Source organism: Chryseobacterium sp. CBSDS_008 (assembly GCF_049959325.1).
GTDB lineage: Bacteria > Bacteroidota > Bacteroidia > Flavobacteriales > Weeksellaceae > Chryseobacterium.
This window is the reverse complement of record NZ_CP188202.1, coordinates 1,095,759-1,153,429: the sequence shown is the minus strand read 5'-3', so window position 1 is coordinate 1,153,429 and position 57,671 is coordinate 1,095,759. Positions and strand designations below refer to the sequence as shown.

The following is a 57,671-nucleotide window of genomic DNA, read 5'->3' as shown; positions in this document are numbered from 1 at the left end:
CAGTACCGATTGCTGACAACCTGTTGCTTAAAGGCCAGAAACCCGGTATTTTTATCAAAAGAGGTATATTGGGAAATTACTTTCAACATCAGGATGCTGAAAATAACCACTGAGAACAGCGCTGTTATTTTAATAATTTTTATTCCCAACCGTAAGATGATCTTAAAGAATTTTTATTTAATGATAAGCTATGCAGCTAAAAAATGAAATTTATACATCATTTATTATGTATGACTTTACATGATCCCTTTCAATCGTAAATGCTGTAAAAGCATAATTGTTTTTGCATCCTGGATTTCTCCTGTGTCAATCATTGTAAGACTTTCCTCAAAAGAGAGTTCCAGAACCTGTATATTCTCACCTTCTTCTTCCAATCCGCCGCCATCTGCAATTTTCATTTCCTGGGAATATTCTGCAATAAAAAAATGGAGGATTTCTGTAACGGATCCGGGTGACATATAGGCTTCAAATACTTTTTCAACCTTGGAGATTTTATATCCGGTTTCTTCTTCAGTTTCCCGTTTTATGCAGTCCTCCGGGTTATCATTGTCTAAAAGTCCGGCACAGGCCTCAATAAGCATTCCGGTAGCATTTCCGTTGATATAAGTCGGCAGCCGGAATTGTCTGGTCAGGATAACTGTATTTGAAAGCTTGTTATAAAGAAGTATAACGGCGCCGTTTCCCCGGTCATAAGCTTCTCTGCTTTGTGTTTCTGAGGTTCCGTCTTTTTTTTGAACAGCATAAGTGACTTTGTTTAATGTATACCAGTTGTCGGAAAGAACTTCCGTTTGAAGAATAGTAATATTAGGATTTTGCATAAGAATTTTCTATAAATTAGTTTTTAATGTTTTTTATTTTGAATGCAGTATTGTACAGTTACTTCTTTAATAAATCATTTAAAGCGTTCTCCAGATCGGGGAATTTAAAATGAAATCCTGCATCCAGAATTTTCTGCGAAGAAGCTCTTGAACCTTCAAGAATAGCTGCCGACAGTTCTCCAAATATCAGTTTTAAAACAAATCCGGGAACATTAGGCATAAACAGTGGTTTGCCAAGTACTTTAGCAATCTTTTTTGTGAGTCCTTTATTCGTTGTGTGCTGTGGAGAAACAGCATTATAAGCGCCTTCCAGCGTGGCATTTTTTATAGCAAATTCATATATAGAACAGATATCCTCAATATGAATCCAGGGCATATGCTGTTTGCCGCTTCCTAAGGGTGACCCGATATAATATTGAATGGGAGGAACCATTTTTTTTAAAGCTCCGTCTTTTTCAGAAAGTACTACAGCAGTCCTTATTTTGACTACTCTTTCGGCCAGTTCCTGTTCTTTGAAATCGTCAGCTGCTCTTTCCCATAAAACAACGACCTCACTCAAAAAATCATTGCCTGGCGGATCAGTTTCCACATAGATCTTTTCTGAGGTTTCTGTACCGTAAAAATTAATCCCTGAAGCCGAAATAAAAGACTTTAGCCTGATTTTGTTTTTTCTTAAAGCAGTTCGGAGCAGCTCTGCTGAATCAACACGGCTGGAGATCAGTTCCCTTTTTCTTTCCGGTGTCCAGCGCTTTTCTGAAATGTTTGCCCCGGCAAGATGTATGATATGAGAAACATTATTAAGGGCAGCTTCATCCATACTTCCTTTTCTGACATCCCATTCATATTCATGCGCATGCTTCTTTTTCCGGGTCAGAAACCTGATTTCATATTCGTTACCTATCTTTTTTGCCAGCTCTTGGGCGATCATACCACTGGCTCCGGTGATCAGAACAATTTCTTTCATAATAAATTTTAGGTGTGAGGTTATGCCTGATTCTTTACAATCAATACAAAGTCATCTTCCAGAAGCTTATAACCATAATCATAAATAAACCTGTATTCAGAACCGTTTTTATAGATCTTCAGGTTGGTAAAATAATCAAAATCAAAACCCAAGCCATCCAGTCTGGCCTTGGTAACTTTTGTTTTACCATCCGTATTGATTTCCATCAGGATCCTGTAATTTTTACGGAGCTTATTGTTCACATTCCGCATCAGATTATTAGAATCCTTATTCTGCTTATTATTATAGGCATTCCGGCAGGCATCGTTGCAGAATTTTTTATCAGACCTACCGATGATTTTTTCGCCGCATTCCAGACAATTCATGATCTTTATTTTAAGTGACGTGTGTGTCTTTTCTTTAGCAGTTTTATAAATCTGCTGTGAGCAGGGTAGCTTCTGTTAGGAGTAATGTTATTAAAGAACAAAGCCACAAGCAGAAGGATTATACACCCCGAAAGTACAGGGGAAATTACATACCAATACCCTAATTCCGGTATCTTTCCTGTAGAGCTTACGGCAATCAGTGCAGTAGCCCCGCCCGGCGGATGGAGTGTCTTTGTGTATTGCATCAGTACAATAGAAAAAGCAACTGCCAGAGGTGCCGAAAGCCAGATGATATCCGGAACAAACTGATAAACAGTAACCCCTACCAATGCCGACAGAACGTGCCCGCCAACAAGGTTTCTGGGCTGTGCCAGCGGACTTTGAATAGCTCCGTAAATAAGAACACTTGAAGCTCCGAAAGAACCGATCAGAAAAATATTTTCAGTTTCAGCCAAAGAGTGAGACTGGATGAATGCAATAATCCCAATCCCGAAGAAAGCACCTAGAAATGACCAGAAATGCTCCTTATAATCAACCAGTGTTTCTTTATAGATCACATATTTTGAAACTCTGAATGTTCTTTTTATAGTCTTCTTCATTTAGTCTTCTTTATTTTTTATGATTTGAATTAAATTTTCTACGAATAGCTGGGTATATACTCCGCTTTTATCATAATCAGGATCTAAAATGGTAATCTCTATTCCAAAACATAACGGATTTTCAAATAAAGGTTCCAGCATTTCTCTGAGATCATCATAACCGATTCCGTCTTCCATTCTGCTGTCCACAGCGGGCATTATCTCATCTTTCAAAACATCCACATCAAAATGAATGAAAAAACCGTTCAGATTCTTTTCATTAACCATTTTTATAAAATCTTCAGCAGTGTTTCTGAAACCATTCTTCCTAAGATTATAAAGATCAAAATAATGAATACCTGAATTGATAATCTGACTGACATATTCATCATCATCTGTTTCTGCATTTCCGCAGCAGAATACATTTTCTTCCAATATATAAGGTTTTAAACCATTAATATTAGTAAGCTTTTCATGACCGGTTCCCGTAATCATGGCAAGATCCATTCCTGCAGCGCCGCCGGTTTCAGAAAGTTCCGGTGGAATAAAATCGGTATGGCCGTCCAGATAAAAGATACCGAAGTTTCCCAGTTGTTTTAATGCAATAGCATTTCCTATCAGAATACTACAGTCACCACCCAGGATAATGTTGAAGGTATTTCTATCATAACTGTCTAGAATACAGTCAGCTTGTTTTTTGGCATACTCAACAATCAGGTCAGCATTTCTAACCCTTGATTCTTCATCAAAGTCCATTGAATATTCCGGAGCGTTAAGCCTGAAAATGTTTTTTGGATTAATTCTATTATGAAAATCAAACTCTCTGAGCCAGTCCGGAAGTTTTCGAACCCCGGGTTCTGTCTCATGTTCCTTTTTGGTAAGTCCCAGATTGAGAGGAAACTCAAAAATATTGATGTTCCTTTTCATAAAAGAATTTTCACAAAGATACGGAATTATCCGTTTGTAAATGGATATCTCAGAAACAGGCCATTTTTAATTAAAAACAAGTGTTATTTAATTTTCTCTGTTTCGGAAAAAAAATATTTATCGATATTTTAAATTATATATTCATAACGCTATATTTATAAAATAACCATACTATTTTTATAAAATAAATTGATTTTTTATTTCACTGTATTGTGTTTTTTTATAATTTTGATATGAAATAAAAGCAAACCATGAAAAATCCAGTGTCTTATTGAAAGAGCAGAATTACAAGATAACCGGCTGATGGATATTGGTACAGCAGCAAAGAGCATTATTCAATGCAAAAACCATAATTCAAACTCAAAATTAGATGATTAAATGAAGGCACTCAATAAAATTTGTTGAGTGCCTTATTTATTCTGTTTTCAGCCAAAAGAAAGTCAAAATAAAAATTCTTCTCTGTCTTGTTGACGCATTTTGCAAAGATGATTAAATCAAATACAAATAACCTTTATAAATACTCTATTTAAGTTTTTTTTTCAAAGCGGAAAAAATTTTTGGATTAGACTTTACGTATTAAAATTTTATTTTTTTAAAGAAAATTTATAACTTTTAATTCTTATTACGGCCATTTTCATTGTATTATTTTTGCTTTATTATTCGTTTTCAAACGACTACAAACGGATTTAAATAGTTTAACACCGACTGTGATATCAGAACGTCGCAATCTTTGCAACAGAGATTTGAGGAAACAGTGAACGTCTCTTATCTGAATTATTAATCTTTAAAATCTAAAAGTTATGTCACTAAGAAACAAAGTAACATTAATTGGTTACACAGGTAAAGAAGTTGAAATGGTAACCTTCGACAACGGAAATGTAAAAGCGGCTGTATCCTTAGCAACCAGCGATCATTACACGAATGCCAAAGGAGAAAAAGTGGAAGAAACGCAATGGCACAATCTTATTGCCTTTGGGAAAACAGCTGAAATCTTTGAGAAATATGTTCCCAAAGGAAAAGAAATTGCCATCGAAGGAAAGCTTACTTACAGATCATATGATGATAAAGACGGGGTGAAGCGTTATATCACGGAAATTCGTGTAGATGAGATCCTTTTATTAGGAGGCAAATAATTCTAAAAACACAAATGATGAAAGTAAAAATTTTTAAAATCAGACTCCCGGAAGAGTTTCTCTACAAAGATCAGAAAATGCTGGATGCTTTCCTGGAAGCCAACGAGATTATGAAAGTAGAAACAGCTTTTGTAAGCGAAGATCGTTATTGGTCTGTAATATTGTATTTTGAAGAATTAAAACTGGTGAAAAGTACAGTGAAGGAACCAAAGGCCATTAAATATTCTGCAGAGAATAATATTTTGAATATGGATGAAGAAAAGATCCTTGATGCTTTGAAGCTCTGGAGATCGGAAAAAGCCAGAGATCAGAATCTTCCCACTTATTTTATCGCCAGCAATAAAGAACTGATATCTGTAGCCAAATATAGACCGGCGAAGAAAGAAGAATTACTGGAGATTAAGGGTTTTGGAAAACACAAGATTGAAAACTATGGTGAAGAAATTCTTGAAATCCTGGAAAGTATATAATTTTTGGAATAATTGATAACGCAACAAAAAGCTGAGGGAAGATTTTCTTCAGCTTTTTATACTGTGTAAAGTCCCTGCAATTCCTTACTTTTGCATTATCAAAATGACATATAAGAAATGAAGCCAAGTTTAGCAAAAGGGACGAGAGATTTTACGGCACAGGAAGTTTCCAGAAGAAAATATATCATCAATATTTTACAAAATAATTTTGAATTATTCGGGTTTCAGCCATTGGAAACGCCAAGTTTTGAAAACCTTTCTACATTGACAGGAAAATACGGAGAAGAAGGTGATCGCTTGATTTTCAAAATTTTAAATTCAAGTATCAATGAAGCAAAAGAAGAGAAAAAAACTCAGATGCTTCATGACTTTCAAAAAGCATTGGAAAAGCCTTTCAGTGCAGAAAGCCTTACAGATAAAGCGCTTCGTTATGACCTTACCGTACCTTTTGCAAGATTTGTAGCGATGAATCATGGGAAACTTACATTTCCGTTCAAACGTTCTCAGATCCAGCCTGTTTGGAGAGCCGACAGACCTCAGAAAGGAAGATTCAGAGAGTTTTATCAGTGTGATGCAGATGTGGTAGGAAGTGAAAGTTTACTGCAGGAAGTAGAACTCATTCAGCTGTATTTAAAATCATTTGCCGATCTGAAAGTCCCGGTAACGATTCATATGAACAACAGAAAGATTCTTTCCGGATTGGCAGAATATGCAGGAATCACAGATAAACTGATTGATTTCACTGTAGCATTGGATAAGCTGGATAAAATAGGTAAAGACGGAGTCGTTAAGGAATTACTGGAAAGAGAAATTTCTCAGGAATCTATTGATAAGCTGGATTTCTTATTCAGCCAGTCCGACGATGCACTGGAAAACCTTCTTCAGCTGAAAGAGAAGTTTACAGGAAATGAAATCGGCCTGAAAGGAGTAGAAGAACTTGAATTTGTTCTTACACAATCTCTGAACCTTGGTGTTGATATTCAAAATCTGGTATTCAATATTACATTGGCCAGAGGTCTGGATTATTATACAGGTGCTATTTTCGAAGTGAAAGCTGATGAGGTAGCAATGGGATCCATCGGTGGTGGTGGACGATATGATAACCTGACTGAAGTTTTCGGAGTGAAAAATATTCCGGGAATAGGAATTTCATTCGGATTAGACAGAATTTATCTGGTAATGGAAGAATTGAATCTGTTCCCTGAAGAAGCATCAGCCAAAATAGAATATCTTTTTGCTAACTTCGGAGGCGACGGCATAACAGAAGCTTTAAAACTGATCATGCAGTTGAGAGCAAAAGGAATTTCAGCAGAATTATATCCTGAAAATGCAAAGATTAACAAACAATTTACCTACGCAGAAAAGAAAGGCATAAAGAATCTTGTTTTCCTCGGTGAAGAAGAAATTAAAAATAATACGGTTACTTTTAAAGACCTTCAGGCTGGAGAGCAGAAAACGGTTTCTTTAGAAGAGTTCCTGGGAAAATAGTACAATAAAAACCAGGTGAAAGATTATTTTACACCTGATATTATATAAAAATAATAAAAACAACCGCAAAAATTACTTTTGTGGTTGTTTTGTTTCATAGATCCTAAGATTTAAATATTTTTGAGCTTTAATATCGGTTCAGAATTTGTAATTTGGATCAATATCAAAAACAAGGTAGAAATTATACCTTGTGTTCATAAAAACTTTTAAACATAAAAACCAAATGAATACTATTTGCGCATTGTGTGGAACACCGCTTACAGAAACAGATATGTCTGTAGGTAAAAATAAATTGGCTGATGGCGGTTACTTGTGTAAAGGATGCTTTACTAAAGCCATTAATATCAACAGAGACCTTATTAATAATCTTGATCAGTTTTATTTTGCGGAAATTACAGGAATGATTCTGAAAAGTAAAATCGATGTAAGCCAGAATCCGGGAGGTTCTCAATCTCCATCTAATGGGCACTATGAATATGATGCACCCACAAGACTGGATGAAATAAAGGATCAGATCGTTGCCCTTAATGCAAGACTGAGTGTCCTGGCAAATGAAGAAGTCAATGAATTAGCTGATATTCTGGACCGTGATGAAAAATTGCTGGCTATTGCAGAAGGAATAGACCTTCAGAGCAATAGGGAAGGAATTATATTTTCAACGCAAAGAAGAATTGCTTTTATTGATAAAAAATTTCTGGGCGGAGTTGTAAAAAATGAATTTCCTATTCAGGATATCTCGTCCGTTGACCATACTGAAAATCTTTTATATTCAATACTTACAATCAATTCCAATAGAGGTTCATCACAGTTTAAATTGCACAATAAAAATGACGGAAGAACATTTTCTGATGTCAAAAACAGGAGTGTGACTTACACGGAAAAAGATTTTAAACACGATCAAAGCCCATTTCAGGCGTTTTCTCAAACAATTCCAGGTTTGGTTCAGGAAAATGTATACTCCGGTGATAAACAAGATTCTGCAGTAATTTTTGAACAGTTGGAAAAATTGGGTACGCTGAGAGAAAATGGAATTCTGACAGATGAAGAGTTTTCAGAACAGAAGAAAAAACTACTTGATAAATTATAAAGAACAGAAATGAGTAATAATTGTGCATTGTGTAAAGCAGAATTAACATCTATGGATATGCTTTTGGGAGCTAATAAGCTTTCTGATGGTAATATTGTATGCAATAAATGTTTGAATATAGCAACTGATATCAATGAAGAATTGCTGTACAACCTCAACAAGTTCAGTATCGAAGATGTTCGTCAAATGTTGGATAGTGAAAGACAAGAATCTCTGCAGATTGCTGCACCCGTGAACCAGAATCTTACGATAACGACAGGTTCTGATACAAGACAGATCTCCAAAGAAGTTTATAAAAGAAGACGCCGTAAAATAGAATCCGAGCTGGAAAAACTGAATGCCAGTCTTTCCATGTTCACTAAAGGAGAAATTAAAGAGCTGCCTTATCTTATTCCCGAAGAAGAACCGATAATCGCCATTACGGATGCGCAGTTTGTCAATACATTGGCAGCAGGAATATTGGTGGCAACTTCCAAAAGGATGATTTCTGTTTCAAAATCAATGTTTGGAGCAGCAAAGATCAATGATTATCCTAATGAAAACATCAAAGCAGTAAGTTTTGTAACAGATCCGAGATCACCGGTCATTAAACTGCATCTTGATGAAAGAGTGGTAGAGTTTGAATGTTTTATGGATAAGGACGATGCAGAAAAGTTCTATGATACTATAAAAATGATTTATAATAATCCTGATAAACCGTTTCCAAAACAGATTGATCATCCGGTAAATGGAGTTTCACCGGAAGAAATTTTTAATCAGCTTGAAAAATTAGGGAAGCTGAGGGAAAACGGAATTTTGACTGATACAGAATTTGCAGAGCAGAAAAAGAAATTGCTGGCACAATTAAAATAATACTTTTTGCACCCAATCATGAAGGATAATAAAGTATCTCCGGAAATAGTTGAAAGCTGGCTTAAAGGATGGTGTGTATCAAGAGAAGTATCTTTTCCCGTTCCCTATAAATCAGGATTCAGAGTGTTCGTAGGTGATGAAAAGCAAAAAGAACGTTTTGTATTTCCTGAACTTAATGAAGATTTTTTTCAGCTTGCCAACTCAATTGATGAACCCTGGATTCACCTAAAAGTATCTGTTTCACCTGATGAATTTATAAAGAAAATCCCTGAAAGATGGGAACTGCAGCCACAAGGTTATATGATGACCTGCTTTCAACCGATGAATTTCCCGGAAATCAGCCTTGCAGAAGGATATCACTTGAATTTTTCTGAGTATAATACAACTTTTGTTGTCAGGATTACAGCAGAGAATGGTGAGCAGGCTTCCATAGGCCGGATCTCCCTTATAGATAATGTTGCTGTTTACGACAGGATTATTACCGAAAAAAAACATCAAAGGAAAGGGCTTGCTAGATTTTTATTGAAAGAACTTGAGAAAATAGCTTTGTCAAAAGGATTTTCGAATAATATTTTAGTGGCTACAGAAGAAGGAAAATTATTATATCAAACCTTAGGCTGGAAGGTTTACAGCCTGTACACCTCGGTTGTAATTCCCTCTCATCCATAAGTTTTTTATCAAATTAAATATTCTTTTCCCAGGAAACAGTAATTTAGGTTCTTAAACTATTATTATGAGTAAAAAATCAAGACTTGACGAAATAAGAGATGAGCTTAAAAATCTCAATATCAGCCCTACCATATTTGCCAGAAAAGAAATTCATGAATTGCCGGATATTCTTTCAGCAGATGAAAAAATTGTCTCTCTCGTTGAAGGCAGAAACAAATTGAACAATCACCATATCATTCTGGTTGCCACAGATAGGAGATTGATCTTTGTGGATAAGGAATTCATGTACGGATTGAAAGTAGAAGACTTTTCTTACAGTAAAATAAGCTCCATACAATATGAAACAGCATTTTTGCTGGCTTCCATAGATATTCAGGTTACAGATGATATTGTAGAGATTGACGGAGTAGGAAAGTATCATGCTGAGCTGTTTTGTGAAAAAGTAAGAGATTTTATGTCACGTCCGGAACAGCATTTTTAGAGTAAGTCTGAACCAAGTGTCTTAGATCAGCTTGAACAGTTGGGAAGATTAAAAGAAGCCGGAATACTAAGTGAAGAAGAATTTCTGGAGCAAAAGAAGAAACTTATAAACAAATTATGATAAAAGAAGTAGTTTTTAGAGCATTAAACTGGAGGTGGTATTTTACTTCTTTCATTGCATTATTTATTGGAATTATCTGCTGGCTATTGATCCTTATTTTACCCATTAGCAGCTTTACATGGAATTTTTTCTCTGCCATACCGTTTTTGGTAGCCGCTATAAGTTTTATTTTAGGAATTTCCAGGATGTTCAAGAAAGAGGAATTTAAAAATGGTCTTTGGCAATGTTTTTTAAGCATTGTGGTATTTTTTATAATTGGTGGTTTTTTCGCTTTTTGTCCGCCTAAAAGTCCTTATAAACCATACAATAATGATATCAAGAATCCAAAGAATGCAAAATTTTCTATGCCTTTGAAACTGTTTTCGGATGAAAAAGAGCTGGTTGAGGTTACTCAGCCTGATATTCTTATCTATGATTACTTGCAGCCGGGCTCTTATAAATATGATGTTTTTTTGAATAAAATAGAAAAAGGCAAGGTCTACTTAAAAGTCTATGATTTCAATACCAATAGAATTCTTTCCGAAAAAGAAATTAAAGACCAATCCATGAGAGAAGTCTTTAACCCCAATGATGAGCTGAAAGAATTTTCTAGTGGTGATAAAGATTTTACTGTGAAAGAAGGAGATTGGGGAAATTATTACGGAAGTAAGGTTGAAGTTTGGTTTCAGCCTGAAGATTCCAGCCAGCCTGAAAGAAAATTGATGATAAAAAATTATATCATTCAAGGAAATTAAAAATGATTTTAAACTAAAACCATGGAAAATTACTTAGAAATAAACAAAAAATCATGGAATGCAAAAGTAGAACCGCACTTGAAATCGGATTTCTACTTTGTAGATGAATTTTTAAAAGGCAGAACTTCTCTGAACTCAATAGAACTGGAGCTCCTTGGAGATATAAAAGGAAAAACTATTCTGCATCTGCAGTGCCATTTCGGGCAGGATTCTATTTCACTTTCAAGAATGGGTGCAATGGTTACTGGAATAGATCTTTCCGATAAAGCCATTGATGCCGCCATGGATCTTGCACAGAAATGTAGCACGGATACAGAATTTATCTGTTCAGATGTATACGACCTGTCGAATGTGCTGGATCAGAAATTTGACATCGTTTATACAAGCTATGGTACAATAGGCTGGCTTCCTGATCTTGAAAAATGGGCGGGAGTTATCAATCATTTCCTGAAGCCCGGAGGGCAATTCATCATGGCCGAATTTCATCCTGTTGTCTGGATGTTTGATGATGATTTTACAAAAGTTGCCTACAACTATTTCAATGAGAAACCCATTGTAGAAACTTATGAAGGAACCTATGCCGATCAGTCTGCACCTATTGTGCAGGAATATATAATGTGGAACCATTCTTTATCAGAAGTGCTCGATAACCTTATTAAAAAAGGTTTACAACTCAATACCTTCCAGGAATTTGACTGGTCGCCCTATCCTTGTTTCAGACATGTGGAAGAATTTGAAAAAGGAAAATGGAGAATTCCGCAGTTTGGAAATAAAATACCTATTGTGTATGCGCTGGCAGCAAAGAAAGAATAAAAATAACAGATTTTATAGCCATTTAAGATTCGGGAAGCTTTCAAGAAGATTAAGGAAATCCTGAGATCAAAAATTTTTCACCATCATTTTATCTTGAGGGTTTAATTTTCCCGATTTCAGCAATAAAAAAGTCATCGTAATATGAATCACGATGACTTTTTCCTATATATGAATGTTAAAAAAACTGCTCTCTGTTAATTAGCTCACGGAATCCTCAGCCTTTGTTTTTACTTCGTCCACTTTACTCTGAACCTGGGAAGCAACATCATTCGCTTTGCTTTTAAGGTCATTTCCCCATTTGTTAAGATTATCTTTTGCAGTATTGATTTTATCCTTTACCGCTTGTTGATCTTCAGGGCTTGAATTCTTATATTTCCAGTAAGCTAGTGCACCTAATCCTAGTAAAGCTAATAAGCCTTTTGTCTTGTTTCCCATGATTTCTATTTTTTTGTATTAATATTAAAATTTGTTGTTATGAATAATGTAAAATACGTGCCAAAAAAATAAACTGACTTATAAATAAATGTTAAATCTAAGAAAAGACTTCGAAATTTTCACCATCAAAACTGGCGAAAACCATAGTAGGATATGAATCCTGATGGTATATATTTCCATCTCTATCAATGGCGATGGCGCCTGCAAACCCGTCAATGGTTTTCAGCTCATCAAATGTTCTCTTAAAAGCCTCTTGAAGGCTCATTCCATCCGTAACTCTTGTTACAATTTTTGTGGCAGTAGCATTACTGACAATATCTTCACCCACACCGGTACAGCTTACTGCACAGAAAGCGTTGGCATAATTTCCGGCCACTGTGGCAGAATCTGAAATCCTTCCGGGAATTTCAAAACCTTTTCCTCCTGTAGAAGTGGCAACGGCAAGTTTGCCTTCAAGATCAATCGCTACACAGCCTACAGTGCCCTTACCGCCGTTGGAAAGTTTGGCTTCATATTCTTTTCTCCTCTGAGGAATTTCTGTAGAAAAATTTTCAAAACCGTGCGCTGATGCATAGATTTTGGCACCATTTCCTCCCAATACTCTGTCATCCTCATTGATAAGGTCTTTGGCAACAAAAATTGGGTTCTTTACATCCTGAATGTTGATTACTCCGCTAAGCTTCTGAGTTTCTCCGTCCATAATAGCAGCACTCATACGGATAATACCATCACTTTGAATCTGGGAACCGGTTCCTGCATTGTATAACGGATCGTCCTCCAGCAATGAAACAGCATAAGCAACAGTATCAAAAGCTGAATGGGTCTTAAGATAACCAAAAGCTTTTCTGGTGATTTCTTTCAGAGAATCCTGTTTTGCTGTTTTTACTTCATGGCTTTGGTCACTTTCAGAGAAAAAACCTCCGTGGATAATTACTTTCATAAAATTATAGATGATGGTTGATAAATGATTCTTTTACGAAGTTAATTAATAAAAGATAAAAGATAAAAGATAAAAGATAAAAGATAAAAGATAAAAGATAAAAGATAAAAGATAAAAGATAAAAGATAAAAGATAAAAGATAAAAGATATTGTTGTTAAACAACTATTATGCATCTGGATATCAACATCAATAAAAGTGGGCTTTAGCCCGCCTTACAATAAACATTTTAAATCCATTGGCTTTAGCCCAACTTGAAATATGAATGTTAAATAAAAAAACGGAACCGAGGTCCCGTTTGTATAGCTGTATTTATTGTTCTACTTATCCTGTGGAATAGGATTAAACTGCGAATTCTCAATCGTCAGCGTTTTTGTCGTAAGATCATAATGGTCATTCATAGACATGACATGTACTGTTAAATTATCAATAGAAATAGGTTCTCCGAGATTGATATTGGTAAGGTTGGTATCTTTAATAAATCTTCCGTCGACCAGAATAACAAGACCTGAGCCTACAGCAGTCATTACATCATTATGAATGAAAAGTCCTGTATCTTCTCCCAGCCCGATTCCCAAAGTTCTCGGATTGTTCACTACTGCCTGGAAAAGACGCCCGATTCTGCCCCGTTGTACAAAATGAGTATCAATAATAACGTTATCGATCAATCCTAACCCTTGAGTTGTTTTGATTTCTCCTTTTAAAAGTGCTTCAGAGCTGCTTCCCTGATAGATCATATTTTCAGAAGCTGCAGCAGCACCTGCAGAAGTTCCCGAATAAATAAAATCCTGCTCCTGGTATTTTAATAAAACCGTATCATGGAATCTGGTTCCTCCAAGAATAGAAGTCAGTCTCAGCTGATCTCCTCCGGTGAACATCATGACATCAGCAGCATTGGCTCTTGCCACCATCGCATCAGAATTGGCTTCTTCACGGTTGTGAATATCAAGAACATTTACATTTTTGGCCCCCAGAAATTCAAATGCTTTTTTATATTCAAAACCCACAATCTGAGGGATTTGGGAGGCGGTTGTTACAATTTCAATAACAGAATCTTCCTTAAGTTTTGATTCGTTGATGATTTTTCTTAAAATCCCGCGTTCAAAAAAATTAAGATTTTTTTCGATATTCTGGTCATAATCGGTTTCCGCAAAACTTCCCTTGTTTACAGCCCCTCCGATAACTATTAATTTTCCAACAGGTTTCGTCATGGTACAAAATTAAAAAATAATTAGCATTCTTTGGCGAAATTCGTGCCATCTTTAGTTGATTTTTAATGTTTTATAAATGTCAATTAAAATTTATTTTTTTTTAATGAATCTTTAAATATGGTATGGTTTTATTTTGGGTTTTACATTATCTTTGGCTATGAAAGGAGTTATTGTTAACTGTTAAAATGCCAATAGACTATGAAAATCGAAAAGATTCAGGCACTAAGAGGTCCTAACATCTGGAGCATCAGAAGAAAGAAGCTGATACAGATGAGGTTAGACTTAGACGAAATGGAGAATTATCCCACCAATAAAATCGAGGGATTCCGGGAAAGGATTGAAAAATTAATACCCTCACTGATTACCCACCGGTGTTCCGAAGGCGTGGAAGGAGGTTTTTTCCATAGAGTGGAAACAGGAACCTGGATGGGTCATGTCATTGAGCATATCGCTTTGGAAATACAGACCCTGGCCGGAATGGATGTGGGGTTTGGAAGAACCCGTGAGACCAAAACTCCGGGAGTGTATAATGTTGTATTCAATTATATTGAAGAAAATGCCGGGATTTATGCTGCAGAAGAAGCCGTGAGGATTGCAGAAGCATTGATTGAAGGCAAAGATTATGATTTAAATGCATGTATTCATAAATTAAAAGAAATCCGGGAACGTGTCCGCCTTGGTCCTTCTACCGGAAGTATTGTGGAAGAAGCAGCTTCCAGAAGAATCCCATGGATCAGATTGGGAACAAATTCCCTTGTACAGCTGGGATACGGAGTGAATCAGCAAAGATTTCAGGCCACTATTACCGGGAAGACAAGCTCTATTGCAGTTGATATCGCCTGTAATAAAGAATTAACCAAAAGAATGCTTCATGATGCAGCTATTCCGGTGCCGATTGGTGATCTGGTAACTGATGAAGAAGGTTTACATGCTGTAATCAGGAAAATTGATTATCCGATTGTGCTGAAACCTCTGGACGGAAACCATGGCAAAGGCTCGTCTATCAATGTCAATGATTGGGATTCTGCTAAAACAGGGTTGGAACATGCTCAGAAGTATTCTAAAAAAGTAATTGTTGAGAAATATATTACAGGCTACGATTTCCGTATTCTGGTGATCAATAATAAAATGGTGGCTGCTGCAAGAAGAGTGCCTGCCCACGTGGTAGGAGACGGTGAACTGAACCTTCAACAGCTTATTGAAAAAGAAAACAAAGATCCAAGAAGAGGTTACGGTCATGAAAATGTCCTTACTGAAATAGAGGTTGATAAAGATACGTTGGAACTGCTTGATAAGCTTCAGTATACCTTGGAAACTATTCCTCAGCGGGGTGAAGTGGTATACCTGAAATCAACAGCCAATCTTTCAACGGGAGGAACATCTATTGATGTGACAGATATGATACATCCGGAAAATATTACGATGGCCGAAAGGATATCTAAAATTATCGGACTTGATGTGTGTGGTATTGATGTGATGGCAGAAAATTTAACCCAGCCTTTAAAAGAAAGCGGCGGTGCAATCATTGAAGTCAACGCAGCACCTGGATTCAGAATGCATCTGGCACCCAGTGAAGGGTTGCCGAGAAACGTAGCTGCGCCTGTGGTGGATATGCTTTACCCACAGGGAAAACCTTTTACCATTCCAATCATTGCGGTAACGGGAACCAATGGGAAAACCACCACCACAAGACTTATTTCACATATTGTAAAAAGCAACGGTTACAGAGTAGGCTTCACAACTTCAGACGGTATTTATATTCAAAATACCATGCTTTCAAAAGGAGATACAACAGGACCACTTTCTGCAGAATTCATCCTGAAAGATCCTACCGTAGAATTTGCCGTGCTGGAAACAGCCAGAGGTGGAATTTTGCGCTCCGGGCTTGGCTTTTCACAATGCGATATCGGAGTTTTAACCAATATTGAGGAAGACCATCTGGGGATGAATGATATCCACAGTTTAAAAGATCTTACCAAAGTAAAGCGTGTTGTCTTGGACAGCGTTAAAAAGAGCGGATGGAGCGTGTTAAATGCAGATAATGAATATTCCATGAAGATTGTCAATGATCTCGATTGCAATGTGGCTATTTTCAGTATGGATGAAAACAATCCGCATATCGTAAAATTTGCCAAAGAAGGAAAAATTACCTGTGTCTATGAAGAAGGTTTTGTAACCATCAAAAAAGGTGATTGGAAGATCAGAATAGGAAAAGCCAAAGACTTTCCGATTACGATGGAAGGGAAGGCCAGATTTATGATTGAAAATGTATTGGCAGCCAGCTTGGCAAGTTATCTTTATGGATTCGGAATCGAGGATATTTCCAATTCTTTGAGAACATTTATTCCAAGTGCACAGCTTACCCCAGGCAGACTGAATGTTTTTAAATTCAAAAACTTTAAAGTGCTGATCGATTTTGCCCACAACCCATCCGGGTATGAAGCGATTGAAGATTACCTGAAAAATGTTGAGGCCACAAAGAAAATTGGTATTATTTCCGGTGTTGGAGACCGAAGAGATAACGATATCAGGGAGTGTGGAAAAATTGCAGGAAGAATGTTTGATCATATCATTATCCGAAATGAAAAACACCTTCGCGGAAGAACTGAAGAGGAAATCAATGGATTGATTATCGAAGGAATGCAGTCAGCAGGAAAAGATGTAAGCTATGAGATTATCCCGAAAGAAATTGAGGCATTAAAACATGCCATGGGAATGGCTGAAGAAGGAACATTTATTACGGCTCTGAGCGATGTGATTTCAAATGCCATTGATCTGGTGCAGGAATATCAGGCCAGGGAGCTGCTGGAAGATGATAAGAATATATAAAAAAGAAGAGGCCGTCTCACAACTCGTGAAAACGGCCTTTTTTATGAAATTTTACTGTACTTCCCTACGAGAAGGGTTTTCGTTTAGACGATTCTCAATCCACATCATCTAGTTGTGATACACTCTCGTTTCTACAAGTTTCCCAGGTTGCCTTTATGCTCTGCATTTTCTTAAGATAAAAATACAGTGGAATGAGTTCTAATCTAAGTGTAAAGCTGATCGTTGGAATGGTGAAAGGAATAATGACCATCATGATGAGACAAATTGCAATTCCTATGATCGCATCAGCTATTGCTGCTTGTGGTGCCCATTTTTGTTCAAACCAAAGTCCATAGGCTACAATACCTTTGAAAAGGAACAAAAAACAGATCAAAAGTCCTGTCATTGAATAGGGATGATCAGCCTTCATTCCATATAAAGATAAAGAAGTATGAGTTAACAGAGATCCTGTCATCAGTAAAATAGCAGATACTGTGCCCCCTATTAAAAATATCCATAGGAAAACTTTAATCCAGGTAGGTAATAGGTCTCTTCTTTGTGTTAAAATGTTGTTGTCAAATTCTGCGAAAGGTGTTGATCTTTCTTCCATGTATTATTAGTTTTTTATAAGTTATTATCCAAAAAAAGCATTTGAACTTCCGATCCAGATGGCATCTTTTTTATTGAAATCTACATTTACCATGGCGGCTTTAGTCATTCTTCCAAGATTTTCCAATAGGATAGGGCGCTCATCGTTTTCACGCCAGATATATAATAAACGGATCTCTGCTTTTGAAAAATCTCCGTTGATATCTTCAAAAACAGGCTCATAGTATACTTTTCTCTGCAAAATATAGTTTTCTTTATCCTGAATAGCATCTGTAATTTCTCTGGTAGGATTTAAATTAACACCGCTTCCTGCGAACGAGAACAAAGGCTTTAATACAAAATCTTCAAGATTTTCGTTTTCCGGAAATTCATGCAGGAAATAGCTCTTCGGAACGTACGGATGCTTAAGTAAAGGTAAAAGGAACTTTGAGATTTTAAAGAACCAATTCGGATGAGTGATCCATTTGACATCTACTTCGTCACGGAAATCAAATTCTGTGGTAAGATCCGGAATATTATCCAGCTCATCAAATATAACACGGTTGTAGATTCTTTTGATTTGCGTCCGCTTTCCATTATTTTCATAATACAATTTCTTGCCTTCTTTCTTTACTTTGGTGAGACATACTGTTTTGATTCCTATTAATTTCTCTGTGAGAGCAAAATCAATAGCCGTTTTCTGTTTTTCCGGGAAAATTTCCAGCAGGATTACATTTTCAGGATTTTCATCACCAACAATCAGCTCTTTTAAATAGCTTTTGAAAGTTTCATGAGCCATGGGATTTTTTATTTCTGAAAGAAAAGGGTAAACTTCACAATAGGTTTCTTCATGCACTTTTTGAAAAGCATACAAAGAAGGAAATGCCTGAAGTTCTATCAGCTGGGGTTCTATGGCTCCGTTTTCACTTTTGCAGACTCCAAAATCGATGGTAAAAAAATGAGGCTGACCCGTATCATTGGGAACCCGGCAGTTATCAGGAATAGCTTTTTGAAGCAGTTCTGCCGGCATTGCCTTAATCTGGCTGATAATACTTTCGCTGGCATCTATAAGTTTACGTTCAAACTCTTTAGTCAAAAAAATAGGGCTTTCTGAAACCCGGAAAGTAGGTGCTATACCTCCTTTTTCTGCTAATATATCTTTTAACTGATTGTATTTTTCATCCGAAAACTCCTGATTAAACTGTTTTCTGTATTTTGGAATCATATTTTTTTCTTTTGTGATGTTAAAAAAATCGAGCGTTTCTGCCCGATTGTTATATGCAGCCGGAAGCCGGCAGAGGGAAGTTCTTACACATGAAATCAGTCATGAATAAAAGGGTTTTCAGTAGTCTTAACTGATAATAACTTCCGACCTCCTTTTTCCAGCTTACAGCCTTTTAAACCAAAGATTCAGCTTCCTTCAGAATGTTTTTTTTTGCAAACTGAAGAAACCGTGGAAGGATTTGATCTCTGGTCAGGATGATTTTGTCTTCATCATCAATTCTGTCCATGGTTTCAAGATATTTTTCCATTCCAAAGTTTTCAATCATGGCTTCCCTGTTTTTTTCATCTTTAAGATTTTCAATCAGAGATTCAGGATTGGCTTCCGGATGAAACTGTGTTCCGAATATCTCCTCCGAAAAGCGAACGGCCATTACTGCTCTTTCAAGGTTGATATGAGGGCGGAATTTTTCAATTGCCATAATAGTCATTCCCAGTTCTTCGAAACGAGCATGGTCCGGTTCAATAAACTGATACGCTCTGGAGTCTACTGCATAAAAAGGATCCTGAAGGTTTTTGAATAAAAACTCCTCTTTTCCTTCGTCTGTTTTATGAACAGGCATTACTCCGAAAGAATAAGACTTTCTTTTGCAGATATTACCCAGATTCCAGTGAATACTTGCCAGCTGAAATGAATGGCAGATCAGGAAAAGATATTTTTTATCTTCATTATATTTGTTATGCTCAAGAACAGCATCCAAAAAATCAGCAAACCGGTCTTCCCAGGCAAAGCCTTCCCGATGCGGGCTTCCGGGGCCGCCTGAAGAAATAAAGATATCAAAGTCTCCGATTTCCGGCATTTCATCTTTGAACCTTACATCAAACGTTTTGATCACAACATTTTCTTCAGAGTTCTGCTGAAAAGCTTCGGAAATTTCTTTAATGTTTCTAAAGCCTTGGTTCACATGATTATTGTTCATGTCCAGCAGAGCAATTCGAATATCTTTCATTACATCATATTTTTTGTAAAGTTACCAAAAAATTATGAAGCGGGTCCGCCATGTGTTATACCATATTCAGTTTCAGAAATCATATAATCAACAACTTTCGTGAGATCGCCTGTTTCCTTAAAGATCTGAAGCTGCCGGTCTGCACCGGTTCCGTTTTCAAGAATTTTCCAGGCATATTCAACTTCGTCACGGCATCCCAGATCGTCTACCACATCATCAATAAACTCTAAAAGCTCTTTTAACAAATGAGGATAAGGAACAGATTCTTCTTTTCCGAAATCAATCAGATGAGCTTCTATACCACTTTTGGAGGCCCGCCATTTATTTTCATTCAACAGCAGCCTTCTGTAGCTTCTGAAACTTAAATTCTGCTGGTGAAGTTTATAGATTTTGGCCACTAAACTCTGCATAATTGCTGCCAGGCAGACTGTTTCATCAATCCTTAACGGCATATCACAGATTCTGAACTCAATAGTAGGGTAGAACGGATGAACACGCAAGTCCCACCAGATTTTCTTGGCATTGTCAATAGTTCCTGTTTTTACCAGAAGATCTACATAGCTGTCAAATTCCGCCAGTGAATTAAAATAACTTGGAATACCGGTTCTCGGGAATTTTACGAAAATTTCCTGCCTGTAAGATTTAAATCCTGTATATCTTCCGATCCAGAAGGGTGAATTGGTAGAAAGCGCATATACGTGGGGAAGAAAATAACGCATCACATTCTGAATTCTTACACCTTCTTCACGGTTGGGAATTCCGATATGAACATGCAGTCCGAAAATAAGATTTTCACGGGCCACATCTCCCATATCATCAACGATTTTGATGTATCTTTCTCCCTGGCTGATATTGTTTTCCGACCAGTGGGAAAATGGGTGGGTGCCTCCGCCTGAAACACGCAGTCCCTGCTCATGCGCAATATTGATAAGATGACGTCTTAAATTCGTTAATTCTGCCCGGGCTTCCTGGATATTCTGGCAGATCCCTGTTTCCATTTCAATCATGGATTCGTGCATTTCATGCTTTAAGTTTTCACTTAAAACTGCTTTGCCGCCTTCAATGATTTTTGAAACGTGAGAAACCAGATCTCTGCTTTCCACATCAATGATCTGATATTCTTCTTCAATTCCAATAGTAAACTGATGCATTTTTCCTGTGTTTTTTTATTTCTTTTCAATGTTATTTTATGGAATCTTTCACAAAGGTTCCCCAGGCAATATTGGGTTTTCCCGGAACATATTCTTTGGCTTTTTCTATCGCCAGCTTTGCTGCATGTTCTATAATCCATGCAAAATTTTCTTCTCCTACAGAATTCAGGTCTGCATCCGGAGCCGGATTGCAGAAATCGATGGCATAAGGAATACCGTCTCTTACAGCAAATTCTACCGTGTTGAAATCATATCCTAAAGCCTCATTCATAGTAATGGTATAATCATGAATGGTTTTCAGTAGTTTTTCAAGCTCTTCACCTTGGGTCTGATGGGAAGTTGCATATCTCAAATGAGGGGCATTTCTCGGCTCATAAGGCATGATGTGGACATATTTCCTGCCCAGGCAGTACACTCTGTAGTAGTCATCAAAGATGATTTCTTCCTGTACTATCATCACCAGCTGTTCTGTTTCGCTTAATTTGTTCCAAAGATCATCAGGATTTTCCACTCTGTAAACATTTTTCCAGCCGCCGCCATCATGGGGTTTCATATAAGCAGGAAACCCTACATAATTGAAGATATATTCCCAGTCATGCGGAAATTTCAGGTTCCTGAATGAAGTTTCAGAGGTATTGTCCGGTCTCTGATGAGACGGAAGTAAAACCGTTTTAGGAAGCGGCATTCCCAGTTTGGACATCAGGGCATTGTTGAAAAACTTCTCATCAGCACTCCACCAGAACGGATTGTTGATCACATAAGTGCCATTAAGTGCCGCATTTTTCAAATAAGCTTTGTAAAAGGGAACATCCTGTGAAATTCTGTCGATGATTACTGCATAGCCATAATCTGCGCCCTGTTCCAATTTATCTATAGTCACGGGTTCAGCGATGATATCTCCACCGCCCAGTTCATTCACTTTGTCTATAAATGCCCAGGGAAAAGTGTCTTCCATACCGAAAAGAATTCCTACTTTTTTTGTCATAATTTTTGTTTTTAAGGTGGGTGTATATTTTTTTCTATTTGTCTTTTTTATGTTTATGTTTTAAGAGAAAAAGTTTCCTATGAAAGTAGGGAAAACCATTCTCCATAAAGGCCAGTCGTGGCCGATCCATTTTCTTTCATCATACCAGAAATCTATGCCTTTTATCCTCAGTATTTCTGCCATTTCAACATTTTTATCTCTGCAGATATCCTGATCAGAGGTGCTCAGCACAATATGCATATGTTTGTACTTCCAGGCTTCATCATTCCTTACAAATTCCCTCGGACAGTTGAAATATACCAGATCATCGGAATAACCGTCCATAAAGTTTCTTATGCTGAATGCCCCGGAAAGACAAAACAGGTGAGAAACCACATCCGGAAATCTGAAAGCGAAATTAGCAGCATGATAGCCTCCGAAGCTTGCTCCCGCAACTGCAACACGATGCGTTTTATGAAGCTTTTGGATGTAAGGAACAAATTCCCTGATCAGAAACTGTACATACCGTTCGTAGTTCCTAATTCTTTGCTGAGGAGATATTTTGTCATCATAAAAGCTCCAGCTGTCAATAGTCTGTACATTGTAAAGCTTTACTTTTCCCTGTTCTATAAACCAGTTGATGCTTCCATTCAGATGAAAGTCATGGTTTTGGGTGTATTGTCCCTGTGAAGTAGGGAACATGATAATAGGATGGCCGTAATGTCCGGTCACTTCTACTTTGAGACTTGTTCCCAATATATTTGAATAATACTCTGTATGTTCTATATGAGGCATTTTCCTTGTTTATTATTGTGCTTTATATTTATTTTAATAATTTAATTCCTTCAGGCTGATCTTTTCTGAAATGTCCATTTTGATCCAGGTCGGTTGGCATGAATTGATTCAACGAACTGATAATATGCTTTGCTTTGCCATTGCCGGAATTTATCTTTTCTAAATTACTCTTTAGTATGGAATCTTCGGATAGATTGTATATTATGAATTCAATAACATTTTGAATATCAATGTTGCAGTTCATTTTTAAGAACTCAGTTTGTTACTTTTGGGAGGAAGAATATTCAGCATATCTGTATGGATTATTTCTGCAGCAGAATCCAGTCTTTCCTGTACAACGGAAGCATCTGCGGATTTATAGACAATCCCGACGTGATAATCTATTGGAAGGAATTTTACCACCTCATCACATTCAAAATTACTGTAATCCGGTTCTTTATCCTTAATCAGGGCTACAATAAGCCCGGAATAGTATCCTGTGGGTGGTGAAACACTATAATCATTACCCCTCAGAAGTGCATCTTCAATTTTAGCCCATTCCCTCCAGATATTGATACCGCTTGAAGCTTCAACCAGATCTGGAATATGAGCCCCGCCAACTCTGGATGACGTTTCAAGGAAATACCATTTCCCGTCTTCTTTTCCACGGATAAATTCTGTATGGGTAGCTCCATTGATCAATCCGAAATTGGAAAGAACTCTGGCATTTATTTCTTCCAGGGCCTTAAACTCCTCGGAATATCTTCCTAACGTCTTGGACCGGAATACTCCGCCTTCATGGGAAACCTGCATTGGAGGAGCCAGGTATTTTGAGGCAGAAGTGAATACAATTTTTTTATTAAAAGTAAGGCTGTCCACATGGTAAACGTCTCCGGGCTTAAAACTTTCCAGCAAAAAAAGATGACGCTCTTCACCCAATGTTTCTAATGCCTCATAAAGTTGTTCTTTGGAGGTGATTTTTTTAATTCCTGATGCTGAAGCTTCAGAACGGGGTTTTAGTACCCATGGTGCAGGAACGCGGTCTGTAAATTCATCAACTTCATTATCATTGAAAACAGCTGTAAATTCAGGCACACTGATCGCTGAATCTTTTGCTTTTTGACGCATTGCCAGTTTGTCTCTGAAATATCGGTGGGTAGTCTGCCCCATCCCCGGAATACGGAATGTTTCCCTGATCAATGCTGCTTTTTCCACATCGTAATCATCCAATGCTACTACAGCATCTACTTTTCGGGTTTTCATAAGGTGGGAAAATCCCTGGATCAGATGCTCCAGATTCCATACGGAAGGTTTCAGCTCGGGCATATAAAATACCTCATCAATAGCGTGCCACGGCCAGTTTTTTTCTTTAAGGTTTTCTGAGGTTACCAGAATGATTTTATTGCCGAGCTTCTTCATCTCGTCCATAAAATCGTAGCCTTTATAATAGCACGAAATACATACGATAGTTTTCTTCTCCATATAATGTTTTTTAATAATTAGTGAATTTTCAAAAATAAAAGCATTTGTTTATTGTTTTATTAATATTAAAAAATACAATATCTTGAAGTTTTGAAAATCCGCTAATCAATTATACAGAGTTTTTTTGTAAAAAACTAATTTTTAGTGATAATTTTCAATTAAATTCACGAGGAGTTGAACTCCAAAACCCGTTGCTGCTTTTTCCCTGGCATAGCCTACACTTCCGAAGGCTACTCCGGCAATATCCAAATGGGCCCATTTAGGGTGGTTTTCAATGAATTGCTCTAAGAATTTTGCGGCAATAATACAATCTCCGACAGGTTTCAGGGAGATATTTTTCATATCCGCTACATCAGACTGAATATCATCTTTCCAGACATCCCATAAAGGAAGATTCCATACTCGCTGATTGGTTTGGTCTCCGGTTTTTATCAGATTATTTTTCAGCTCCTCATTATTGGAGAACATAGCGGCACAGGTGTCTCCGAACATGCGTACAGAGCTCCCTGTTAAAGTAGCCAGGTCAATAAGGAAATCGGTTTTGTAGTTTTTGGAAAGATAAGATAACCCGTCAGCAAGAATCAGTCTGCCTTCTGCATCCGTATCAAGTACTTCAATGGTTTTTCCGTTGTAAGCTGTGATCACATCACTCGGAAGCAGGGCTTTTTCAGAAATAGCATTGTCTGTAATAGGAAGAATGGCAACAATATTTACCGGAAGCTGCATTTCAGCGGCATAGATTAATGTTCCCAAAACAGCTGTTGCTCCGCCCATATCAGACTTCATATAATGCAGATTGGCAGAGCTTTTTATTGATATTCCTCCGGTGTCAAACAAGATGCATTTTCCTACCAGTCCGAAAGTTTTGGCATTTTTAACGGTGGTTTTATATTCTAAAATAGTAAAAGCCGCATCATAAGCACTTCCCTGATTGACAGAAAGGTAAGCGCCCAATCCAAGCTCCTCACATTTCTTTCTGTTGAAGGCCGTGTATTTTAATTCATATTTTTTGGCCAGATTTTTAAGATATGCACTTAATATATCCGGTTTTTTAAGATTGGCAGGTTTGTTGAGCCAGTCCTGACATGCCGTTTGTCCGTTAATTAATGCTTCTGATTTCTGGCTGATATGATCTAATTTTTTCTGGCTTAAATTTTCAAAGTGTAATTCAAATTTTGCATTCCAGAAAGCATGTTTCTTCTCAAAAGGGTAGTTATAAGTCCCGATCAAGAGTCCTTTTACAAATTCTTCAAATTGTTTTTCATTCATAAAATCGGCCAATGCCAACGTAGGAACTGCCTGTATTTTTTCTTTCTGTGTCTGCGAAAACCTGGCTGCCACCTGCTGGATTTCGAAATTTTGTAAAGCAGATTTTCCCAGTCCGATAAAATAGGTGATTCCTTCTTCATGGGCATTGACAAAAACTTCATGCTTCTTTCCCGTGAAAAAAGTGGAAATATTTTTATTGAAATTCTTACTCGTTTTCGTCCATTCTTCTTCGGTAAATAGATGGAAGACCTGAGTGTAATTTTTGTTTTTTTTATTGATTAGTTTCATAATAGATGTTATATTTTCTATAATCATGCATCGCTGTCTCCATGCTGTTTTTATCTGTCTGAAAATTTTCTACAGCGATTTATATGTTTTTAGTTTTTAATGCTTTGTTGCTGTGGTTTTACTTCAACAGGGTTTTCCGTATTGTCATAGAACAGCCATTCGATAGCTCTCGGAAATTCCTGTGACCAGTAAAATTCATTGTGGGTGCCTTCAGGATTGATATTGGTTTTAAATTCAAAATCAAAAAGCTTTTTTTCTTCCCATCTTTTCAGATATTCTTCAAAAATATGAATTCTTTTGACCATTTTAGCCCCTTCCTGCCCTCCGCCGTACAGATAGATTTTTGTCTTAAAAGGAACCCGGAAATTCATCATCGGGAAGTTGTTATTCGGTTCTACCCAAAGAGAAGGTGAGAAGATCAACAGCTTGGAATAGACTTCTGGGTAAAGAAATCCACTGTATATACTGATCAGTGCACCCAATGAGCTGCCTCCGATCCCGGTATTATCACGGTCTTTTTTAGTTCTGTAATTTTCGTCTACAAAGGGTTTTAGCGTATCGGCTATAAAGCGGATATATTTTTTTCCTTCAGAACCGTTGGCCACATGGTCATTATCGAAGATATATTCTTTGATTCTTTCCTCACTGCCATGTTCTATTGCAATGATGATAAGATCTCCGCGTCCGTATTCTGCAAGGATCGATAATTTTTTGTCGATTTCCCAGTTCCCGAAACCGCTTCCTTCATTGAACAGGTTCTGTGCGTCCTGAAGGTATAAAACAGGATACCGCTTATCAGTTGTGTGATAATCATATGGAAGGAGTGCCCATACTTTACGGTAACGGTCAAGCTGAGGGATATAAAAATTTTCAGAAATGACTTCTGCTACAGGATAATATTCTTCTTTGAACGGCCCCCAGTTTAATCTCCATTTTTGTACAGAATCAGAAATTTTACCAACAGATTTTTTTGCTTTCCGATTGGGGGTAATATTTCCATACTGGTCCAGTTCCACATTCTCCCAGCCGCCCTTTGTGAATTTATATTCAATATCTTCGGGGAGAATCTGATCCTCAATTTCTATAAAATAGCCGGAGGAATCAGTTTGTGTAAGCTGAAAATTGTAATCTTTAGGATTCCAGTTGTTGAAATTTCCGGTGATAAATACCGGTCTGTCGTCTTTTTCTTCTGTATAAAGTTCAAACCTCATCGGATGTGTTTAATAAATGTAGATGTTAAATTTATAAAAAAGATTGTTTTGGAATCATAAAAATATGCGTTAAAAAATTGATATATTTGATAGATAGACGAAACCGAAATGATTTTGACAATTATTTGATGAATAATTAATCGCTGTTGTCAGTATTTTTCGTAGTTTCAGGGAAAATATAAATACAAACCGATCTTGATGAATTCTGTTAAAACCTACACGCTTTTTACCGATCATGATGTGTATCTTTTTAAGGAAGGTAAACATTATAAGCTGTATGGTAAATTTGGAGCACATTCTGCAGAAAAGGAAGGTGTAAAGGGCGTGTATTTTTCCGTATGGGCACCTTATGCAAAGAAAGTCTCCGTTATCGGAAATTTTAATAACTGGAATCATAAAGATCATATTCTGTTTCCAAGATGGGATGAATCCGGGATTTGGGAAGGATTTATTGAAGGATTAACCTGGGGAACCTTATATAAATATGCCATTGAAACACAGGGAGGCGAAATTCTTGAAAAAAGCGATCCCTATGCACTGAGCTGGGAGCAGAATATTCAGGCCGCATCTCTGGTTTCCACCACCTGGTACGAATGGAATGACCAGGAATGGATGGATAGCCGCTGGAAAAAAAACAGACTGGAAGCGCCCATATCCGTATATGAGCTTCATCTGGGTTCCTGGGTAAGAGAAGGAGATCAGCCCCAGCGTTTTTTAAATTACAGAGATATAGCCAAAAAGCTGGTTCCTTATATAAAAGAAATGGGGTTTACCCATGTAGAATTTATGCCCGTGATGGAATATCCTTACGAACCAAGCTGGGGGTACCAGATTACCGGTTTCTATGCGGCTACTTCACGATTTGGCTCACCACAGGATCTGATGTTCCTGATTGATGAGCTTCATAAAAATGAAATAGGTGTTATTCTGGATTGGGTTCCGTCTCATTTCCCGGGAGACGCCAATGGTCTTCACCGTTTTGACGGCTCCTATCTGTATGAGCATGAAGATCCGAGAAAAGGTTTTCATCCGGACTGGAAGTCCTATATTTTCAATTACGGGAGAAATGAAGTCAAGTCTTTTTTAATTTCAAATGCGATGTTCTGGCTGGATCGTTATCATGCCGATGGATTGCGTGTGGATGCCGTTACCTCAATGCTTCATCTGGATTATTCAAGGAATGAAGGCGAATGGGAGCCTAATATCTATGGAACCAATGTCAATCTGGAAGCTAAAACCTTTCTGCAGGAGTTTAATACAGCTGTTTATAAGGAATTTGGGGATAATATCATGACCATTGCAGAAGAAAGTTCAGATTTCCCCATGCTCACCAAGCCCGTTCATGACGGTGGCGTAGGATTTGGAATGAAATGGATGATGGGCTGGATGCATGATACGCTGGATTATTTCAAAGAAGATTTTGATAACCGTAAATTTCATCATCATAAACTGACCTTTGCTTCCATGTATATGTATAATGAAAATTATATGATGCCTTTGTCACACGATGAAGTCGTACACGGAAAAGCAAGCCTGATCTATAAAATGAAAGGCGATGAATGGCAGAAATTTGCGAATCTGCGCGCCTTATATGTATATATGTATACCCATCCCGGAGCCAAACTGCTTTTTATGGGTGATGAGTTCGGGCAGACCAGTGAATGGAATTTTACCAGAAGCCTCGACTGGCATTTACTGGAATATCCTGTTCATAAAGGCATGCAGGAACTTGTTAAAGAACTGAATCACCTGTACAGATCTGAAACGGCCTTTTATGAAAATCAGTTTGATAAACATGGTTTTGAATGGGTAGAAGCTGATGATCTTGAAAACTCAGTGTATGTTTACCTCAGAAAAGGTACAAAAAGAGATAATATGGTAATGGTGGTTTTAAATCTGGCACCCAAAGTTTTGGATTATAAAATTGGAATTCCTGCAGGAACACACTGGGAAGTTATTTTTAATTCAGATGAAAAAAAATACAGCGGAAGCGGTGTTGAACCTGAAATAGTAGAAGAACAGTATGAAGAATGGAGAGGACACCCTAAATCAATGACTGTAAAACTTCCTCCGCTGGCAGGGATTATTTTAAAGCAGAAGAAAGATAAAAAATATAAATTACACAGAATTAAACATAAGAGATAAAGAATGGTGGTGTATCATTTAAGTACAGAATGTTATCCTGTAGCAAAAGTAGGCGGACTGGCAGATGTTGTCGGAGCGCTGCCGAAATATCAGAACAAAACAAAAGGTGTAGAGGCCAAGGTGGTAATGCCATGGTACAACAAATCCTTTGTTTTTGATCATGAATTTGAACTGGTTTTTGACGGATTTATTCACCAGGGACCCAATATGCTGCAGGTTCAGATCCTGAAAGAAAAAACAAACGTTCTTGGATTTGAATTGTATATGGTGAGAATTCCGGGATTATTAGACAGAGACAATCCTTACGGATATGAAGATGAAAATTTCCAGTTTCTGGCTTTTCAGCATGGAGTGTTGCATTGGTTGTCTGCTATGCAAATCCGTCCCGATGTACTGCATTGCCATGATTATCATACAGGCCTCGTTCCTTTTATGGTGGAGCATTGTGCTGAATTCGAATTTCTGAAAGGAGTAAAAACAATAGGAACCATCCACAACGGAGAATACCAGGGAATGATGAGCTGGAATATGGCCAGTTATATGCCTTCTTTCGATGCTTACAAATGGGGGCTGATAGATTGGAACGGATTGATAAATCCCCTGGCGAGCATGATTAAATGTGCCGATGCTTTTACCACCGTTTCCGAAGGCTACCTTGAAGAACTTTTTATAAGTTTCCGCGGACTGGAAAGCCTCGTCCGGCAGGAATTTGGGAAAGCCTATGGAATTATCAACGGTATTGATACCGAAATCTGGAATCCGGAAACTGATCCTATGCTGGATTTTAACTTTAACAGTAAAAATGCAGTAGCTCAGAAGAAAAAAAATAAAGAAAAGCTCTGTAAGGAATATGGGTTGAAACCTGAGCTTCCTCTGTTTGCCTTTATTGGGCGATTCGCAACAGAAAAAGGAGCCGATCTGCTGCCGGATGTAGTATGGCGAAGCATTAAGCAGAGTTATGGAGCCTTAAATATTATGATTCTCGGTTCAGGAAATACCTATATTGAAAATAAGCTGAAAGAATACGACTATACCTACAGCAATTTTGCACTGGATCTGGGATATAAGGAACATCTTTCCCATAAGATCTACGCATCGGCAGATTTTCTTCTGATGCCGTCAAGAGTAGAACCGTGCGGTTTAAACCAGATGTATTCAATGAGATACGGAACCGTTCCGGTAGTAAGATATACAGGTGGATTGAGAGATACCGTAGAAGATATTTCAACCGGCGGAGCGGGACTGAACTTTACTTATCCGGGGGTAGATGATGTTGTACATGCGATGAACAGGGCAATGGCGATTTATCATCAGAAAGGTGTCATGGAAGATCTTATCCATGCCAACATGAATTTTGACTTTGCATGGGAGAAATCTGCAGAAAAATACATAGCTTTATATAATAGCTGATACAACGAGAATTCTCGGATTTTTATAATTAAAAAGGCAAAAATGCTTTAAAGTAGCAGTAAACACTAAGAACAGAACAGTAAACTTAATAAAATAAAACGCAAGATATTTATGAATCGAAATGTAATCTCCATAGTTTTAGGAGGAGGCAGAGGGACAAGACTATTCCCGTTAACGTATACCAGATCAAAACCGGCTGTTCCTATTGCAGGAAAATACAGACTGGTGGATATTCCTATTTCAAACTGCTTGAATTCAGGATTAAATAAAATTCTGGTGCTGACGCAGTTTAATTCTGCTTCCCTCAATTCGCATATCAAGAATTCTTACCACTTTGATATCTTCAGCAAAGGCTTTGTCGATATTCTGGCAGCCGAACAGAATGTGGAAAACGACAGCTGGTACCAGGGAACTGCAGATGCCGTACGCCAGTCTATGAAGCACCTTGAAAAATATGATTATGACTATATTCTGATTCTTTCAGGAGACCAGCTGTATCAGATGGATTTCAGGGAAATGCTAGACTTCCATATTGAAAACGGAGGCGATCTTACCATTGCAACCATCCCGGTCAATGCAAAAGATGCCACAGGTTTTGGGATCTTAAAATCTGACGATGAAGGAAATATTACTTCCTTCTACGAAAAGCCCGCTTATGATATGCTGGCAGACCTGAAATCTGAAGTATCAGAAGAAAACAAACATGCAGGAAAAGAGTTTCTTGCCTCCATGGGAATCTATATATTCACCAAAAATATTCTTAAAAAAATGTTCGATGAAGGTGCAGGTGATGATTTCGGAAAAGATATCATTCCCAGTTCTATCGGAAAATATAAGACATTAAGCTATCAGTATGAAGGCTATTGGACAGATATCGGAACCATTGAGTCTTTTTATGAAGCCAATCTCGATCTTTGTCTGGATCTGCCCCAGTTTAATCTGTTCTCTTCATCACCTATCTATACCAGGGCAAGGATGCTTCCACCGTCAAAAATCAATGGTTCTTACGTGAGTAAGGCTGTTTTTGGAGACGGATGCATCATTATGGCAGATAAAATTGAAAATTCAGTGATCGGAAACAGAACAAGAATTGATAAAGGAAGTACCATCGTAAATTCCTACGTTATGGGAGCTGATTTTTACCAGAATACTGCTGAAATCGTGATGAATGACAGAGGCGGACGTCCTAATATGGGAATCGGAAAATACTGCTATATAGAACAAGCAATCCTTGATAAAAACTGTTATATTGGTGACAATGTGAAGATTATCGGAGGGAAACATATTCCGGACGGTGATTATGGGACCTATTCCGTACAGGATGGGATTGTGGTGGTTAAAAAAGGAGCTGTACTGGCACCGGGAACCCATATCGGATGATAAAAAATATAACTGGTGGCCGGTTACAAATAAAAAGAGGAGACCTATAAAGGTTTCCTCTTTCTGTATATAAACTTCATTCTCTTATTGAGAAAGCAGTTTTAAGGAATATTCCAGCTCAGGGTCTTTCTGTTCCTTTAAAGATTGTAAAAAATAGTCGCTTTTAATGATATGATCAGGGATTACACCTGTGCAGTTGGCAACATTTTCCTTATCATTATTATTAAAGAAAATTTCCGTCCGCGGAATGGAAAGGGTAGATTTGGTATTAGGGAGCTTGTAAGTGAGAAACCATGCAGCAGTGGTAAAATTACTGCATGAGCCTGTTTCTTTTCCTACAATCTCTCCTCTTTTTTCAGTTTTGAATAAAGACGCAAAATAAGTGGCAGCAGAAAAAGTGCGGTTATTGGTTAGCAATATGGCCTTGCCGTCAAAGAACAATCCATCTCTCGGATAGCTTTTTATATACGTGTTGTCAAGTCTTGAATTTCCAAAATAATAATCTCCATTCTCTCCTTTGTCAAAGCGCTGTCTCATAAAATTATTCAGATCTGTAATATCTTTATCTGAATAATACTGGCTGCTTTGAGGATCTATCAGATAGTTGGTGTAATTGATGTCAACAACCTTAGTTCCGTATTTATAGTCATTATTAAAGTTTTTATTTAATGCCATAAAAGAATATAATAAAGCTACATTACTGATGGCGCCGCCCGAATTATTACGAATGTCTATAATAAGTTTTTTAGATTTTAGCGTTCTTATTTCCTGGAAATATTTTTTCAATCTTTCATAAAAAAAACTTTCATCATAAGAAAAAGATTTTACGGATAAATAATAGGTTTCCGGATCTATTTTATAACCGTAAATCCCGTAGTTTTCCGAAACCAGGTCAATGGGTAATACCGCATGTCTGGCTTCATAATAATATTGAGGATATTTTATACCATTTACTTGTATTGTTTTTTGTGATCCATTCAAAGCTTTATACTTTAAAGTATAGTCACGGGTTCGGTTCTTTAAAATGAAAGGAATATTAAAAGATATATCCAGATCTTCCACTTTAATATTTCCGTCTGCAGCTTTAGGAATTTTTTTCAGGATAGTATCTGCACTTAACCCGTTAATTTCAAGAATCTCACTGCCTGTCTCAATAGCATATTTATTTGCCCCGTTCACATATATAGTGCCATTATGTACGTAAGTTGAAAGTGGAAAATAGAAGATGGAATTCATAACATCCTCAAAATAATTGGAATCAGTACCAAAAGAACTGTGACCATCACCAATTATTCTTGTAGGATTGTTTATCAGCAAATTGATATAGCCGGGATTCTTTTTAATTTCATTACGAAGGGAATCCAGCTTTCTGGCAATAGTTTCTTTGTTATGAAACCTGTAAGGGTTAGGATGTTGTTTTTGAATAATATCAACTGCAATATCGAAATCTTTGAGATAACCGTCTTCAGGGATTTCTGAAATGGAATACTGACAAAAGCCTGTTGAAAAAAGTAAAATCAAGGGAAATAAAAATAACTTCTTCATAGAAAAATATTTAATTTTAGCCTTTTTACGCATCAAAAAATATACCGCTATTTCAGTATTTAAAAGTGGAGTTATTTTTATAAAATAACATATTAATAATTAAAATAGCTAATTATAATGCACTTATTTATAAAATGATAATTAAATAATTCACTTTTTTTACACTGCAATTTGTTTTAAGAGGATCTTTTCAAAATAACTGAGATATTGGTTACTTTTTTTATTTGTCTTACTTTTGCGTGATGCGTTTTTTTAAAATAATAGCCGTAATTCTTATTCTTGTGGTAGGAGCCTATGCTGCTTCCATGTATTTTTTCGTGGATGAAAACAAGGATTTTAAGATAGAAAAAGAAGTCGATTATCCCATAGATAAAGTCTTTTCTCAGTTTAATAATCTTCAGCATTTTACCCGTTGGAACAATTTTTTTACAAGTTCACCGTCTATTGATATCGATTATTATACCCCGTACGAAGGTCAGGGTAGTGCCATAAGCTATGTAGATCCGAAAAACGATACGGACGGGGAAATGTTCATCCGTTATGAAAACCCTGCTAAAAGCTTAAGATACCAGCTTTTTGAAGACAGGAATGAAAGCCCAACAGTGGTGGATGTTCAGTTTAAGCCTGTTTCTGCGGATAAAACAAAGATTACATGGTATGTGCACACGCCTAAACTTTCTGTGTTCAGGAGAGTAGAAAATTTCTGGACGGAAGACCGGTTTGCCGAAAATATTAATAAAAGCATGGTAAGCCTGAAAAATGTTCTGGGTAACAAAGTGGAAAAAGACAACCAGATGGCAGCAATCAAATATGACAGTCTGATGGTGGAAAATGAAGAAGACAAGCTTTTATTGGGGATTAATGTCAGTACGTCGAACAAAAAAGACGCACTTTACAAAAATATCGTAATGAATTATAATAAAGTCTATAATTTCGTGTCGATGGACCTTGGAAAAAAAGATGATGAATTCGGATATCCGGTCCTCATTACTGACGCAGATAATTACAAAGACAAGGAGGTTTCTTATTTCCTCGGAATTCCGCTTTCTAAGAAAATAGGAGTATCTGACAATAACTTTAATTTTAGGTCCGTAAATCCATCCCAAAACTACGTAATCTACTACAAAGGGAACTATGAAGGACGGATTCGGGCAATTCAGCAGTTGATTCAGAAAGCCAAAAAAGACGAGATGCGCTTCGGAGATATCCGCCAGACCTTTATTGAACGGCCGATGGAAGGGCAGGAGGTTAATATGAAGCTCTCATTAACAGTATATAAGTAATTTTTTTCTAATTTATTTTTTCTTAAGTTTTTTTAACGGTTTCAGACTGTTCTAACTCGGTTTTTTTTATTAAATTTGAAGATTAATTCTACAAATAAATTTTAATAAATAGATAAACTGTAATAATGGACAGATTTTCATTCCTGAACGCAGCTCATTCTCAATTAATTGAGGATTTATACCAACAGTACTTAAAATTCCCCGACTCCCTAGAACCATCATGGAAAGCCTTCTTTCAAGGCTTCGATTTTGCTTTGGAGAACTACGGAGATGACGATAACACCCAATTTATTCAGGCTTCGGCCAACGCTGCCCCGGCAGTACAGCAACAGATTTCTCAGGCAGTATCAAACGGAGAAGTTCCTGAGCATATCAAGAAAGAATTTAAAGTAGTAAACCTTATTGAGGCTTACAGAACAAGAGGACACCTTTTTACAAAAACCAACCCGGTTAGAGAAAGAAGACATTATACCCCTACTTTAGACATCGAGAACTTCGGTCTTTCCAAAGAAGATTTAAATACAAAATTCAACTGTGCTGTTGAAACAGGAATGAAAGAACCTGCTACTTTGGCAGATTTGATCAAGCATCTTGAAAGCATCTATTGTGATTCTATCGGAGTAGAATACATGCACATCAACAACGTTGAAGAAAAAGATTTTATCAAAAGATGGCTTCAGGTAAATGAAAACCACCCAAGCCTTTCTGCCAACGAAAAGACAGAAATTTTATTAAAGTTAAACCAGGCGGTTGCGTTTGAAAATTATCTTCACACAAAATTTGTAGGACAAAAAAGATTCTCATTAGAAGGAGGTGAAACATTAATCCCGGCTTTAGATCAGTTGATCTCAAGATCTTCTCAGCTAGGAGTAGACGAAGTGGTATTGGGAATGGCCCACAGAGGTAGACTGAACGTATTGACCAATATCTTCGGAAAATCTTACAAACAGATTTTCTCAGAATTTGAAGGAAAAGAATTCGAAGAAGATGTATTCTCAGGTGACGTTAAATATCACTTAGGATCATCTAAAAAAATCAAAACAGCTTCCGGAGAAGAGGTTTCTATTAACCTTACTCCAAACCCGTCTCACCTTGAAACAGTTGCTGCTTTGGTAGAAGGGATCTGCCGTGCAAAAGTAGATGACAAATATAAAGATTACTCTAAGGTATTGCCTATCATCATCCACGGTGATGGTGCTATTGCCGGACAAGGTATTGCTTACGAAGTGGCTCAGATGATGACTCTGGAAGGATACAGAACAGGAGGTACAGTTCATATCGTTGTCAATAACCAGGTTTCATTTACAACCAACTATATGGATGCAAGATCTTCAACATATTGTACAGACATTGCAAAAGTTACAGAATCTCCTGTAATGCACGTAAATGCTGACGATGCTGAAGCTGTTGTTCATGCCATCCACTTTGCTGCTGACTTCAGAGCAAAATTCGGAAAAGACGTTTATATCGACCTTTTAGGATACAGAAAATATGGTCACAATGAAGGTGATGAACCAAGATTCACTCAGCCTAATCTATATAAAACCATTTCAAAACACCCGAATCCAAGAGAAATTTATAAAGATAAATTGCTTAAAGACAGCGTTACTTCAAACGATGTAATCGCTAAAATGGAAACAGAATTCAAAGCTCTTCTAGACAAAGATTTTGATGCTTCCAAAGAGATTGAGAAGAATGTAATGGATCTGTTTATGGCTGAAGACTGGACGAACTACCCAATCGGAAAGAGAGGAGCAGTTCAGTTGCCGGTAGATACAAAATATGACTTGGCGAAGCTGAAAGAACTGGCCCTTAAAATGTCAACACTGCCAGCTGACAAAAAATTCATCAATAAAATTACAAGACTTTTCGAAAACCGTATCAAAGCTATTGAAGGAAATTCATTAGACTGGGCGTTAGGAGAGTGGTTAGCCTATGCAACACTTCTTGTGGAAGGCCACAATGTAAGAATTTCCGGAGAAGATGTGGAAAGAGGTACATTCTCTCACAGACACGCTGTAGTAAAAACTGAAGATACAGAAGAAGAATATATCCCGTTAAGACACGTATCAGAAAGCAGATTTGATGTATTCAACTCTCACCTTTCAGAATATGGGGTTCTAGGTTTCGATTACGGATATGCAATGGCCTCTCCAAATACATTAACCATCTGGGAAGCGCAGTTCGGAGATTTCGTGAACGGTGCTCAGATTATCGTTGACCAGTATTTAGCTGCTGCAGAAGAAAAATGGAAAATCCAGGACGGATTGGTGATGTTACTGCCTCACGGTTCAGAAGGACAGGGAGCAGAGCACTCTTCAGCAAGATTGGAGAGATTCCTTACACTTTGTGCTAACGAAAACATGGTAGTAGCCAATATTACTTCACCTGCCAACTACTTCCACTTATTAAGAAGACAGTTGAAATGGGCATTCAGAAAACCATTGATCGTAATGAGCCCTAAATCTCTATTGAGACACCCTAAAGTGGTTTCTCCGCTTGAAGATTTTGCTAACGGTGCATTCCAGCCGGTATTAGACGATCCGACTGCAGATCCTAAAAAAGTAGAAAAATTAGTTCTTTGTTCAGGTAAGCTGTACTTCGAATTATTGGCGAAGAAAGAAGAACTGAACTGTGAAAATATTGCATTAGTAAGATTCGAGCAGTTATATCCGCTTCAGGCAGATGCAATTGAAGCCATCTTCAGCAAATACGAAAACAGAAAACAATTGGTGTGGGCTCAGGAAGAACCTGAAAATATGGGTGCCTGGTCTTATATCCTGAGAAACTTCAGAGATACAGGAATCCAGGTCGTTGCTCCGGTACCAAGCGGTGCTCCGGCTCCAGGTAGCCACAAAATGTTTGAGAAAAACCAAAATGCAGTGATCAACAGAGTTTTTGACAGAGATGATGCACCTGCAAAAAGACCAGTTACAGCTTAATTCAAATAATAATCAAATTAAAAAATAAAAAATACTCGATATGTCAGTTTTAGAAATGAAAGTTCCTTCACCGGGCGAATCAATTACAGAAGTTGAAATCGCAACTTGGCTTGTAAAAGATGGTGATTATGTAGAAAAAGATCAACCTATCGCCGAAGTGGATTCAGATAAAGCAACTCTTGAATTGCCTGCAGAACAAAGTGGTATTATCACTTTAAAGGCAGAAGAAGGTGATGTAGTACAGGTAGGTCAGGTAGTTTGTTTAATTGATATGGATGCTAAAAAACCAGAAGGTGCTGCACCTGCTGCTGAAGCTCCAAAACAGGAAGAAGCACCGAAAGCTGCTGAACCTGCTAAACAGGAAGCTCCAAAACCAGCTGCTCCGGTAGCTGCTCCGCAAACTTATGCAACAGGAGCTCCATCTCCGGCTGCTAAGAAAATCCTTGACGAAAAAGGAATGGATGCTGCCCAGGTTTCAGGAACAGGAAGAGACGGAAGAATTACTAAAACTGATGCTGAATTAGCTGCCGTTCCTGCATTAGGAGGAAGCCCGCTTTCTGCAACAGGGTCAAGATCTACTACAACGACTAAACTTTCAGTTTTAAGAAGAAAAATAGCTCAGAGATTAGTTTCTGTAAAGAATGAAACAGCTATGTTAACTACTTTCAACGAAGTAGACATGTCTGAAATCTTCAGATTAAGAAAACAATATAAAGAAGAATTTGCTCAAAAACACGGAGTTGGACTTGGTTTCATGTCTTTCTTTACAAAAGCGGTTACAAGAGCATTACAAATGTATCCGGATGTAAATGCATCTATTGACGGTGACTTCAAAGTAAATTATGATTTCTGCGATATTTCCATTGCCGTTTCTGGTCCTAAAGGATTAATGGTTCCGGTATTGAGAAATGCTGAAAACATGTCTTTTGCAAGCGTTGAAGCCAATATCAAAGATCTTGCTGTCAAAGTAAGAGACGGTAAAATTACGGTTGACGAAATGACTGGTGGTACTTTCACAATCACTAACGGTGGTACTTTCGGATCTATGATGTCTACACCAATCATCAACCCTCCACAATCTGCAATCCTGGGAATGCACAACATTATCCAGAGACCGGTTGCTGTTGACGGACAGGTGGTAATCAGACCAATGATGTATGTAGCGATGTCTTATGACCACAGAATTATTGACGGTAAAGAGTCTGTAGGATTCCTTGTTGCGGTAAAAGAAGGTATCGACAATCCTGTTGAGATATTAATGGGAGGTGACGAAAGAAAAGGTCTTGGATTATAGTTTTATTGAAATATAATGTAAATATAGTATCTCGCCTTAAAAAAGGCGAGATTTTTGTATCTATTAAGAAAATACTACCATGATGTTTTCAAAAATGACTTCCAATATCAAAGTTTCAGTAATCCCTGAATATGATAGTAAAAACAGTTATCCATCCGAAAACCGTTACGTTTTTAAATACAATATCACGATAGAAAATGACGCAAGCTTTCCTATTAAAGTATTGAAAAGAAAATGGCTGATTTTTGACGTAGGATTTGGATATACAGAAATCATAGGAGACGGCGTAATAGGTCTTACCCCTGAAATAGGCACCGGCGAAAATTTCGCTTACTTCTCCAATGTTATGCTTCGTTCCGGAGTAGGAAATATGAGCGGAAAATACCTTGTTAAAAACATGGAAACACAGGAGACTTTTGAGATTGATATTCCTAAATTCAATCTGCTGTCTGAGGTGTTGAGTAATTAATTGTAGATTACAGGCTGAAAACCCGGGTTCAGTAATCTGTATATTAAAGTTTTTTGATTTTTGCCTTCATATACTCGTGTACTTCATCATTGCTGGTGAGGAAGAGTTTCTCAAATGCCAGTAAAGATATTTTGGCGCATACTTCAGCATCAGCGCCTGCTCTATGGTGAGTAAAATCAATTTTATGATATTCTGCCAATGGCTTCAGGCCATATTTAGGAAGATAATTCCATGATTTTTTGGCAAGCTGTATGCTGCACAGGTAGTTTAATTTCGGCGTAAACATCCCATAATGCTCAAGACATCCTCTTAAGACAGAAGCATCAAATCCTGCATTATGAGCAACCATAAGGCTGCCATACATCATTTCCTGAGCTTCATACCATATTTCATCAAAGGTAGGTGCATCTTTCACATCTTCGGGGTAAATTCCATGAACGGCAATATTAAATTTACTGAAATAAGGAAAACTCGGAGGTTTGATCAGCCAGGTTTTGGTTTCAACAATTTTAGAATCCTGTACGACACAAATTCCCATCTCACAAGCTGAACTTTTCTCGTGAGTGGCCGTTTCAAAATCTATTGCGCAGAAATCCATTGTTTAAAAATTATAAGTTGTTGCTGGTTGTTTTTTGTTACTAGTTCTATAGTTTAGTTTAATGTTCAATGTTCAATGTTCAATGTTTAGGGTTTTAAAGTTAAGGTTAGTTGAAGTTTATAATTTTTTATTGACAAAACTCCGGTTTTTGTATAGCCGGGAATCTGTTTTCCTAACCCTGCAACCTATTACCCGCCATCTATCATCTGCTACCTGCTACCTTTCCACCCAAAAAGTGTTTAAAAATTAACCATTTCGATTGATAAAACCGATTCTTCTGATGTTTCTGGCGAAGTTTCCATGTTCCCGGAAGCTGGGCGTAAAATCCAAAATGGGCCCTTAATACTGCCCAAAGATGTGGGAGGCCTTGCTTCAGTCCAAAATAAATTCCGGCAGCGCCATCCAGCAGTAATCTGAAAAAGATAATCCAGATTAATTGAGGAAAGGGAAGGTTTTTAAGCATCATAGAAAGATTATTTCTCATATTTAAATAAGTCTTCTGTGCGCTTTGCTTGTTAAGGGTTCCGCCGCCTACATGATAAACGCTGGATTTTCCGGTATAATAAATCTTTTTTCCTGAATTAATAAGTCTCCAGCAAAGGTCAATTTCTTCCTGATGAGCAAAAAATCTTGCATCAAACCCCTTTTGTTCCCGGAAGTCTTTTGCGCGGATAAAAAAGCAGCACCCTGAAGCCCAGAAGATCTCTGTTTCATCATTATACTGTCCTTTATCTGCTTCCAGATCATCAAAAATCCTGCCTCTGCAATAAGGATAGCCCAGATTATCAATCAATCCGCCCGCTGCACCGGCAAATTCAAAGTGACTTTTATGATGATAAGATAAAATTTTTGGCTGTACTGCAGAAACAGAAGCGTTATTTTCCAATAATTCCAGTGCCGGTTCTGTCCAGTTCTCTGTAACTTCTACATCAGAATTGAGCAGACAGTAATATTCATTGTTAATCGCTTTCAGTCCCTCATTATAACCGCCTGCAAACCCATAGTTTTTATCATTTTTAATAATCTGTACTGTGGGGAAATTCTTTTGTAGAAACTCAATAGAATCGTCCGTGGAAAGATTGTCAATAACATAAATATCCGCATTCTGAGAAAATTGAACAACACCAGGTAAAAATTTCTCAAGCCAATTCCTGCCATTCCAGTTTAAGATAGCAACTGCCAGTTTTTTCTGCATGTCAAACTATTTTTTTTCAGAATCAAAATTTTTAATGGAGTCCTGATATTTCCATTTTCTGTGTGACCAAAGATAATTGTCAGGATGTTTGTGTAGGGTGTTTTCCAATAATTTATGGAACTTTCTTACCACTTCATTTTCTGTAAATTTTTCACCATCCGGACATATTCTGTGATAATTAACCTGATAATAACCGCGTTTTACCTTTTTCATTTCACAATAGATAAAAACGAGATCCATTCTTGTGGCCAGTTTATCATATCCGATAAAAGCAGGAGTACGCTGGTTCAAAAATTCTAATCCGTAAGTGACATGAGCATGGTGAGGCGTTTGATCAGCAACAAACATATAAGCAGAATCACCGTTGTTTTTAGATCTGAAAATATTCAGGATTACTTCATTGGCTTCCAATGCTTCGTTTCCGAATTTATTTCGAACCTTTTTCATCTGATTTTCCCAGAAATCACTGTTCACCTTTCTGTAAACAGGATGGCAGTGAGCCTGGGGAACAATCTTTGCCAATGCATTGATCCATTCCCAATTAAAAACATGCCCTGCGAGCAGGATAATATTTTTACCTTCCTTTTTAGCATCATGAAAGAGTTCCTGATTGATATGCTGCATTCTCACTCTGGCTTCTGTCTCCGAAATGCTGAAAGATTTGATGGTTTCTACCAGATAATCTGAAAAATTAAGATAAAACTTTTTTCGGATCTCTTTAATTTCTTCTTCAGATTTGTTTGGGAAAGAGTTTCTGAGATTTTGGGTGATAACCTCTTTTCTGTATCCTACAATATAATAATTGAGGAAAAAGATGACGTCCGAAAAAATATATAATATTTTAAGCGGAAGCTTGGCGATCAGATATAATATTTTGATTAGAAAATTCATAAAACACGCAAATTTAGTGATAATAAAATTATGGTTCTATTTTTGCAGGGGGATATATATTATTTTTTTATTTTTATGTTATGAAAAAATTGACATTGTTAGCTTTCCTGGGATTAAGTGCTATTGCTTTTGCACAGGATGTAAAGAATTCTCCGGATAAAGGAAAGCAAAAAACAGCTCTTATAGTGCCTACTGAGCAGAAAGAGTTAGAAGCAAAGAAAAAAGCGGCTGAAGAAAAAGCTAAGCTTCCCAAACCTTATGATCCAAAAGCGGATGCTCAGGCTGATATTAATAAATTAATCGCTCAGGCTAAGAAAGAAGGTAAAAATATTATGATTCAGGCTGGTGGTAACTGGTGTATCTGGTGTCTTCGTTTTAATAATTTTGTGCAGACTACCCCTGAACTGAAGGAAATCGTAGATAAAAACTACCTGTATTATCACCTGAACTATTCTCCGGATAATAAGAATGAAAAAGTTTTTGCCCGGTATATAGATATTAAAGAAAAACAAGGGTATCCTTTTTTTATTATTTTAGATAAAAATGGAAAAATGATTCATATTTTAAAGGATAGTAGAGTTCTTGAAAAAGATAATGGATATGATAAGGAAGCAGTAATGAAATTCTTTAAAACTGGAGACATTTAATAAAAAAGAGGCTGAATTGACAGCCTCTTTTCATTTAACAATTTTCAACGTAAATGCTTTCTTCATGTGAATTATAACAAGCCGCTCCCCCGGAGTAACTGATACACGATGTACATGAACTAATGTAAACAAAAGATCCGTCTGAGCAAGTACCTGCGCAAGATCCTCCTCCTGTTAGTTTACTTAATTTTTCTCTTGATAATTTTTTTAAATTTTTCATAATGTATTTTATTTAAATAATTTGACTTTTATAAAATACATTATTATTATGCAAATTCCCTACTTAAGGAATTATTACAGTAATTTCTTTATCCAGCTTAATTTTTTCTCAGAATAAGGCGGATATTTTATATTAGGTTCACCCCATGTCGCTTTTTCAAGAACCGCTTTTTGGTGAGAAAAGGTTTCAAAGCCGAATTTCCCATGATAATTTCCTATCCCGGAACTTCCCACACCTCCAAATGGCAGATTGTCATTACTTAAATGCATCACCGTATCATTGATACAGCCGCCTCCAAAAGACAGCTTCCTGGTGAAATTTTCTTTTTCTTCAGAATTATTGGTAAAAAGGTAAGCTGCCAATGGTTTTTCAAGTTCCAGAATAGAGTTGAGTGCTGCATTGTAGCTCTGAAAGGTGATCACAGGCAGAATCGGGCCGAAAATTTCTTCCTGCATAATTTCGTCATTCCAGTCTATATGATTCAGAATAGTAGGTTCAATGTATAGTTTTTCTTCGTTGAAACTCCCGCCTGAATAGATTTTTTCACGATCAATAAGACGAATAAGCCGTTGGAAATTTCTTTGGTTAATAATTCTGGTATATTGTTCAGAATCCGGTTCGTATTTAAACTCTCTGATATATTTTCTGAGCATTTCCAGAAACTGTTCCTGAATGGTTTCTTCTACCAACAGGTAATCCGGTGCTACACAGGTTTGTCCGGCATTGAGGAATTTCCCCCAGACAATTCTTTTAGCTGCAAGTTCGAGATTGGCATTTCTGGTAACGATAGCCGGCGACTTTCCGCCCAGTTCAAGCGTTACAGGAGTGAGATGTTCTGCAGCTGCTTTGTAAACAATCTTTCCGACTTTTGTACTTCCTGTAAAAAATATCTTGTCAAATTTTAATGTTAAAAGTGCTGTTGTTTCCTCAATACCCCCTTCATAGACATACAAATATTCAGGTGGGAAATTTCCATTGATGATGAAAGCCATTGCGTTCATCGTATTTTCTGCAATTTCACTGGGCTTAAGAATACAGCAGTTTCCGGCAGCCATTGCCGCAATAATGGGAGAAAGTGACAGCTGATAAGGATAATTCCAGGCTCCGATTACCAATATACAACCCAAAGGATCTGCATAAATTGTACTGTGTCCGAGCTGATTGACGAGATTGGTGCTTACTTTTTTAGGCTTTGACAGCGATTTTAAGTTTTTGATATAATAATTAATATCATTCAGAATGAAGGATAATTCTGTGGTGAAAGTATCAAATTCTGATTTCCCGAAATCCTTCTTAACAGCTTCATACAGCATTTTCTCATTTGAAATAATAAGACTTTTAAGCTTTTCGAGGTACATTTTCCGAAAGGCAAGACTTTTGGTTTGCTGCGTTTTAAAAAAATCCCTTTGGCTCAGTAAAATTCTTTCAATTTCCATTCGTAAGCTTTTGTATTAAACGTAGTGGTCTGTGCAATATTGCGATAAAAAACACGAACAATAAACCGGCCAAAGTGATGGAGATGGAAGATGGGAACGGGAAGTTACTCCCGGTCATTTAAAGGTAGGAAGTTATTCAATAAAAATTATTAAGTTTTATATATTTATCTAAGCGACTTTAATTATTATATAGGCCTTCCAGCCTCCAGCTTCCTCTGTTTTACATGATATTTCTTATGACTATTTTTACCGGATGATAAAGCAGCAGGCCGATTGCTGTAACAATTGCTAACCAGAAAAGTCCTGTAAAAATTTCCATATTGGAAAGAAGAATAGATTGGGCTGTAATTTTGGCTTTAAAAGCTCCTGCAGTCATAGATAAAGAATCATTAACTGACAGTTTTGAGATATTAGCCCCGAAAAGCTGGCTCCATTGGCTGTAAAATACAGGATTGGTATCTGTGAAGTTGGCACTGAGTGTATCGGAATGTTTTAATGTTAAAAAAAGCATCAGATTCTGCATTAGGGCATATCCGATAGCTGTTGTCCAGAAACGCGTTGTAGTTCCCAAAGCTGTAGCATTGGATACGTATTCTTCCGGAGTTCCTGAGATTAGAAAGAAAACAAGCGGTGTAAATAATAGTCCCTGAGCGATTCCCTGCAGAAATAATGGCGGACAGATCGTTGAAAGGGTAGTGTCAGGATAAAAAGTATAGGTAAACCAGGCACAGTCAATGGCAAGCAGCAGAAAACCTGTAAAGAAAACAATTCTTGAGGAAATCCCGCGAACCAGACAGATTCCCGATAATAATATTCCCAACAGCGTTCCTGCCACATTCCAGTATTGGATGTTCACAATATAATCCCACGGCCACTTCCATACGGTAGCCATGATGCTGTATACATTATTCAATCCGGAGCGGATCAGGTAAAAAATGAAAAACAAAATCATTCCGGCAATCACATTCTTTGAACTTAAAACTTCAAAATGGAATAACGGTCTCTTGGAATTTCTCTGTTTAAGCATAAATAAGCCTCCTGAAAGCAGGAATATAAACAGGCACATGATAATAGTATCGGATTCGAACCACATGAGTCTTTTACCATAAATAACAGCATAACCGCCGGCCTGCAGACATACCCAAAGTAAAAACCAGCTGGTAATATCCAGTTGGTACAAAGGCTTTTTAGGAAAGAATCTGTTTCTGTTGAACAGGGCAATACCAATAATCAGTACAAACACATGAAAATATACCATCATCAGGACCATATGCTGAAAATCGTAATTCTCAATGCTTGATTTCAACAGGGAAGTGGTTATTGTTCCTCCGGTGAGCATGATCGTATACATGAAGAGATACGCTAATACCTTGGCATGTTTTGTCTTTAATTCCGCAATGATCAGAGGAAGGAAAATAGCGCCTTCCAGCAACCCGAAAATTCCTTCTAAAAACCGGATTACCAATATAACATGATAATCATGAGTTACTGATAAAACATAGAGGATTATCACGGAAATGGAGGCCATCAGCAGGACATAATATTTGACGCTGAAATATGCCATAAACCGTTGTAAAACTAAAAGGGTAACCACAAATGTCCCATACATCAAAATCATTAAATACTGGATGTCATCTGAATCTGCATCCATAAAAGAAGAGGTGAAGGCGCTGTTGGAATGTAAAAGCGACAACAACATCAAATGGGGAAACAATGCCAATATAAGAAGTGGCAGCTTCAGCCATTGTGGTACCCATTTATGATAAATTGTATTGTGTTGCATAATTTGTAAGCATTAAGCTTAGAAAAAAGAGATGGAAAATGAACAAATTTGTCATTAAGCCGGATTTAAAAAATGCGAAAAGACAAAGGGCAAAGGTGTAAACAAGTAAAAGGTAAAAGGGCAAATATGCTAAGAAAAAATTGGCAGATTCGCTATTTTGCGGCTTGTCTTTTCGCTAAAAAAATAATTTAATTTGAAAATTTGAAAATGGGAGAATTTGAAAATAATAATAAAACCGGATATTTTATACTCTAATATTCTAATACCCTCAAACACTCCCACACTCAAACTCATATCTTCTTCGCACTCACCAGAACATTCATCCCGGAAAGCAGTTTTTCGTTGTCTTTATTGTTATCTAGAATAATTTTCACGGGAAATCTCTGTTCGATTTTTACAAAATTTCCCGTTGCATTATCCGGTTTTACTAATGAAAACTGAGATCCTGAAGCTGGAGAAACAGAAAGTATTTTTCCTTTAAATTCTACATTGGGATAGGCATCCGCTGTAATAATTACTTCCTGGCTTTGGTCAATCTGTCCTAGTTGTGTTTCTTTATAATTCGCAATGATCCATTTTTCTTTGCTTACGATCTGAACCAGCGCCTGACCTTCTTTAATCAACTGCCCTTCCTGAATGGCCTTTTTTCCTACCCATCCGTCATAAGGAGCGGTGATCACCGTATAAGAAAGATAAAGTTTGGCATTATTAAGGCTTGCTGAACTCTGCTGGATCTGGCTTTTTACGGGAGCAACTTTAGTCTGCTGTTCATTTGCACCGGCTCTTACTGCATTTTTCTGCTGTTCCAATGCCAGAAGATTGGCCTTTGACTGTTCATAAGAAGCTTTCACATTCTCAAATTCCTGTTCGGTGGCAGCATCTTCTGCCAAGAGGTTTTTATATCTTTTATAATCCTGTTCCGTTCTCCAGATGTCAATTTTTGCGGAAGCAATTTTAGCATCAATAATCTTGGTATCACTTTCTTTGGTGCTGACACCGCTTTCAATAGTGCTGATGGTTGCTGTATTCGCATGAAGGTTAGCTTCTGCCATGTGTACCTGATTCACAAACTCTCTGTTGTCTATGACAATTAAAGTATCCCCTTTGTGTACAAACTGATTTTCGTTAAACTTTATAGTTTTAATGAACCCTGATACCTTACTGGATACAGGCGTGATATATTGTTCGATCTGTGCATCATTCGTTGTCACATTTTTTCTCGAAAAAAGATAAAAACTTACCATTCCTGTGATTCCGCTTATAATCAGGATCCAGGCCAGCAAAGTAATGGACTTGTTGATTCTTTTTTCCTTTTGTGTCAGTTGTTTCTGTGCCATAGTTTTTATAAGTTTCCAATCGTATATTGGAGTTGGTAGTATTTAAGTTGTCTGTTGATTTTTACGGAAATAAGATTAGATTCAGCTTCCAGATAAGTATTGTCGGCGTCTATCAGCTCAGTGATAAGACTTAGCTTATTGGCGTATTTTGTTCTTACGATGCGGTAGTTTTCCTTAGCCTGATTAATGGCTTCTTCTGCAATTTTTACTTTCTGATCCGTCTCTTCGAACTTTTTGTAAGCTTCATACACACTATGTCTTACATTTTCTTCATTTTCTTCGATCTGAAGCCTGGCAAGATCAATATTTTCCCGTGCTTCCTGCATTCTGTATTTATTTTTATACAGATTCTCGATAGGATAAGTAAGGTTTACCCCTACCATTCCCAGGCGATACGCATAAGGTTCAGGAGGAAAAAACATCATATTCGGATACTTTAAAAAATATTCTCCGCCAGCCGTAATTTTGGGTAAATAATTCGCTTTGGTAATCTTTTGATCCAGTTCCTTCAATGAAAGATTTTTATGGGTAATTGCAACAGATTCATTTTTGTTTAAAGCGGTTTCTGTCAGTTCATCAATATAAGGAATGGCAGCATTCTCCGAAATAAGATCCTCTGTATTCACATGCATTTCCTGACTTTCCGGAAGAGAAAGAATAGTTTTAAGCTTATGTTCTGCAATCTGAATATCGTTATCCAGCTCTGTCCAGCTCATCTTATGATTGGAAAGCTGCAGTGAGGTTCTTAAAACTTCGTTTACAGTAACAACACCATTGGCTTTAAGAGCTTTTACCTGCTTGATATTGACAGAATCTTCCTTCATCTTATCATTAATGAGACTCTGCTGCTCTTTTAAATGATGAATCTGCAGAAAAGCTGTAATGATTGCCATTGTAAGCTGTCTCTCGTCCAGATGTGTTTTTAAAGCAGAAATTTCAGTATCAATAGACGCTTTCTTTTCAGCATTTTTTATTTTACCACCCATGTAAACCGGGATAGAAGCCGATAATGTAAAATCATACATTCCATTGATCACATCATACTTGGTGGCTTTGTTGAATACACCATCCTGATGCTGAAACAAATTGGTTACCTGATTGTAGCTTGTATGAAATTCAATGTCCGGAAGTTTTTCCATTTTGAGGTCTTTCTCTTTGGTAACGGACATTTCCTGTTTCAGATGACTTATCTGTATGTTTTTGTTGTTTTTCAGACCAACCTCTACAGCCTGCTGTAGGCTGAGATGCTGATAATCTATCATCTGTGAGTATAAAAAACTACTCAATAATAAGAACAACGCTATGCACAGATACCGGCATGCGTTAAATATGATATTCATAAATTAATTAAAGGATTTTTGCTAAAATGATTTTGATGCAGCAAAGTTACGATGAGGAACTGCAGACTCTATTTGTGAAAACAGAAAAATATTTGCTCATTTACGCCAATTTAGAAAATCTTCTTACCTTTATAGTATGAACAACAGCCATTTTAAAGCCGTAGAAGAAGATGATGCGGAATTCTATATTTACCATGTCCTCACAGGTAATGTAACTACAGAGATTCATTATCACAGTTCTGCACAGTTAGTCTATGCAGAGGGCGGTATCGTACATGTTTTTACGGATCAGAGGCACTGGTATCTTCCTGCAAGATGCTTTATGTGGATTCCTGCCGGAACGCCCCATTATATTTTTTCTACCAGCCCGAAAGTTGATTTATATAATTTTTATTTTAAAAAAGAAGAACATGAAAGTGGCTTTTTTGATGAAATAAATATTTATTCCGTTAATAATCTGCTTCGGGAGATGATTTTATACACCAAAGAGTGGGATGGGAAAATCACAAAAAATGATTGTGATAAATATTTTTTCCTCAAAGCTTTTAAAGGAGTTTTACAGGAGAAGAAACAAAAACATCTGGCATTTCCGATACAGCATCCGTTTCCAAAAGATGAAACATTACTGAAGATAGCGCGCTACATTCATGCTAACCTTGAAAAACCCCTTACGATAGAATCTACGGCAAAAGAATTCGGATTGAGCACGAGAACCCTTTCAAGGAAATTTAAAGAGATTCTGGGCATGAATTACGTCCGTTTTCTAAGAGCCTTAAGGATTACCCGTTCTCTTGAGCTGATGCTTGAAGGAAAATATAATATGTATGAGATCGCGATGATGGTAGGATACAACAGCCTGTCGTCTTTCAGCAATATCTTCAAAAAGGTAATCGGTATTGCTCCTACAGAATATCAGCATAAACTGAAAGGGGATAAGTAAGGAGTGGGAGGGTTTGAGGGTTTGAGATTGATTCGGGTTACGGGTTGCATGGTAGCAGGTTTTATAACGCTGGATAAGATATATCTACTACATACTTTGCTTCTGAACCAAATAAGGCTGGGAAAAGCTCTTTTAACAAGTAATAACAGTTAAGATTTTCTACATTCCCCTTCCCCGAAGGGGTGGATTTTTGCAAAGCAAAAAGACGGGGTAGTTCTATGCGCAATCTTTTCCAAATTCCACAAAAAAACCACCTCAATAAATTGAAGTGGTCTGTATTGTGAGAAAATCTCAGTCGCTTATATTAATTAAGCTTCTTCAGATTTAACTTCTTCTTTTTTAGCAGCAGGAGCAGCTACAACCGGAGCGTCAGATACGATATCGAATTCGAAATTGTACTCAACGTTTCTGTGTAATCTGATGTTTGCTGTTACTTTACCAGTTCTCTTAATAGTGTTCCCTGGAATTTTGATGTATTTCTTCTCTACAGAAACTCCAGCTTTAGCAAGAGCAGCAGAAAGATCTGCATTGTTGATAGATCCGAATAATTTATCACCAGAACCTACTTTTGCAGGAATAGTGATAGAAGTTTTCTTCAATTGCTCAACTACAGCGTTAGCAGCAGCGATTAATTTAGCTTCTTCTTCTTTTCTAGCTTCTAAAGTAGCTTCTAAAGCTGCTTTGTTTTTAGGGGTAGCTAAAAGTGCAATTCCTTGAGGAAGTAAGTAGTTTCTAGCATAACCTGGCTTTACGCTTACTGTATCAAACTCAAGTCCTAAGTTTTCTACGTCTTGTTTTAGGATAATATCCATTGTTGTTGTCCTTTTTTGGGATTTTAGAGTGAACTAAAATCAAGTTAGAATTAATGATGTATTCAGCAACAAAAGAAGAGGATACCTCTTCTTTTATTTATTTTTTGTCTTATTTCAATAAGTCAGCTACGTATGGTAGTAATGCAAGGTGTCTTGCTCTTTTGATAGCAGCAGAAACTTTTCTTTGGTATTTTAAAGAAGTTCCAGTGTATCTTCTTGGTAAAATTTTACCTTGCTCGTTTACGAATTGTAATAAGAAATCAGCATCTTTGTAGTCAACGTGCTTAATTCCGTATTTTTTGAATCTACAATATTTCTTTTCAGATTTTGTATTGATATCAAGCGGAGTAAGGAATTTTACTTCTGATTCTCCTCCAGCTGAGGCTTGTTTAGCCATTTCATCTATTGCCATGTCTTGTCTTTTTAAAAAATAGGGTTAATAATTAAGCTTTAGCTGCTTTTACTTTAGTTCTTCTAGTTACAGCGTACTCAACAGCATGCTTGTCAAGTTTTGTAGTAAGGTAACGGATTACTCTCTCGTCACGCTTAAATGCCAATTCTAAATCAGCTACTACACTACCTTCTCCTTTGAATTCGATTAGAGTATAGAACCCGTTCTTTTTCAATTGGATAGGGTAAGCTAATTTTTTTAATCCCCAATTTTCTTTAGCAACGATTTCGCAGTTCTTTTCTTTGATAAGATCTACATACTTGTTCACTGCTTCCTCTACCTGTGACTCAGATAGAACGGGAGTTAAAATGAAAACAGTTTCGTAATTGTTCATAATGTTAAATGAATTTGTTAATTATTTCGAGGTGCAAAAGTAGAAAATAAATTTGTAATATGCAATATTTGGAGTGAAAATGTTTCTGGTGTGGGTTACGAGTTTAATATTTAAGTTGGGGTTTTAAGTTTAAAATTCTTGAACCATTCCTAATGTATTCCAATAAAAGTATCCTTAAAACTTCATAATTCGCAATAATGACGGACAACTGAACCAGGCTTCGTATCCCGTATCCCGAAACTAATCCTTCTCCCTGATCTCCGTTAGAAAATTCACCTTCAACACATCATACAAAGAATGTCTGCTCACTAAAATAGAGGCAATGGAAGATACCATTCCGGCAAGCATCAGATGGAATATCAATGAGTGTCTGTCTGTCATTTCCAGCACAATAATGGCTGAAGTAAACGGAGCTCTCGTAATTCCGGTAAGAAAAGCTACCATTCCGGCCAGAACTACTACATTGGTTTCGTTGGGTGTTAAATGAATGGCTCCCGAAATAACAGAGCCTATACTTGCTCCGGCAGTGAGAGCCGGTGCAAAAATTCCGCCCGCCCCTCCGGAAGTAAAAGAAAGGGCAGGGCCAAGCATTCTCAGAATAGGGACGTACCAGTCTTCATGCTTGTCCTTGGTGAAAAGTACCCGCTCCATAATTTCTTTTCCTGAACCCAGAATTTCCCTGTTGATAAAATAAGCGATGGAAGCAATAATTAATGCACAAATAATCAGAAAGACTACATTTCCCTTATCTGTTTTCAGTTTTTTTTTCTTCCAGCCATTGATTTTTAGCATGCTAACAGAAAGCTGACTGGCCAGAATACCGGCAGTAGCTGCAACGAGTACGATCGGAAACATGACCATTAAAGAAACACCATTGGTTTTCGGATATCCTAAATATAAATAAGAGCCTGCCAGTGTTTGAGCAGTAAGACCAGCGATAATTACCGCCGTAAACAAAGCTGTTTTAAAGTAATTGATATGGGTTTTGGACAGTTCTTCCACCGCAAAGACAATTCCTCCCAACGGGGTATTGAAGGCTGCCGCAAGTCCTGCTGCCGCTCCGGTCATGATCATGTTTTTCTTGGAGATTTTCGGCCACCATTCAGGAAGATATTCGTTGACCTTTCTGAAAACAGAACCTGCAATCTGAATAGTTGGACCTTCACGTCCTACAGCGCCTCCTCCGATTACCAGAACGACAGAAGAAAGGATTTTGAAAAAAATAATCTTAAGGCTCAGAAGGCTCCTGATCTTTCGGTGTTCTTTGGGATTAGCCAATTCTACTGCCGCCATCACCTGAGGAATGCCACTTCCTTTGGCATTGGGAGCAAATTCTTTCACCAGCCACCAGGAAAGGACGAATCCAATGGGAGCGATAATGAAAATCATCCATGCATGCCAGTTAAAGATAAAATTCATCAGGTTTTCACCCCATGCAAATACCTGTGCATAGATCACCGCAAAGAAACCTGTAATCACAGATCCTATCCAGAAAGGAATCGCCTGAAGCAGATTATGCTTCAGCTGTTCGTTCCGGATGTTATCGAAGGAATTTTTGAGGGATTTTTTTATGAGGACGAAAAGTTTCAGCATCTGCAGGTTTTGAGGGATGAAATTACGGTAAATTTTGGAAATTATATTTCGTTTAAAAACTTTGAGATGATTTCAGCATTTTCAACCGTAAGAATATCAGGTATACCAAAGCTTAAAATGCTGTTTCTAACTTCAAGCTTAAAGCCTTCATCAGAGAAGCTTTTTATTGTTTCTTTTCTTTTTTGGGTTAAAAAGTTCATGGTTTTAAATGAATCACTTCCCACGACATAAAAATCTTTAAAGTCAGGATCTTTAAAATTAATGGAGAAACTGTTGAAGATTCCTGCAATCTTATCCATTAGCTTTTTTTTATTAATGGAAATATATCCAAATTCTTCTTCTAGTTTTTTTAATCCCCAAAGCTGGATAGTGTCATATTTACGATCTAAACGTCCGCCTTTGGAATTTATTCCCACTTTACTGACGATAAAAAGATAGAAAGGGTTATTGCTGTTATTCATATCCTTCACCAGGTAACAGATGCGTGGAATAAATAACGGATACATATCAAAAGAGCTGAACTGCTCATATGGAGACTCTTTGATATCAATGATTGTAATATCATACGATAAAGAAAGCAGATTATAGATTTCGGTAATGAGTTTTTCATCCGGTTCTGTGAAATCAAAAAACCTTGTGACGTCATATTTCCTATAATCCGGATCCATTTTCTTATAAATTATTTGTTTAAAAATAATGCTAATAAATCTAATTTCCTAGAAAGTTTATTATTATATAATAATAGATTTGAATAATTGTTATTTTGTAATGTAAATTTAAGTTTTATTGATAATTTAATAATGATTTTATTTGTTGTTTGTCCTTTTGAGATTTACTCAGCCTAATCGATTAAAACAAAAAAACCTCCGATTAATCGAAGGTTTAGTATTTAAAATCTGCAAAATACCTATTGCTGATTACTCATTACTTATATTTCTGTGTTCAGATCCCAGTTTTCAAGGTAGTCGTGAACATGCTTCAGCATCATTCCTCCTAAAGATCCGTCTACCACTCTGTGGTCATAAGAGTGAGACATGAACATCAGATTTCTGATCGCAATTACATCCCCATCTGCTGTTTCAAGAACGGCAGGCTTCTTAACAATAGCACCGATTGCTAAAATAGCTACCTGAGGCTGAGGAATGATCGGTGTTCCCATAAGGTTTCCGAAGCTTCCAACATTAGAAATGGTATACGTTGCTCCCTGAGTGTCTTCAGGTCTTAATTTTTTGTTTCTTGCTCTGTAAGCCAGGTCGTTGATTGCTTTTGCAAGACCTGAAAGTGATAACTGATCAGCATTTTTGATGACAGGAACAATAAGGTTTCCGTCCGGAAGGGCAGTAGCCATACCGATATTAATGTTTTTCTTCTTGATGATATTTTCACCATTTACAGAAACATTGATCATTGGGAAATCCTGGATTGCTTTCACAACAGCTTTTACGAAAATCGGCATGAAAGTCAGTTTTTCACCTTCGCGTTTCTCAAATACTGCTTTGTTTTTATTTCTCCATTTTACAACGTTAGTAACGTCAGTTTCAATGAAAGAAGTTACGTGTGGAGCAATCTGTTTTGCTTTTACCATGTTTTCAGCGATGATTTTTCTCATTCTGTCCATTGGAATGATCTCATCACCTGCATTTACCGGAATCGTAGCTGCTGGTGCAGATACGGCTGGTTTTGGAGCAGAAGCTACTGCCTGTACAGGAGCTGCCTGAGCTGGCTGGCTTCCTCTGTTAGCAACGTAAGCTAATATATCTTCTTTTGTAATTCTTCCTTCCAAACCGCTTCCTTTAATAGATTTCAGTTCAGTTTCAGAAATATTTTCCTGTTGTGCGATAGATTTTACGAGTGGAGATAAATAAAGATCTCCTGAGAATTCTACGTTTGAAGCAGCTGCGGGTTGTAAAGGCTCTTCAATCGTTTTTAAAGTTTCAGCATCCGGAGCCGCTGCCGGAGTTTCAGTTTTTACTTCTTCTGAAGCTGCGCCTTCTCCTTCAATTTCTAAAATAGCAATGGCTTCACCTACTTTTGCAACTTCATCTTTTTGCTTTAAAATTTTTACAATTTTCCCCGAAACTGGTGTCGGAACGTCTGAATCTACTTTATCTGTTGCAATTTCTACTACGGAGTCATCCTCCTTTACGTTATCACCTTCATTGAATAACCAAGTGATAATTGTCGCTTCCATAACCCCTTCTCCCATGGAAGGAAGCAATAATTTGTATTCTGCCATTTTTGATTTTTAGATTTTGACAAATATATAAAAAAAATCGGTTTTTTTAAGAAATATATAATCTTAGCTGAATTCAATATAGATATTTTCGCCCACATTCAATCCAAACAGGCTTTTAGCGCCGTTTTTCTTGCTTCCTTTATAGATGGTAAGCTCCAACAACTGGCTATCATTGAAGATTGCAGCAGACTGTCCGTGAAATTCGGTCTCTCTTTCCCAGTCTGAAACGACTTCCGTATGGCTGGAAAATATCCTTGAAAGGCTTAAATTTCTGAATTTTATGGTGAAACTGTTATAGCCTTTACTGATATTTTCGAAAAAATCTTTGTTGATATTTGATATTATATTTCCGAAATTGTCAATATAGGTAACTTCACCAATAATCATACCTTCGGATTCATTATAAACCGCCCGTGGGAACATAAGCTGCTTGGCTGTGCTTATTTTTCTTCCAATTACTTCAGGAAGTCCGCCATTGGCAAGATGTACCGCTGCCGGAACAAAAATATCCGTAGAAGTAAAGTTGATGACATCATCAAAACGGTTGTTCAGCGTAAGCTCATAGATTGCTTCCGGTTTAATATCAAAAAATATAAGGCTTAAAAGGCCGTTGTCCGCTGCCAGAAAGTAAGATCCGTCCGCTTTATAAATGATATTCTTTCTGGATCTGTTGTAAAAACTATCAACAGAAAGGATATGAATGGTTCCTTTAGGAAAATATTTATATGCATTTCTTACAATATACGAAGTCTGTATAAGGTTGAATGCCTGGATATCGTGGGTTATATCAATAATATTAACCTCAGGGTTTAGAGACAGAATTTTGCCTTTCACAGCGGCAACTCTGTAATCTAAATTTCCGAAATCCGAAGTAAGGGTAATAATTGACATGAGCAATTTATAGAATAGTGTAGTATTGCAAAGTTATTTAAAATAAAAAGAAAGCCCGAAAGATTGTTGAAAAGAATTTGATATAAATTTGAAAAAAAGCTTTAATTTTAAAATCTAATAAATAAAAATACTGCATGTTTGAATTGACATATGATTTGGAAGATATCGATGCGAAAATCTTCTATGGAGTTAATAACCAATATTTCAACTTAATAAAATCAAGCTTTCCAACGATTAAAATTACAGGAAGAGATCACTTTATCTTTGCCATGGGAAATCAGGAAGCTTTAGACATACTGAAACAAAAACTGAATGATATTGTCAGTTTTATCTCTAAAAATAATTCAATAGGACTGAAAGACGTTGAAAATATATTGAATATTAAAGACGAAAACGAGAAGCAGCTGGTCTTTGACCAGGATATTATCGTAAAAGGAGTCAACGGAAAAGTAATTAAGGCCAAAACAACCAATCTTAAAAAGCTGGTAAAAGAAACGGAGAAAAAGGATATGGTTTTTGCCATTGGTCCTGCAGGTACCGGGAAAACATATACCAGTGTAGCCTTGGCGGCACGAGCTCTAAGAGATAAAGAAGTAAAAAGAATCATCCTGACAAGGCCGGCTGTAGAAGCAGGGGAGAGTCTGGGATTTCTTCCCGGTGACCTTAAAGAAAAGCTGGATCCGTATTTACAGCCTTTATATGATGCACTGCGTGATATGATTCCCCATGAAAAACTGGAAGGTTTCATGGAAAAGAAAGTGATTGAAGTAGCTCCTTTGGCTTTCATGAGAGGACGCACCCTGGACGATGCGTTTGTGATCTTAGATGAAGCCCAGAATACGACCCATGCACAGATGAAAATGTTCCTTACCAGAATGGGTATGAATGCGAAGTTTATTATCACTGGAGATCCAAGCCAGATTGACCTTCCGAAAAACCAGCAGTCCGGGCTGAAAGAGGCGATGAGAATCTTACATGGAGTAAAGGAGATCGGATTTGTACATCTTACAGAAGAAGATGTGGTAAGACACCCTGTCGTAAGAAAAATTATCCTTGCTTATAATGATGAGGAAAAAAGGCTAAGGAATGACTAAATAATAGGTAAAATTTCCATTAACTTTTTATTAACCTTAAATTAGTTAGTTAAAATTTGTTAATTTGAAAAAAATAATTAGTTTTGCAAACCTTAAAAATGTAAAAACTAATTAAACATGAAAAAACTTTTACTTATTGCAGCAGTCGCTGCTATGGGAATTTCTGCAAACGCACAGGAGTTTCGATTTGGTCCAAAAGCTGGTTTCGCGATGTCAACCATTAAACTGGATGATAAGCAAGACGATCTTGACGGAAGAAAAATGGATCCTAAATATACTTTCTATATCGGTGGGATGGCTGAGTATAAAATGAATGATAAATTCGCTCTTCAGGGAGAGGTTTTGTATTCACCGCTTGGCGCTAAAGAAAAGATTGACGGGGTAAATGCCGGAGGTATGTATTTTGGTGAGCAGACTAAAATTACTTTTGGAACTCTTTTGATTCCTGTTTCTGCAAAATACTTTATTACAGAAGGTTTTTCTGTAGCGGCAGGTCTTAACGTGGGAATTATTCTTACCGCTAAACAAAAAACGGTAATTGGTTCAGATTTCCTTG

56 protein-coding genes (2 of these 56 cut by a window edge) are annotated in these 57,671 nt (G+C 37.1%); 22 read left to right on the top strand and 34 right to left on the bottom strand.

Translation table 11 applies throughout. The annotated features are described in order from the left end of the window. From ACP3T3_RS05105 to ACP3T3_RS05080, 6 genes are all read right to left on the bottom strand, one after another. Window positions 1-149, bottom strand: the 5' portion of a protein-coding gene (locus ACP3T3_RS05105) for a DUF2306 domain-containing protein (protein ID WP_426478838.1). 493 nt of this gene lie to the left of the window's left edge; only the first 149 of its 642 coding nucleotides appear in the window; its start codon is at window positions 147-149; its stop codon lies off the left edge, out of view. Window positions 150-236: 87 nt separating this feature from the next. Continuing rightward, window positions 237-818 carry a GDP-mannose pyrophosphatase NudK gene (gene nudK / locus ACP3T3_RS05100; RefSeq protein ID WP_426478837.1) on the bottom strand — a complete coding sequence of 194 codons (582 nt, stop codon included), beginning with the start codon at window positions 816-818 and terminating at the stop codon, window positions 237-239. Between the two features lie 58 nt (window positions 819-876). Next, a complete protein-coding gene (locus ACP3T3_RS05095) occupies window positions 877-1,782 on the bottom strand; it encodes a TIGR01777 family oxidoreductase (RefSeq protein ID WP_426478836.1) in 906 nt (301 codons plus the stop codon). A gap of 20 nt (window positions 1,783-1,802) precedes the next feature. Beyond that, window positions 1,803-2,147 (bottom strand): hypothetical protein, encoded by a 345-nt coding sequence (locus ACP3T3_RS05090; protein ID WP_426478835.1) that lies wholly within the window; start codon window positions 2,145-2,147, stop codon window positions 1,803-1,805. A gap of 5 nt (window positions 2,148-2,152) precedes the next feature. Then, a complete protein-coding gene (locus tag ACP3T3_RS05085) occupies window positions 2,153-2,746 on the bottom strand; it encodes an HPP family protein (RefSeq protein WP_426478834.1) in 594 nt (197 codons plus the stop codon). Continuing rightward, window positions 2,747-3,652, bottom strand: coding sequence for an arginase family protein (locus ACP3T3_RS05080; RefSeq protein WP_426478833.1), 906 nt, complete (start codon window positions 3,650-3,652; stop codon window positions 2,747-2,749). It lies immediately after the preceding gene. An 800-nt stretch (window positions 3,653-4,452) separates the two neighbouring features. On the opposite strand from ACP3T3_RS05080, the gene ACP3T3_RS05075 reads away from it, so the two are divergent. The 10 genes from ACP3T3_RS05075 (at window position 4,453) to ACP3T3_RS05030 (ending at window position 11,499) form a co-directional block, all read left to right on the top strand. After that, window positions 4,453-4,785 carry a single-stranded DNA-binding protein gene (locus ACP3T3_RS05075; RefSeq protein ID WP_426478832.1) on the top strand — a complete coding sequence of 111 codons (333 nt, stop codon included), beginning with the start codon at window positions 4,453-4,455 and terminating at the stop codon, window positions 4,783-4,785. A gap of 14 nt (window positions 4,786-4,799) precedes the next feature. Beyond that, window positions 4,800-5,255 (top strand): HRDC domain-containing protein, encoded by a 456-nt coding sequence (locus tag ACP3T3_RS05070; protein WP_426478831.1) that lies wholly within the window; start codon window positions 4,800-4,802, stop codon window positions 5,253-5,255. 117 nt (window positions 5,256-5,372) lie between these two features. Next, window positions 5,373-6,743, top strand: a complete 1,371-nt coding sequence (gene hisS / locus ACP3T3_RS05065; RefSeq protein ID WP_426478830.1) for a histidine--tRNA ligase — start codon at window positions 5,373-5,375, stop codon at window positions 6,741-6,743. A 223-nt stretch (window positions 6,744-6,966) separates the two neighbouring features. Beyond that, window positions 6,967-7,830 (top strand): PH domain-containing protein, encoded by an 864-nt coding sequence (locus tag ACP3T3_RS05060; protein ID WP_426478829.1) that lies wholly within the window; start codon window positions 6,967-6,969, stop codon window positions 7,828-7,830. Window positions 7,831-7,839: 9 nt separating this feature from the next. Then, complete coding sequence (locus ACP3T3_RS05055; RefSeq protein WP_426478828.1) at window positions 7,840-8,682, top strand: PH domain-containing protein; 843 nt, start codon at window positions 7,840-7,842, stop codon at window positions 8,680-8,682. An 18-nt stretch (window positions 8,683-8,700) separates the two neighbouring features. Then, a complete protein-coding gene (locus ACP3T3_RS05050; protein WP_426478827.1) occupies window positions 8,701-9,351 on the top strand; it encodes a GNAT family N-acetyltransferase in 651 nt (216 codons plus the stop codon). A gap of 64 nt (window positions 9,352-9,415) precedes the next feature. Next, a complete protein-coding gene (locus ACP3T3_RS05045) occupies window positions 9,416-9,832 on the top strand; it encodes a PH domain-containing protein (RefSeq protein WP_426478826.1) in 417 nt (138 codons plus the stop codon). Window positions 9,833-9,871: 39 nt separating this feature from the next. After that, entirely contained in the window at window positions 9,872-9,952 is an 81-nt protein-coding gene (locus ACP3T3_RS05040; protein WP_426479945.1) for an SHOCT domain-containing protein, read from the top strand. Further along, window positions 9,949-10,686: a hypothetical protein gene (locus ACP3T3_RS05035; RefSeq protein ID WP_426478825.1), complete on the top strand. Its 738-nt coding sequence runs from the start codon at window positions 9,949-9,951 to the stop codon at window positions 10,684-10,686. The genes ACP3T3_RS05040 and ACP3T3_RS05035 overlap by 4 nt, the downstream gene beginning before the upstream one ends. A 21-nt stretch (window positions 10,687-10,707) precedes the next feature. Then, on the top strand, window positions 10,708-11,499 hold the full coding sequence (locus ACP3T3_RS05030; protein WP_426478824.1) for a class I SAM-dependent methyltransferase: 792 nt from the start codon (window positions 10,708-10,710) through the stop codon (window positions 11,497-11,499). Between the two features lie 198 nt (window positions 11,500-11,697). Here the strand turns inward: ACP3T3_RS05030 and ACP3T3_RS05025 are convergent, their stop codons facing one another. The 3 genes from ACP3T3_RS05025 to ACP3T3_RS05015 form a co-directional block, all read right to left on the bottom strand. Further along, window positions 11,698-11,934 carry a YtxH domain-containing protein gene (locus ACP3T3_RS05025; RefSeq protein WP_426478823.1) on the bottom strand — a complete coding sequence of 79 codons (237 nt, stop codon included), beginning with the start codon at window positions 11,932-11,934 and terminating at the stop codon, window positions 11,698-11,700. Window positions 11,935-12,031: 97 nt separating this feature from the next. After that, on the bottom strand, window positions 12,032-12,874 hold the full coding sequence (locus ACP3T3_RS05020) for an isoaspartyl peptidase/L-asparaginase (RefSeq protein ID WP_426478822.1): 843 nt from the start codon (window positions 12,872-12,874) through the stop codon (window positions 12,032-12,034). Between the two features lie 318 nt (window positions 12,875-13,192). After that, window positions 13,193-14,083, bottom strand: a complete 891-nt coding sequence (locus tag ACP3T3_RS05015) for a cyanophycinase (protein ID WP_426478821.1) — start codon at window positions 14,081-14,083, stop codon at window positions 13,193-13,195. 198 nt (window positions 14,084-14,281) lie between these two features. On the opposite strand from ACP3T3_RS05015, the gene cphA reads away from it, so the two are divergent. Continuing rightward, window positions 14,282-16,912, top strand: coding sequence for a cyanophycin synthetase (gene cphA, locus ACP3T3_RS05010; RefSeq protein ID WP_426478820.1), 2,631 nt, complete (start codon window positions 14,282-14,284; stop codon window positions 16,910-16,912). A 94-nt stretch (window positions 16,913-17,006) separates the two neighbouring features. On the opposite strand, the gene ACP3T3_RS05005 is transcribed toward cphA, so the two are convergent. From ACP3T3_RS05005 to ACP3T3_RS04965, 9 genes are all read right to left on the bottom strand, one after another. After that, complete coding sequence (locus ACP3T3_RS05005; RefSeq protein WP_426478819.1) at window positions 17,007-17,501, bottom strand: hypothetical protein; 495 nt, start codon at window positions 17,499-17,501, stop codon at window positions 17,007-17,009. A gap of 24 nt (window positions 17,502-17,525) precedes the next feature. After that, on the bottom strand, window positions 17,526-18,704 hold the full coding sequence (locus ACP3T3_RS05000; protein WP_426478818.1) for a hypothetical protein: 1,179 nt from the start codon (window positions 18,702-18,704) through the stop codon (window positions 17,526-17,528). A gap of 172 nt (window positions 18,705-18,876) precedes the next feature. Continuing rightward, the gene (locus tag ACP3T3_RS04995) at window positions 18,877-19,710 is read right to left on the bottom strand and encodes a type 1 glutamine amidotransferase (protein ID WP_426478817.1); all 834 of its coding nucleotides are present in this window, start codon (window positions 19,708-19,710) and stop codon (window positions 18,877-18,879) included. A 32-nt stretch (window positions 19,711-19,742) separates the two neighbouring features. Next, window positions 19,743-20,861: a carboxylate-amine ligase gene (locus ACP3T3_RS04990; protein WP_426478816.1), complete on the bottom strand. Its 1,119-nt coding sequence runs from the start codon at window positions 20,859-20,861 to the stop codon at window positions 19,743-19,745. A 31-nt stretch (window positions 20,862-20,892) separates the two neighbouring features. Continuing rightward, window positions 20,893-21,846, bottom strand: a complete 954-nt coding sequence (locus ACP3T3_RS04985) for an ATP-grasp domain-containing protein (RefSeq protein ID WP_426478815.1) — start codon at window positions 21,844-21,846, stop codon at window positions 20,893-20,895. Window positions 21,847-21,906: 60 nt separating this feature from the next. Further along, window positions 21,907-22,620, bottom strand: a complete 714-nt coding sequence (locus ACP3T3_RS04980) for an alpha/beta hydrolase-fold protein (protein ID WP_426478814.1) — start codon at window positions 22,618-22,620, stop codon at window positions 21,907-21,909. Window positions 22,621-22,866: 246 nt separating this feature from the next. Beyond that, window positions 22,867-24,081, bottom strand: coding sequence for an ATP-grasp domain-containing protein (locus ACP3T3_RS04975; RefSeq protein WP_426478813.1), 1,215 nt, complete (start codon window positions 24,079-24,081; stop codon window positions 22,867-22,869). A 141-nt stretch (window positions 24,082-24,222) separates the two neighbouring features. Next, on the bottom strand, window positions 24,223-25,638 hold the full coding sequence (locus tag ACP3T3_RS04970) for a leucyl aminopeptidase family protein (protein WP_426478812.1): 1,416 nt from the start codon (window positions 25,636-25,638) through the stop codon (window positions 24,223-24,225). Between the two features lie 89 nt (window positions 25,639-25,727). Next, the gene (locus tag ACP3T3_RS04965) at window positions 25,728-26,849 is read right to left on the bottom strand and encodes an alpha/beta hydrolase-fold protein (RefSeq protein WP_426478811.1); all 1,122 of its coding nucleotides are present in this window, start codon (window positions 26,847-26,849) and stop codon (window positions 25,728-25,730) included. A gap of 198 nt (window positions 26,850-27,047) precedes the next feature. Here ACP3T3_RS04965 and glgB point away from each other — a divergent pair, with 198 nt between their 5' ends. From glgB to ACP3T3_RS04950, 3 genes are all read left to right on the top strand, one after another. After that, complete coding sequence (gene glgB / locus ACP3T3_RS04960; protein ID WP_426478810.1) at window positions 27,048-28,994, top strand: 1,4-alpha-glucan branching protein GlgB; 1,947 nt, start codon at window positions 27,048-27,050, stop codon at window positions 28,992-28,994. Window positions 28,995-28,997: 3 nt separating this feature from the next. Further along, a complete protein-coding gene (locus ACP3T3_RS04955) occupies window positions 28,998-30,404 on the top strand; it encodes a glycogen synthase (RefSeq protein ID WP_426478809.1) in 1,407 nt (468 codons plus the stop codon). 111 nt (window positions 30,405-30,515) lie between these two features. Next, complete coding sequence (locus tag ACP3T3_RS04950) at window positions 30,516-31,784, top strand: glucose-1-phosphate adenylyltransferase (protein WP_426478808.1); 1,269 nt, start codon at window positions 30,516-30,518, stop codon at window positions 31,782-31,784. An 84-nt stretch (window positions 31,785-31,868) separates the two neighbouring features. Here ACP3T3_RS04950 and ACP3T3_RS04945 read toward each other — a convergent pair whose 3' ends face one another. Further along, window positions 31,869-33,329: a S41 family peptidase gene (locus tag ACP3T3_RS04945; RefSeq protein WP_426478807.1), complete on the bottom strand. Its 1,461-nt coding sequence runs from the start codon at window positions 33,327-33,329 to the stop codon at window positions 31,869-31,871. 242 nt (window positions 33,330-33,571) lie between these two features. Here ACP3T3_RS04945 and ACP3T3_RS04940 point away from each other — a divergent pair, with 242 nt between their 5' ends. The 4 genes from ACP3T3_RS04940 (at window position 33,572) to apaG (ending at window position 39,317) form a co-directional block, all read left to right on the top strand. Further along, window positions 33,572-34,612: an SRPBCC domain-containing protein gene (locus ACP3T3_RS04940; protein ID WP_426478806.1), complete on the top strand. Its 1,041-nt coding sequence runs from the start codon at window positions 33,572-33,574 to the stop codon at window positions 34,610-34,612. A 125-nt stretch (window positions 34,613-34,737) separates the two neighbouring features. Continuing rightward, entirely contained in the window at window positions 34,738-37,554 is a 2,817-nt protein-coding gene (locus ACP3T3_RS04935) for a 2-oxoglutarate dehydrogenase E1 component (RefSeq protein ID WP_426478805.1), read from the top strand. A 40-nt stretch (window positions 37,555-37,594) separates the two neighbouring features. Continuing rightward, window positions 37,595-38,848 carry a 2-oxoglutarate dehydrogenase complex dihydrolipoyllysine-residue succinyltransferase gene (gene odhB, locus ACP3T3_RS04930; RefSeq protein WP_426478804.1) on the top strand — a complete coding sequence of 418 codons (1,254 nt, stop codon included), beginning with the start codon at window positions 37,595-37,597 and terminating at the stop codon, window positions 38,846-38,848. A 79-nt stretch (window positions 38,849-38,927) separates the two neighbouring features. Beyond that, a complete protein-coding gene (apaG, locus tag ACP3T3_RS04925) occupies window positions 38,928-39,317 on the top strand; it encodes a Co2+/Mg2+ efflux protein ApaG (protein WP_426478803.1) in 390 nt (129 codons plus the stop codon). A gap of 43 nt (window positions 39,318-39,360) precedes the next feature. Here apaG and ACP3T3_RS04920 read toward each other — a convergent pair whose 3' ends face one another. From ACP3T3_RS04920 to ACP3T3_RS04910, 3 genes are all read right to left on the bottom strand, one after another. Beyond that, on the bottom strand, window positions 39,361-39,915 hold the full coding sequence (locus ACP3T3_RS04920) for a 3'-5' exonuclease (RefSeq protein ID WP_426478802.1): 555 nt from the start codon (window positions 39,913-39,915) through the stop codon (window positions 39,361-39,363). 202 nt (window positions 39,916-40,117) lie between these two features. Next, complete coding sequence (locus tag ACP3T3_RS04915; RefSeq protein WP_426478801.1) at window positions 40,118-41,110, bottom strand: glycosyltransferase family 2 protein; 993 nt, start codon at window positions 41,108-41,110, stop codon at window positions 40,118-40,120. Window positions 41,111-41,116: 6 nt separating this feature from the next. Beyond that, a complete protein-coding gene (locus ACP3T3_RS04910; RefSeq protein ID WP_426478800.1) occupies window positions 41,117-42,001 on the bottom strand; it encodes a lysophospholipid acyltransferase family protein in 885 nt (294 codons plus the stop codon). 80 nt (window positions 42,002-42,081) lie between these two features. On the opposite strand from ACP3T3_RS04910, the gene ACP3T3_RS04905 reads away from it, so the two are divergent. Beyond that, window positions 42,082-42,648, top strand: a complete 567-nt coding sequence (locus tag ACP3T3_RS04905; protein ID WP_426478799.1) for a thioredoxin family protein — start codon at window positions 42,082-42,084, stop codon at window positions 42,646-42,648. A gap of 34 nt (window positions 42,649-42,682) precedes the next feature. Here ACP3T3_RS04905 and ACP3T3_RS04900 read toward each other — a convergent pair whose 3' ends face one another. The 5 genes from ACP3T3_RS04900 to ACP3T3_RS04880 all read right to left on the bottom strand — a co-directional run bounded on the left by ACP3T3_RS04900 (window position 42,683) and on the right by ACP3T3_RS04880 (window position 48,764). Then, window positions 42,683-42,868, bottom strand: a complete 186-nt coding sequence (locus ACP3T3_RS04900) for a bacteriocin-like protein (RefSeq protein ID WP_426478798.1) — start codon at window positions 42,866-42,868, stop codon at window positions 42,683-42,685. Window positions 42,869-42,942: 74 nt separating this feature from the next. Then, on the bottom strand, window positions 42,943-44,304 hold the full coding sequence (locus ACP3T3_RS04895) for an aldehyde dehydrogenase (protein WP_426478797.1): 1,362 nt from the start codon (window positions 44,302-44,304) through the stop codon (window positions 42,943-42,945). Between the two features lie 220 nt (window positions 44,305-44,524). After that, window positions 44,525-46,087 (bottom strand): MFS transporter, encoded by a 1,563-nt coding sequence (locus ACP3T3_RS04890; RefSeq protein WP_426478796.1) that lies wholly within the window; start codon window positions 46,085-46,087, stop codon window positions 44,525-44,527. Window positions 46,088-46,377: 290 nt separating this feature from the next. Next, a complete protein-coding gene (locus ACP3T3_RS04885; RefSeq protein ID WP_426478795.1) occupies window positions 46,378-47,424 on the bottom strand; it encodes an HlyD family secretion protein in 1,047 nt (348 codons plus the stop codon). A 5-nt stretch (window positions 47,425-47,429) separates the two neighbouring features. Then, window positions 47,430-48,764 (bottom strand): TolC family protein, encoded by a 1,335-nt coding sequence (locus tag ACP3T3_RS04880; protein WP_426478794.1) that lies wholly within the window; start codon window positions 48,762-48,764, stop codon window positions 47,430-47,432. Window positions 48,765-48,900: 136 nt separating this feature from the next. Between ACP3T3_RS04880 and ACP3T3_RS04875 the strand changes: the two genes are divergently transcribed. Beyond that, window positions 48,901-49,704, top strand: coding sequence for a helix-turn-helix domain-containing protein (locus ACP3T3_RS04875; protein ID WP_426478793.1), 804 nt, complete (start codon window positions 48,901-48,903; stop codon window positions 49,702-49,704). Window positions 49,705-50,012: 308 nt separating this feature from the next. Here the strand turns inward: ACP3T3_RS04875 and rplI are convergent, their stop codons facing one another. The 7 genes from rplI to ACP3T3_RS04840 all read right to left on the bottom strand — a co-directional run bounded on the left by rplI (window position 50,013) and on the right by ACP3T3_RS04840 (window position 56,021). Then, window positions 50,013-50,516, bottom strand: coding sequence for a 50S ribosomal protein L9 (gene rplI / locus ACP3T3_RS04870; RefSeq protein WP_426478792.1), 504 nt, complete (start codon window positions 50,514-50,516; stop codon window positions 50,013-50,015). 109 nt (window positions 50,517-50,625) lie between these two features. Beyond that, complete coding sequence (gene rpsR, locus ACP3T3_RS04865) at window positions 50,626-50,928, bottom strand: 30S ribosomal protein S18 (protein WP_002979091.1); 303 nt, start codon at window positions 50,926-50,928, stop codon at window positions 50,626-50,628. Window positions 50,929-50,959: 31 nt separating this feature from the next. Further along, window positions 50,960-51,301 (bottom strand): 30S ribosomal protein S6, encoded by a 342-nt coding sequence (gene rpsF, locus ACP3T3_RS04860; protein ID WP_047374382.1) that lies wholly within the window; start codon window positions 51,299-51,301, stop codon window positions 50,960-50,962. 240 nt (window positions 51,302-51,541) lie between these two features. Then, a complete protein-coding gene (locus ACP3T3_RS04855; RefSeq protein WP_426478791.1) occupies window positions 51,542-52,894 on the bottom strand; it encodes a chloride channel protein in 1,353 nt (450 codons plus the stop codon). Window positions 52,895-52,935: 41 nt separating this feature from the next. Continuing rightward, window positions 52,936-53,562, bottom strand: coding sequence for a hypothetical protein (locus ACP3T3_RS04850; protein ID WP_426478790.1), 627 nt, complete (start codon window positions 53,560-53,562; stop codon window positions 52,936-52,938). 260 nt (window positions 53,563-53,822) lie between these two features. Next, window positions 53,823-55,130: a dihydrolipoamide acetyltransferase family protein gene (locus ACP3T3_RS04845; RefSeq protein WP_426478789.1), complete on the bottom strand. Its 1,308-nt coding sequence runs from the start codon at window positions 55,128-55,130 to the stop codon at window positions 53,823-53,825. 63 nt (window positions 55,131-55,193) lie between these two features. Next, window positions 55,194-56,021, bottom strand: a complete 828-nt coding sequence (locus ACP3T3_RS04840) for an SAM hydrolase/SAM-dependent halogenase family protein (RefSeq protein WP_426478788.1) — start codon at window positions 56,019-56,021, stop codon at window positions 55,194-55,196. A gap of 134 nt (window positions 56,022-56,155) precedes the next feature. Here ACP3T3_RS04840 and ACP3T3_RS04835 point away from each other — a divergent pair, with 134 nt between their 5' ends. Beyond that, window positions 56,156-57,115, top strand: coding sequence for a PhoH family protein (locus ACP3T3_RS04835; RefSeq protein ID WP_426478787.1), 960 nt, complete (start codon window positions 56,156-56,158; stop codon window positions 57,113-57,115). A 117-nt stretch (window positions 57,116-57,232) separates the two neighbouring features. Further along, on the top strand, window positions 57,233-57,671 hold the 5' portion of the coding sequence (locus ACP3T3_RS04830; protein WP_426478786.1) for a porin family protein. It continues 224 nt past the right edge of the window; the window shows 439 of its 663 coding nt (coding positions 1-439); the start codon lies at window positions 57,233-57,235; its stop codon lies beyond the right edge, outside the window.

Coding starts and splice junctions, on each gene's coding strand:
- nudK (WP_426478837.1), bottom strand. CDS start 818: ATGCAAAATCCTAATATTACTATTCTTCAAACGGAAGTTCTTTCCGAC.
- ACP3T3_RS05095 (WP_426478836.1), bottom strand. CDS start 1,782: ATGAAAGAAATTGTTCTGATCACCGGAGCCAGTGGTATGATCGCCCAA.
- ACP3T3_RS05090 (WP_426478835.1), bottom strand. CDS start 2,147: ATGAATTGTCTGGAATGCGGCGAAAAAATCATCGGTAGGTCTGATAAA.
- ACP3T3_RS05085 (WP_426478834.1), bottom strand. CDS start 2,746: ATGAAGAAGACTATAAAAAGAACATTCAGAGTTTCAAAATATGTGATC.
- ACP3T3_RS05080 (WP_426478833.1), bottom strand. CDS start 3,652: ATGAAAAGGAACATCAATATTTTTGAGTTTCCTCTCAATCTGGGACTT.
- ACP3T3_RS05075 (WP_426478832.1), top strand. CDS start 4,453: ATGTCACTAAGAAACAAAGTAACATTAATTGGTTACACAGGTAAAGAA.
- ACP3T3_RS05070 (WP_426478831.1), top strand. CDS start 4,800: ATGATGAAAGTAAAAATTTTTAAAATCAGACTCCCGGAAGAGTTTCTC.
- hisS (WP_426478830.1), top strand. CDS start 5,373: ATGAAGCCAAGTTTAGCAAAAGGGACGAGAGATTTTACGGCACAGGAA.
- ACP3T3_RS05060 (WP_426478829.1), top strand. CDS start 6,967: ATGAATACTATTTGCGCATTGTGTGGAACACCGCTTACAGAAACAGAT.
- ACP3T3_RS05055 (WP_426478828.1), top strand. CDS start 7,840: ATGAGTAATAATTGTGCATTGTGTAAAGCAGAATTAACATCTATGGAT.
- ACP3T3_RS05050 (WP_426478827.1), top strand. CDS start 8,701: ATGAAGGATAATAAAGTATCTCCGGAAATAGTTGAAAGCTGGCTTAAA.
- ACP3T3_RS05045 (WP_426478826.1), top strand. CDS start 9,416: ATGAGTAAAAAATCAAGACTTGACGAAATAAGAGATGAGCTTAAAAAT.
- ACP3T3_RS05035 (WP_426478825.1), top strand. CDS start 9,949: ATGATAAAAGAAGTAGTTTTTAGAGCATTAAACTGGAGGTGGTATTTT.
- ACP3T3_RS05030 (WP_426478824.1), top strand. CDS start 10,708: ATGGAAAATTACTTAGAAATAAACAAAAAATCATGGAATGCAAAAGTA.
- ACP3T3_RS05025 (WP_426478823.1), bottom strand. CDS start 11,934: ATGGGAAACAAGACAAAAGGCTTATTAGCTTTACTAGGATTAGGTGCA.
- ACP3T3_RS05020 (WP_426478822.1), bottom strand. CDS start 12,874: ATGAAAGTAATTATCCACGGAGGTTTTTTCTCTGAAAGTGACCAAAGC.
- ACP3T3_RS05015 (WP_426478821.1), bottom strand. CDS start 14,083: ATGACGAAACCTGTTGGAAAATTAATAGTTATCGGAGGGGCTGTAAAC.
- cphA (WP_426478820.1), top strand. CDS start 14,282: ATGAAAATCGAAAAGATTCAGGCACTAAGAGGTCCTAACATCTGGAGC.
- ACP3T3_RS05005 (WP_426478819.1), bottom strand. CDS start 17,501: ATGGAAGAAAGATCAACACCTTTCGCAGAATTTGACAACAACATTTTA.
- ACP3T3_RS05000 (WP_426478818.1), bottom strand. CDS start 18,704: ATGATTCCAAAATACAGAAAACAGTTTAATCAGGAGTTTTCGGATGAA.
- ACP3T3_RS04995 (WP_426478817.1), bottom strand. CDS start 19,710: ATGAAAGATATTCGAATTGCTCTGCTGGACATGAACAATAATCATGTG.
- ACP3T3_RS04990 (WP_426478816.1), bottom strand. CDS start 20,861: ATGCATCAGTTTACTATTGGAATTGAAGAAGAATATCAGATCATTGAT.
- ACP3T3_RS04985 (WP_426478815.1), bottom strand. CDS start 21,846: ATGACAAAAAAAGTAGGAATTCTTTTCGGTATGGAAGACACTTTTCCC.
- ACP3T3_RS04980 (WP_426478814.1), bottom strand. CDS start 22,620: ATGCCTCATATAGAACATACAGAGTATTATTCAAATATATTGGGAACA.
- ACP3T3_RS04975 (WP_426478813.1), bottom strand. CDS start 24,081: ATGGAGAAGAAAACTATCGTATGTATTTCGTGCTATTATAAAGGCTAC.
- ACP3T3_RS04970 (WP_426478812.1), bottom strand. CDS start 25,638: ATGAAACTAATCAATAAAAAAAACAAAAATTACACTCAGGTCTTCCAT.
- ACP3T3_RS04965 (WP_426478811.1), bottom strand. CDS start 26,849: ATGAGGTTTGAACTTTATACAGAAGAAAAAGACGACAGACCGGTATTT.
- glgB (WP_426478810.1), top strand. CDS start 27,048: ATGAATTCTGTTAAAACCTACACGCTTTTTACCGATCATGATGTGTAT.
- ACP3T3_RS04955 (WP_426478809.1), top strand. CDS start 28,998: ATGGTGGTGTATCATTTAAGTACAGAATGTTATCCTGTAGCAAAAGTA.
- ACP3T3_RS04950 (WP_426478808.1), top strand. CDS start 30,516: ATGAATCGAAATGTAATCTCCATAGTTTTAGGAGGAGGCAGAGGGACA.
- ACP3T3_RS04945 (WP_426478807.1), bottom strand. CDS start 33,329: ATGAAGAAGTTATTTTTATTTCCCTTGATTTTACTTTTTTCAACAGGC.
- ACP3T3_RS04940 (WP_426478806.1), top strand. CDS start 33,572: ATGCGTTTTTTTAAAATAATAGCCGTAATTCTTATTCTTGTGGTAGGA.
- ACP3T3_RS04935 (WP_426478805.1), top strand. CDS start 34,738: ATGGACAGATTTTCATTCCTGAACGCAGCTCATTCTCAATTAATTGAG.
- odhB (WP_426478804.1), top strand. CDS start 37,595: ATGTCAGTTTTAGAAATGAAAGTTCCTTCACCGGGCGAATCAATTACA.
- apaG (WP_426478803.1), top strand. CDS start 38,928: ATGATGTTTTCAAAAATGACTTCCAATATCAAAGTTTCAGTAATCCCT.
- ACP3T3_RS04920 (WP_426478802.1), bottom strand. CDS start 39,915: ATGGATTTCTGCGCAATAGATTTTGAAACGGCCACTCACGAGAAAAGT.
- ACP3T3_RS04915 (WP_426478801.1), bottom strand. CDS start 41,110: ATGCAGAAAAAACTGGCAGTTGCTATCTTAAACTGGAATGGCAGGAAT.
- ACP3T3_RS04910 (WP_426478800.1), bottom strand. CDS start 42,001: ATGAATTTTCTAATCAAAATATTATATCTGATCGCCAAGCTTCCGCTT.
- ACP3T3_RS04905 (WP_426478799.1), top strand. CDS start 42,082: ATGAAAAAATTGACATTGTTAGCTTTCCTGGGATTAAGTGCTATTGCT.
- ACP3T3_RS04900 (WP_426478798.1), bottom strand. CDS start 42,868: ATGAAAAATTTAAAAAAATTATCAAGAGAAAAATTAAGTAAACTAACA.
- ACP3T3_RS04895 (WP_426478797.1), bottom strand. CDS start 44,304: ATGGAAATTGAAAGAATTTTACTGAGCCAAAGGGATTTTTTTAAAACG.
- ACP3T3_RS04890 (WP_426478796.1), bottom strand. CDS start 46,087: ATGCAACACAATACAATTTATCATAAATGGGTACCACAATGGCTGAAG.
- ACP3T3_RS04885 (WP_426478795.1), bottom strand. CDS start 47,424: ATGGCACAGAAACAACTGACACAAAAGGAAAAAAGAATCAACAAGTCC.
- ACP3T3_RS04880 (WP_426478794.1), bottom strand. CDS start 48,764: ATGAATATCATATTTAACGCATGCCGGTATCTGTGCATAGCGTTGTTC.
- ACP3T3_RS04875 (WP_426478793.1), top strand. CDS start 48,901: ATGAACAACAGCCATTTTAAAGCCGTAGAAGAAGATGATGCGGAATTC.
- rplI (WP_426478792.1), bottom strand. CDS start 50,516: ATGGATATTATCCTAAAACAAGACGTAGAAAACTTAGGACTTGAGTTT.
- rpsR (WP_002979091.1), bottom strand. CDS start 50,928: ATGGCAATAGATGAAATGGCTAAACAAGCCTCAGCTGGAGGAGAATCA.
- rpsF (WP_047374382.1), bottom strand. CDS start 51,301: ATGAACAATTACGAAACTGTTTTCATTTTAACTCCCGTTCTATCTGAG.
- ACP3T3_RS04855 (WP_426478791.1), bottom strand. CDS start 52,894: ATGCTGAAACTTTTCGTCCTCATAAAAAAATCCCTCAAAAATTCCTTC.
- ACP3T3_RS04850 (WP_426478790.1), bottom strand. CDS start 53,562: ATGGATCCGGATTATAGGAAATATGACGTCACAAGGTTTTTTGATTTC.
- ACP3T3_RS04845 (WP_426478789.1), bottom strand. CDS start 55,130: ATGGCAGAATACAAATTATTGCTTCCTTCCATGGGAGAAGGGGTTATG.
- ACP3T3_RS04840 (WP_426478788.1), bottom strand. CDS start 56,021: ATGTCAATTATTACCCTTACTTCGGATTTCGGAAATTTAGATTACAGA.
- ACP3T3_RS04835 (WP_426478787.1), top strand. CDS start 56,156: ATGTTTGAATTGACATATGATTTGGAAGATATCGATGCGAAAATCTTC.